Source organism: Streptomyces sp. M-16 (genome assembly GCF_052114405.1).
Classification (GTDB): Bacteria; Actinomycetota; Actinomycetes; order Streptomycetales; family Streptomycetaceae; genus Streptomyces.
Genome location: NZ_JBFRER010000003.1, coordinates 112,083 through 168,399 on the forward strand (window position 1 = coordinate 112,083; position 56,317 = coordinate 168,399).

A 56,317-nucleotide genomic window follows, 5' to 3' on the forward strand; every position below is an offset into this window, starting at 1 on the left:
GATGAGCGTGGAACTGCGGGTGGCGGAAGGCTGGCTGACGGTGTGCGAGCTGTCCTCGCTCACCCCGGGGAGGGGGGTCGCCGCCCTGTTGCCCGACGGGAGCCAGGCCGCCGTGTTCCTCGACCGCGCCGGGCGTCCGTATGCGATCGGCAACCAGGACCCCTTCACCGGCGCGCACGTCCTGTCGCGCGGGCTCCTGGGGTGGGCGGCGGGCCGGCCGTTCGTGGCCTCGCCGCTGCTCAAGCAGCGCTTCGACCTGGAGTCGGGGCGCTGCCTGGACGACGAGGAGGTGGCGGTCCGGACGTACCCGGTGCGGACCGCCGCAGCCTCGTAGCGCAGGTCAGCCCTGGACCATCGAGGGGTCCATCCACATGATCTCCCAGGTGTGGCCGTCGAGGTCGTCGAAGGCCCGGCCGTACATGACGCCGTGGTCCTGGGCGGGCCGGGGCTCGGTGGCCCCGGCCGCCAGGGCCCCGTCGACCAGCGCGTCGACCGCGGTGCGGCTCTCGGCGCTCAGGCAGAGCAGCACCTCGGAGGTGGTGGTGGCGTCGGCGATGGCCTTGTGGGTGAAGTCCTTGTAGCGGGCCTCGGTGAGGAACATCGCGACGATGCTCTCGGTGATGGGCATGGACGCGCAGTTCTCGTCGGTGAACTGCGCGTTGAAGGAGTAACCGAGCGCACTCCAGAAGGCCTTGGTCGCCTCCAGGTCCTTGACGGGCAGGTTGACGAAGATCATGGTGGCCATCTCGGTCTCTCTCTTCTCTCGTGTGGTGCTTTCGAGAGGTAGACCGTGACCCCCCGGCGAACTCATCGCTCTGCGGGAAACTTTGTCGAAATTTCTTTGCCGCGCCACGAAACCGCAGGTCAGAGCCGCGCACACCCGGTCAGGACACCACGGCGCCCCCCTTGAGGAGGGCCGCGCCCAGGGGGGTGACGGTGTGGAGGACGGCGTTGCCGTGGCGGAGGGTGGTCACCAGGCCGGCTTCGCGCATCACGCAGGCGTGCTGGCTCGCCGACGCCAGGGAGACCCCGGCCCGGCGGGCCAGTTCGCTGGTGGTGGCCCCGTCGCCGATGGCCCGCAGGACCACGGAGCGGGTGTGGCCCACCAGCTTGCCCAGGGTCCGCTGGCGCTGTTCCTCCGCGGGCCGCGCGGCCTCGCCGCCGGCCGTCGAGGAGGCCAGCTGGGCCGCGGCCGGGTAGACGAGCACGGGCGGCAGCTCCGGGTCGTGCAGGGTCACCGCCGTGCGCCGGCAGAAGAAGGAGGGCTGGAGCAGCAGCCCGCGCCCCCGCAGCCGTACGTCCCGGTCCACCGGGTACTCGCACTCCAGCACCGGGGCCCGCCAGCGCAGCATCGGCGGCAGCGAGGCGAGCAGCTCGTCCGCGCCGCCGTCCAGCAGCGCCCGGCCGCGTGCCGCCCGCTCCGCCTCGATCTGGGCCTGGATGTGGGTCCAGTACGGCTCCACGGCCGCGCGGTGGTAGCCCCGCAGCTCGCCCAGGAGCCGGGGCAGGTGTTTGGTGCCGCCGTCGATGAACTCCCGCAGGCGGGCGGGCGCAGGCGTCCCGAAGGCCGCCCCGAAGCCCGTCCCGGCGCCGGCGCCCACGAGGGACAGCTCGCGCCGCAGCCGTTCGGGCCGGAGCGCGCGCAGGGCGTCGAGGCCCACGTCCCATCCGTACTGCCCCTCGGCGGGGGTCAGGAAATCCGGGAAATAGCCGCGCGCGGGTATGAGCGCCCCCAGCAGCCTTGTTTCACCATTCAACCGGCTACGGGTTTCCGTACGCCATTCACCGAACAACCGGACATCACGCCGGTCTCTTAAGCGGTGAAAACTCAGAATCGTTTCCCACAACGCATCGGGACGTCCTGCCATCCGTACGCGTGCCAGGTCCACTCCAGTGAAATGGATACGAAGCACCGAACCCCCAGCTGTGCAACCGCAATCCCCCCGCCCTATGAGTATGCATGCCGTCACACGTGGTCACCACGCCCTTTCGGCCACAGTTGAAACCCCTTTCGGCAGGGGCGTGACAAGCGAAATCCTGTACTCCGCCAGGCACACTCCGGTGCGACCGAAACGCTCCGTGAAGGCCGTGGGGGGCTTTGCGGGGCCTGGCGGTCGGTCGCACAGGGAAGCGCCGACGTGCCTGGCAGATAGGCGCCAGGCGGTGGACGGGTGGGGATCCGTCCACCGCCTGGCGCCGTAAAGCCTTCGCTGAATATGCGGCGATACCCGGCTTCGCCGCCGCCTTCGAAATGAAGGCGCGCCTGCCCCCGGAGGTCAGGCAACCGGGGACAGGCGCGGTCAGGGGGGAGCGGCCACGGCCGCTCCCGGCGGGGCTCAGCGGCTGTCGGAGCCCTTCGCCTCGGCGGCCGCGCGGCCGGCCTCCAGGCGCGCCACCGGGATCCGGAAGGGCGAGCAGGAGACGTAGTCGAGGCCCACCTCGTGGAAGAAGTGCACCGACTCCGGGTCGCCGCCGTGCTCACCGCAGACGCCGAGCTTGAGGTCGGGGCGGGTGGCCCGGCCCTGCTCGACCGCGTGGCGCACGAGCGAGCCGACGCCGTCCTTGTCGATGGTCTCGAAGGGCGAGACCCCGAAGATGCCCTTCTCCAGGTACGCGGTGAAGAAGCTGGCCTCGACGTCGTCGCGGGAGAAGCCCCACACCGTCTGGGTCAGGTCGTTCGTGCCGAAGGAGAAGAACTGCGCGGCCTCGGCGATCTGGCCGGCGGTCAGGGCGGCGCGCGGCAGCTCGATCATCGTGCCGATCGACAGCTTGAGGCTGGTGCCGGTGGCGGCCTCGACCTCGGCGATGACCCCGTCGGCCTCGTCGCGGACGATCTCCAGCTCCTGGACGGTGCCCACGAGCGGGATCATGATCTCGACGCGCGGGTCGCCCTTGGCGTTCTTGCGCTCGGCCGCGGCCTCGGCGATCGCCCGGACCTGCATGGCGAACAGACCGGGGATGACCAGGCCGAGGCGGACGCCGCGCAGACCCAGCATCGGGTTCTGCTCGTGCAGCTTGTGCACGGCCTGGAGCAGGCGCAGGTCGTTCTCGTTGGCGTCCTTGCGGGACTCGGCGAGGGCGACGCGGACCGACAGCTCGGTGATGTCGGGCAGGAACTCGTGCAGCGGCGGGTCGAGCAGCCGGACGGTGACGGGCAGGCCGTCCATCGCCTCGAACAGCTCGGTGAAGTCCTTCTTCTGCAGCGGCAGCAGGGCCGACAGGGCGCCCTCGCGCTCCTCGTCGGTGTCCGCGAGGATCAGGCGCTCGACCATCTCGCGGCGCTCGCCGAGGAACATGTGCTCGGTGCGGCACAGGCCGATGCCCTGGGCGCCGAAGCGGCGGGCGCGCAGCGCGTCCTCGGCGTTGTCGGCGTTGGCGCGCACCCGCAGGCGGCGCACGCGGTCCGCGTAGGCCATGATCCGGTGCACGGCGGCGACCAGCTCGTCGGCGTCGTCGGCGCCGGCGTGCATGCGGCCCTCGAAGTACTCGACGACCGGGGACGGTACGACGGGTACCTCACCGAGGTAGACCTTGCCGGTGGAGCCGTCGATGGAGACGACGTCGCCCTCTTCGATGACCGTCTCGCCGACCGTCATCCGGCGGCGCTTGGTGTCGACGTCCAGCTCCTCGGCGCCGCAGACGCAGGTCTTGCCCATGCCGCGGGCGACGACGGCGGCGTGCGAGGTCTTGCCGCCGCGCGAGGTGAGGATGCCCTCGGAGGCGATCATGCCGTCGAGGTCGTCGGGGTTGGTCTCGCGGCGGATCAGGATGACCTTCTCGCCGGAACGGGACCACTTGACGGCCGTGTACGAGTCGAAGACGGCCTTGCCGACCGCCGCACCCGGGGAGGCGGCGATGCCGCGGCCCAGCAGGGTGGTCTTCGCGTCCTCGTCGAAGCGCGGGAACATCAGCTGGGCCAGCTGGTGGCCGGTGACGCGCTGCAGCGCCTCGGCCTCGTCGATCAGGCCCTGGTCCACGAGCTGGGTGGCGATGCGGAAGGCGGCGCCGGCGGTGCGCTTGCCGACACGGGTCTGGAGCATCCACAGCTGACCGCGCTCGATGGTGAACTCGATGTCGCAGAGGTCCTTGTAGTGGGTCTCCAGCTTCGTCATGATCGCCATGAGCTGGTCGTACGAGGCCTTGTCGATGGCCTCCAGGTCCGCGAGCGGAACGGTGTTGCGGATGCCCGCGACGACGTCCTCGCCCTGGGCGTTCTGGAGGTAGTCGCCGTAGACGCCCGCGTGGCCGCTGGCCGGGTCACGGGTGAAGGCGACGCCGGTGCCGGAGTCGGGGCCGAGGTTGCCGAAGACCATCGAGCAGATGTTGACCGCGGTGCCCAGGTCGCTCGGGATGCGCTCCTGGCGGCGGTAGAGCTTGGCGCGGTCGGTGTTCCAGGAGTTGAAGACGGCCTCGACGGCGAGGTCGAGCTGCTCGCGGGCGTCCTGCGGGAACTCGCGGCCGGCCTCCTTCGAGACGATCTTCTTGAAGGCCTTGACCAGCTTCTTGAGGTCGGCGGCGTCGAGGTCGGTGTCGACGGTGACCTTCTTGGCGGCCTTGGCCTCGTCGAGGGCGTCCTCGAAGAGCTCGCCCTCGACGCCGAGGACGGTCTTGCCGAACATCTGGATGAGACGGCGGTACGAGTCCCACGCGAAGCGCTCGTTGCCCGCCTGGGCGGCGAGGCCGGTGACGGACTCGTCGGAGAGGCCGATGTTGAGGACCGTGTCCATCATGCCCGGCATGGAGAACTTGGCTCCGGAGCGGACGGAGACCAGCAGCGGGTCGTCCGACTGACCGAGCTTCTTGCCCATCTTCGCTTCGAGGGCGGCGAGGTGCGCGCCGACCTCGTCGCGCAGCTCGGCCGGGGCCGAGCCGCTCTCCAGGTAGACCTTGCAGGCCTCGGTGGTGATGGTGAAGCCGGGGGGCACGGGGAGACCAAGGTTGGTCATCTCGGCGAGGTTGGCTCCCTTGCCGCCGAGAAGGTCCTTGAGGTCCCGGTTGCCCTCGGTGAAGTCGTAGACGAACTTCTGATCTTTGTTTTCCGACACGGGTCTCGACTCCTCGAGGACTCGGGTGGCTGCCCTGACGGCCAGGAACATACCCAGATCGAAGGCTTCTGGGTACGTCCACTTGGCCGTCATGCGGCTGTAACCACCCGTGCGCCACCAGATCGAAAGTAACTCACGGGTAAGGAAAACTCCCTCTCAGCGTTCACAACCCGAAGGGAGAGGGGGGCTTTGAGGCCTGATCACACTCGGATGAGCGATCATCGATACATTTGCGTTCAAGTCTTGAACGCACAAAGGGTGGCACCCAGTGCCACCCTTTGAAAGTCTTACCCGTGACTTATGTGCTCATCTGAGCGAAACCCCTCCCATGCGTGGCGTATATCACGCCGCACGGAGGGCGATTTGTCAGCCTCCGGAAGTGTCCAGCTCGGCGTCCTCGCTCACGCCGGCACAGTCGTACGGATCGTTCAACCAGCCCTCGGGCAGGACAACCCGGTTGTTTCCGGACGTCCGGCCGCGCGGACCGTCCGCGCTCTCGGGCCACGACTGATCCAGATCCAGCTCGCTCAGATGAGCGTCCAGTTCGGCCAGGGAGGACGTGACCGCCAGCTTCCCCCGCATCTCGGACCCCACCGCGAAGCCCTTGAGGTACCAGGCCACGTGCTTACGGAAGTCGATCACCCCGCGCGCCTCGTCGCCGATCCACTCCCCCAGCAGCTGCGCGTGCCTGACCATCGTGGCCGCTACCTCGCGCAGCGTGGGCTTGTGGAAGTCCTCGGGCCTGCCCTCGAAGGCCGCCACCAGGTCGTTGAACAGCCACGGCCGCCCGAGGCAGCCGCGCCCCACGACGACGCCGTCGCAGCCGGTCTCGCGGACCATGCGCAGGGCGTCCTCCGCACACCAGATGTCGCCGTTGCCGAGCACCGGGATCTCCGGGACGTGCTCCTTGAGGCGCGCGATGGCCTCCCAGTCGGCCGTCCCGCCGTAGTGCTGGGCGGTGGTGCGGCCGTGCAGGGCGATGGCGGTGACCCCCTCCTCGACGGCGATCCGGCCGGCGTCGAGGTAGGTGAGGTGTTCGTCGTTGATGCCCTTGCGCATCTTCATCGTCACGGGCAGATCGCCCGCGCCCGCGACGGCCTCGCGCAGGATCGCACGCAGCAGGTTGCGCTTGTAGGGCAGGGCCGAGCCGCCTCCCTTGCGGGTGACCTTGGGGACGGGGCAGCCGAAGTTGAGGTCGATGTGGTCGGCGCGGTCCTCTTCGACGATCATCCGGACGGCCTTGCCGACCGTCACCGGGTCCACCCCGTACAGCTGAATCGAGCGGGGCTTTTCCGTGGCGTCGAAGTGGATCAACTGCATGGTCTTGTCGTTGCGCTCGACCAGGGCGCGGGTCGTGATCATCTCGCTCACGAACAGCCCCTTGCCGCCCGAGAACTCGCGGCAGAGGGTGCGGAACGGGGCATTGGTGATGCCGGCCATCGGCGCGAGCACCACCGGGGGCTGCACGGTGTGCGGGCCGATCGCGAGCGGCGGGGGGAGCGTGGTCATCCCCCCATTGTCGCGCATGCCCTTGTTGTTAGTTAGACGTACTATCGGCGGCATGCATCACATGAGTCACCGGCGGCGCGTGCTCGTCCTGGCGATCTGCTGCATGAGCCTGCTCATCGTCAGTCTCGACAACACCGTCCTGAACGTCGCGCTCCCTTCGATGCGCCACGACCTGCACGCCTCGGTCTCGGGCATGCAGTGGACGATCGACGCATACACCCTGGTCCTCGCCTCGCTGCTGATACTGGCCGGGTCCACGGCCGACCGGATCGGGCGCCGCAAGGTCTTCGCGGCGGGGCTGGTCCTCTTCACCGCGGGCTCGGCGCTCTGCTCGCTCGCCCCCACCCTCGAATGGCTGATCGCCTTCCGGATGGTCCAGGCCGTCGGCGGGTCGATGCTCAATCCGGTCGCCATGTCGATCATCACCAACACGTTCACGGACCCGAAGGAACGCGCCCGCGCCATCGGCGTCTGGGGCGCGGTGGTGGGCATCTCCATGGCCGCCGGGCCCCTGATCGGCGGCCTGCTGGTGGATTCCGTCGGCTGGCGGTCGATCTTCTGGGTGAACCTGCCCGTCGGCCTCCTCGCCCTCGCCCTGACCCTGCGCTACCTCCCCGAGTCCCGGGCCGAGCACCCCCGCCGGTCCGATCCGGTGGGCCAGCTGCTGGTCATGGTCCTGCTCGGCGCGATGACGTACGGGATCATCGAGGGCCCGGCGGCCGGCTGGACCTCCCCGGTCATCGTCGGCTGCGCCCTGGCCGCCGTGGCCGCGCTGGTCGCGCTGATCGTCTACGAGCCCCGGCGCGCGGAGCCGCTGATCGACCCCCGGTTCTTCCGGAGCGCGCCGTTCAGCGGGGCGACGGTGATGGCGGTGAGCGCCTTCGCCGCGCTGTCCGGGTTCCTCTTCCTGAACACCCTCTACCTCCAGGACGTACGGGGGCTGGGCGCCCTCGACGCCGGGCTCTACATGCTGCCGATGGCCGTGCCGGCGTTCCTGTGCGCGCCGCTGGCCGGCCGGCTGGTCGCCACCCGGGGGCCGCGTCTCCCGCTGCTGATCGCGGGGGTGGCGATGGGGGCGAGCGGGCTGCTGTTCGCGGCGTTCTCGGCGGAGGGCTCCACCCCCCTGATGTTCGCCGGGTACGTGCTCTTCGGCATCGGCTTCGGCCTGGTCAACGCCCCGATCACCAATACGGCGATCTCCGGGATGCCGCGCGCCCAGGCGGGGGTCGCGGCCGCCGTGGCCTCCACCAGCCGGCAGACCGGCGGGGCGCTGGGCGTCGCGGTGATCGGCGCCGTGCTGGCGGCCGGGACGGCGGGCGGCGGGGACTTCGCGGCGGCCACCCGGCCCGCCTGGTGGATCATCACGGCCTGCGGGCTGCTGGTGCTGCTCGTGGGCGCGGTGACGACCGGCGCGTGGGCCGACGCCACGGCCCGGCGGACGGCCCGCGACCTCGAACCGGCCCTCAGCCCCGCGGCGGCCGCCGCTCCCCCCATGGCCTGACGGGCCACCGGTCCGCGGCGGGACCGGGCCGCTTCACACCGACGGGTGACAGATATTGAAATCTGTCACCCGTCATGTCATTGTCGTTCCATGACGACCCACGAGAACACCACCGCCACCCCCCGCACGCTCGGCGCCACGGGCCCCGCCGTCTTCCCCCTGGGGCTGGGCTGCATGGGCATGTCCGCGCTCTACGGCGAGGCCGACCGGTCCGAGTCCCTCGCGACCGTCCACGCCTTCCTGGAGGCGGCCCCCGCCGGGATGAACACGCTGCTCGACACCGGCGACTTCTACGGCATGGGCCACAACGAGCTGCTGATCAACGAAGCCCTGCGCACCGCCCCCGCGGCCGCCCGCGAGGCGGCGCTGACCAGCGTCAAGTTCGGAGCCCTGCGCACCGTCGAGGGCGGCTTCGCCGGGTACGACGGCCGGCCCGCGGCCGTGAAGAACTTCCTGGCCTACTCCCTGCAGCGGCTCGGCCGGGACCACATCGACATCTACCGGATCGCCCGCGTGGACCCGGACGTCCCGATCGAGGAAACCGTCGGGGCCATCGCCGAGGCCGTGCAGGCGGGGCACGTACGGCACATCGGCCTCTCCGAGGTCGGCGCCGACACCCTGCGCCGGGCCGCCGCCGTGGCCCCGATCTCCGATCTCCAGATCGAGTATTCCCTGATCTCCCGCGGCATCGAGGACGAGATCCTGCCGACCGCCAGAGAGCTCGGCATCGGGATCACGGCGTACGGGGTGCTCTCCCGCGGCCTGATCAGCGGCCACTTCTCCCGCGACCGCGAGCTGGCCCCGGGCGACTTCCGCGGGATGAGCCCCCGCTTCCAGGGCGAGAACCTCCAGCGCAACCTCGACCTGGTCGAGGCACTGCGCAAGGTGGCCGCGGAGAAGGGCGTGAGCGTGGCGCAGACCGCCATCGCCTGGGTGCTCGCCCAGGGTCCGCGCCACGGCGTCGACATCGTGCCGCTGGTCGGGGCCCGGCGCCGGGACCGGCTGGCCGAGGCACTCGGTGCCATGCGGGTGGAGCTGACCCCGGCGGACCTGGCCGCCATCGAAGCGGCGGTCCCGGCGGGAGCGGCGGCCGGCGATCGCTACCCGGCGGCCCAGATGGCCCACCTGGACAGCGAGCACTGAGCGGGCGGTACGGTCGTACCCATGCCCTCCGCTGCCGCCGAGCCCCTGACCCCCGAGCGCATCCTCGAAACGACCGAGGAGGTGCTGCGGCGCTTCGGCCCGGGCAAGGCGACCGTGGTGGACGTGGCGCGCGCCCTGGGCGTCAGCCACGGCAGCGTGTACCGGCACTTCCCGTCGAAGGCGGCACTGCGCGAGGCTGTCACGGACCGCTGGCTCGCCAAGAGCGTGGTCGTGCTGGAGCGCATCGCCTCGGCTCCGGCCGAGGCGGCCCCCTCCAAGCTGGAGGCGTGGCTCGAAGCGCTCTTCGAGGCCAAGCGGCAGAAGGCCGGGGCGGATCCCGAGCTGTTCGCCACCTACACCGTGCTGCTCGCCGAGAACAGCGGGGTGGTCGACGCCCACCTGACCCAGCTCATCGACCAGCTGGCGCGGATCATCGCCGAGGGCGTCGCGGCCGGCACCCTGGCCGCGCCCGATGTCCCCGCGGCCGCCCGTGCCGTGTTCGACGCCACCGGGCGCTTCCACGATCCGCAGTACGCGGCGGACTGGGTCTCGCCGACGATCGTGCCCGAGTTCGAGGCCGTCACCTCGCTCATCATCCGGGGCCTGCGCGCCTGACCTGGGAGTCCGTTGTCCGGAGCGAGGCCCATCATCCGGAATAAGACCCTCCGAACAGCTTGGCGATCATTTTGGGCCGGCCAGCTTGTACATGTCCCTGTCATTTCTTTACGGTCCCCTTACCGCACACTTCACCAGGTACGTTCCAGGGGGAACCTTGTCCACCGACGTCTCACGCCCCGCACCTCCCGCGCGCTCCGGCGCGGCCGCCGCCGTCAGCTGGATCCTGACGATCGGTCTCAACGTGATCGCGCCGATCCTCACCTACAACACGCTCACCGAGGACCACGGCTGGAGCGAATTCGCGGCGCTGCTCGTCAGTGGCGCCTGGCCGGTCCTCGACACCGCCATCGTCGTGGCCTGGCGGCGCAAGTTCGACGAATTCGCCCTGGTCACCCTCGTTTTCCTGGTGATCACGGCCGTCGTCTCGCTCGTCGGCGCCCAGTCGGCCCGGGCCCTGCTGATCAAGGACTCGGGCGTGACGGGCCTGTTCGGGCTGCTCTGCCTGGTGACCCTGGCCACGGCCCGCCCGCTGATGTTCTACTTCGGCCGCAAGTTCGCCACGGACGGCACTCCGGAAAGCACCGCCTGGTGGAACGGCCTGTGGCAGTACGAGGGCTTCCGCACCACGATGCGCCGCATGACCCTCGTCTGGGGCGTGGCCTACGTCATCGAGGCCCTGGTCCGGGTCGCCCTGGCCTTCGTCCTGAGCACCTCGACCATGGTGACGATCAGCCCGTTCATGATCTACGGGACGATGGGCGGCCTGGCGCTGTGGACGGCCCGCTACGGCAAGCGTTCCCAGGCCGAGGGCGAGCGCCGCGCCGCCGAGGCGGCCGAGGCGGCCGAAGCGACGGCCGCACGGACGGCCGTGCAGGCGGCCGGAGGAAGCCCCGCGGCCTGACCCGCCGCGCAGGAGCACACGAAAGCCGGTGGCCCGGTGCGCGGATCGCGCACCGGGCCACCGGCCTTTTCGCGTCGGGACCTAGCAGCCGAGCAGACGGCTGCCGAGGTAGCTCTGGATCTGGTCCAGGGAGACGCGCTCCTGCTTCATGGTGTCGCGCTCGCGCACGGTCACGGCGTTGTCGTCCAGGGTGTCGAAGTCGACGGTGACGCAGAACGGCGTACCGATCTCGTCCTGGCGACGGTAGCGGCGGCCGATGGCACCGGCGTCGTCGAACTCGATGTTCCAGTTCTTGCGCAGGTCGGCGGCCAGGCCCTTGGCCTTCGGCGACAGCTGCGGGTTGCGGGACAGCGGCAGGACGGCGACCTTGATGGGCGCCAGGCGCGGGTCGAGGCGCATGACGGTGCGCTTCTCCATGACGCCCTTGGCGTTGGGGGCCTCGTCCTCGTTGTACGCGTCGAGCATGAAGGCGAGCATGGCGCGGTTCACACCGGCCGCCGGCTCGATGACGTACGGCGTGTAACGCTCGCCGGCCTCCTGGTCGAAGTACGTCAGGTCCTGGCCGGAGGCGGCGGAGTGCGCCTTGAGGTCGAAGTCGGTGCGGTTGGCCACGCCCTCCAGCTCGGAGAACTCGTTGCCACCGAAGTTGAAGCGGTACTCGATGTCGGCGGTGCGCTTCGAGTAGTGGGACAGCTTCTCCTTCGGGTGCTCGTACCAGCGGATGTTCTCCTCGCGGATACCGAGGCCGCGGTACCAGTTCCACCGCTCGGCCATCCAGTACTCCTGCCACTGCTCGTCCTCGCCCGGCTTGACGAAGAACTCCATCTCCATCTGCTCGAACTCGCGCGTGCGGAAGATGAAGTTGCCCGGCGTGATCTCGTTGCGGAAGGACTTACCCATCTGCGCGATGCCGAACGGGGGCTTCTTGCGCGAAGTCGTCTGCACGTGGGCGAAGTTGGTGAAGATGCCCTGGGCGGTCTCCGGGCGCAGGTACGCCTTGGAGCCGGTGTCCTGGGTCGGGCCGAGGTGGGTCTCCAGCATGCCGGAGAACTGCTTGGGCTCGGTGAACTGACCCTTCACACCGCAGTGGGGGCAGTTGATGTCGGCAAGGCCGTTGGCGGGCGGGCGGCCGTGCTTGGCCTCGTACGCCTCTTCCAGGTGGTCGGCACGCTGACGCTTGTGGCAGGAGGTGCACTCGGTGAGCGGGTCGGAGAAGGTCGCGACGTGGCCGGAGGCCACCCACACCTCGGGGGCCAGGATCACGGAAGAGTCGAGGCCGACGACGTCCTCACGCCCGGTGACCATCGCCTTCCACCACTGGCGCTTGATGTTCTCCTTGAGCTCGACACCGAGCGGGCCGTAGTCCCAGGCAGCCCTGGAGCCGCCGTAGATGTCACTGCACGGGAAAACGAAGCCACGGCGCTTGCTCAGGCTGACGATGGTTTCGATCTTGTCGGCGGCCACGGTGCTCTCTTCATTACGAGGACGAACGGCGAAGTCTTAAGGTTACCGGCGCCCGCACCCCRCCTATCAAATCGGGGACCCCTTCTACGGACGGCGGCAGTCCGCTCACCTGGGTTTTTGACAATCGTTTCCATCTTTGATGAAAATGGATGTCATGAACGTACGACGCCTCATACCCACCGCCGCCCTCGCCGGCGCCGTCGCCCTGGCCGCGACGGCCCTCACCGCCTGCTCCGGAGCCGGCGCCCAGGCCGGTGACGACAAGGGCGGCAGACTGGGTGTGACGGCGTCGTTCTACCCGCTGCAGTTCCTCGCCGAGCAGATCGGCAAGGAGCACGTGAAGGTCACGGGCCTCACCAAGCCGGGCGTCGAACCGCACGACCTGGAGATCACCCCCCGGCAGACCTCGCAGCTGGGCGACGCCGACGTGGTCCTCTACCTCAAGACCCTCCAGCCCGCCGTGGACAAGGCCATCGAGCTGTCCGGCGTGAAGAACGTCGTCGACGCCGCCACCCTCACCAAGCTGGAGACCCACTCCGCCTCCGGGCACGAGGGCCACGACCACGCGGCCGAGGGCGAGGGCGAGGGGCACGACCACGGCGAGGCCGGCACCGACCCCCACGTGTGGCTGGACCCCGTCAAGTACGCGGAGGTCGCCCAGGGCGTCGGCGCCGCACTGGAGAAGGCCGACCCCTCCAACGCGGCCGACTACCGCAAGAACGCCGGTGAACTCGTCGCCAAGCTGGGCGCCCTGGACACCGAGTTCAAGGACGGCCTGCAGAACACGGCCACCAAGACCTTCATCACCACGCACTCCGCCTTCGGCTACCTCGCCGAGCGCTACGGCCTGGACCAGGAGGGCATCTCCGGCGTCGACCCCGAGGCCGAGCCCAGCCCGGCCCGGATGAAGGAACTCCAGGCCGTCGCGAAGAAGGACAATGTGACGACCGTGTTCTTCGAGGCCCTGGCCAGCGACAAGACGGCCAAGGCCCTCGCCCGGGACACCGGCCTCAAGACCGATGTCCTGGACCCCCTCGAAGGCATCACCGACTCGTCCCAGGGCGCCGACTACTTCGAGGTCATGCGCTCCAACCTGAAGAACCTCCAGAAGGCACTCGGGAGCAAGTAATGGCAGTAACGGAGGCGCGCACCATGCAGTCCACGCCGCAAGAGGGCCAGGACCGGACCGTCATATCCCTGCGCGGGGCCACGGCCTCGCTCGGCTCGCGCCCCGTGCTGCGCGGGGTCGACCTCACCGTGCACCGGGGCGAGGTCGTCGCCCTGCTCGGCGCCAACGGCTCGGGCAAGTCCACGGCCGTCCGCGCCGTCGTCGGCCAGGTCCCCCTGACCGCCGGCGAGCTGTCCCTCTTCGGCACCGACTTCAAGCGCTTCCGCCAGTGGTCGCGGATCGGCTACGTCCCCCAGCGCACCACCGCCGCCGGAGGCGTGCCCGCCACCGTCCGCGAGGTCGTCTCCTCCGGCCGGCTGACCCGCACCCGCTTCGGGATCCTGCGCAAGGCCGACAAGGCCGCCGTCGAGCACGCCCTGTCCCTGGTGGACATGGAGGGCCACGCCGACGCCTCGGTCAACGCCCTCTCCGGCGGCCAGCACCAGCGCGTGCTCATAGCCCGGGCGCTCGCCGCCGAACCCGAACTCCTGATCATGGACGAGCCGATGGCCGGGGTGGACCTGGGCAACCAGGAGGTCCTGGCCAAGGCCGTACGCCGCCAGGTCGAGGCCGGGACCACCGTCCTGCTGGTCCTGCACGAGCTGGGCCCCCTGGAACCCCTGATCGACCGGGCGGTCGTACTGCGCGACGGCTGCGTCACGCACGACGGCCCGCCCCCCGAGGCCGTCGGGCAGCACGCCCTGCCGGGCCACGACCACGTACACCCCCACTCGGCGCACGACGCCGAACCCCTGCGGACGGGACTGCTGAGCTGATGGGCTTCCTCAACGACCCCTTCATGGTGCGCGCGCTGATCGCCGCCGCGCTGGTCGGCGTGACGGCGCCCGCGATCGGCACGTACCTGGTCCAGCGCCGCCAGGCGATCATGGGCGACGGCCTCGGCCACGTCGCGATGACCGGTGTCGCGCTCGGCCTCGTCACCAACACCAGCCCCGTGTGGATGGCCACCCTCGTGGCGGTCGTCGGCGCCGTCGCGATGGAGATGATCCGTTCCCGCGGCAGGACCAGCGGGGACGTCGCCCTGTCGCTGCTGTTCTACGGCGGCCTGGCGGGCGGTGTGATGATCGTGAACCTCGGCGGCAGCTCCACCTCCAAGCTCCTGGGCCCCATGTTCGGCTCGATCACCGCCGTCGCACCCGAGGACGTCACCGCGATGGCGCTCCTCGCCGCCTTCGTCCTCGCCGTCGCCCTCGGCCTGCGCCGGCAGCTCTTCGCCGTCTGCCAGGACGAGGAGTTCGCCAAGGTCACCGGCCTGCCGGTGCGCCTGCTGAACCTGCTGATCGCGGTCACCGCCGCCGTCACCGTGACCGTCGCCATGCGCATCGTGGGACTGCTGCTGGTCAGCGCCATGATGGTGATCCCGGTCGCGGCCGCGCAGCGGATCACCCGGGGCTTCGCCGCCACGCTGGGGCTGGCCATCGGCATCAGCCTCACCGTTTCCCTGGTCGGCACGACCGGCACGTACTACCTCAACGCGCCGTCCGGCGCCGCGATCGTGCTGCTCGCCATCGCGGTGTTCATGGCCCTGACGGCCGTCTCGGCGCCCCTGGCCCGGCGCCGCGCGGCGTCCGCCCGCGCGGCGGAGGAGGTCTGTACGCGGGATGACGTGACAGTCTGAGAGGGACGGCCGCCTGGCACAATGGGCCGAGGCCGAAACGAGGAGGAACCGGTGGCGACTGCGCCTGGCGAGACGAATACCGCGCCAGTACGAGGACGGTCCACCCGGCAGCGGGCCGCAGTGGCGGCGGCGCTGGACGAGGTGGACGAGTTCCGCAGCGCCCAGGAGCTGCACGACATGCTCAAGCACCGCGGCGACTCCGTGGGCCTGACCACCGTGTACCGCACCCTGCAGTCCCTGGCCGACGCGGGCGAGGTCGACGTGCTGCGCACCAGCGACGGCGAGTCCGTGTACCGGCGCTGCTCCACCGGGGAACACCACCACCACCTGGTCTGCCGCAAGTGCGGCAAGGCGGTGGAGGTCGAGGGCCCCGCCGTGGAGAAGTGGGCGGACGCCATCGCGGCCGAACACGGCTACGTGAACGTGGCCCACACCGTCGAGATCTTCGGCACCTGCGCCGACTGCGCAGCCGCCGGCTGACCGGTCCCGGTCAGGATCCGGTCGAAGATCGATCGGATCCGGTCGACATCGGCCGGGTCCGAAAGGCGAGCGCTGTCGGCCGCCCCTGCCGCCCCCCTGCGCGCCCGCCGGACGGCGGGCGCGGTGACGCGGCTCCACCGCCCGGTCGGGGCCCGTCCGTGGCGGCGGAGCCCGGTGGACCGGTCAGCCCGTGGAGCCCTCGGCCTGGTTCGGGACGGCGCCGCCGAAGCGGCGGTCGCGCTGGGCGTACTCCAGGCAGGCCGCCCAGAGGTTGCGGCGGTCGAAGTCCGGCCACAGCACGTCCTGGAAGACCATCTCCGCGTACGCGCTCTGCCAGAGCAGGTAGTTGGAGGTGCGCTGCTCGCCGCTGGGACGCAGGAACAGGTCCACGTCCGGCATGTCCGGGTAGTAGATGTACTTCGCGAAGGTCTTCTCGTTGACCTTCGACGGGTCCAGCCGGCCGGCGGCCACGTCACGGGCGATCGCCTGCGCCGCGTCGGCGATCTCCGCGCGTCCGCCGTAGTTCACGCAGAAGTACAGGGTCATCGCGTCGTTGTCGACGGTCTGCTCCTGGGCAATCTGGAGCTCCTGGACGACGGACTTCCACATCTTCGGCATGCGGCCGACCCAGCGGATCCGGATGCCGAGCTCGTTCATCTCGTCGCGGCGGCGGCGGATGACGTCGCGGTTGAAGTTCATCAGGAAGCGGACCTCGTCGGGCGAGCGCTTCCAGTTCTCCGTCGAGAAGGCGTACAGGGACAGGTTCTTGACGCCCATCTCCAGGCATCCCTTGAGCACGTCGAGCACGACGCCCTCGCCCACCTTGTGACCCTCGGTGCGCGGCAGGCCGCGCTCCTTGGCCCAGCGGCCGTTGCCGTCCATGACGACGGCGACGTGGTTCGGGACCAGCTCACCGGGGATCTTCGGCGGGCGCGCACCGGACGGGTGCGGCTCGGGAACCTTGTACTCGCGGCGAGAGCGTCCCAGAATCCCGCGTCGTGCCATGTGCCCAGCTCCTATTTCTCGACGTAACGCAGGGAGCGTAGCCCGCGCTCCAGATGCCAGTGCAAATAGGCCGAGACCAGCCCGCTGCCCTCCCGCACGTGGCGCGCCTCGCAGGCGTCCGCGTGTTTCCAGTCGCCCGTCAGCAGCGCGCTGAGCAGTGCGATGGCCTCCGACGAGGGTACGACGGAGCCGGGGACGCGGCAGTCTCCGCATATGACCCCGCCCGCGGCGACGGAGAAGTGCCGGTTGGGGCCGTGGATCCCGCACTTCGCGCAGTCCTCGAAGCTGGGCGCGTAGCCGTTGACGGCGAGGGAGCGCAGCAGGAAGGCGTCGAGGATGAGGTGGGGTTCGTGTTCGCCGCGGGCGAGCGTGCGCAGGGCGCCGACCAGCAGCAGGTACTGCTGGACGGAGGGTTCGCCCTCGTTCTCGGTGAAGCGTTCGGCGGTCTCCAGCATCGCGGTGCCGGAGGTGTACCGGGCGTAGTCGCTGACGATGCCGTTGCCGTAGGGGGCGATGATCTCGGTCTGGGTGCACAGCGGCAGGCTGCGGCCGATCAGCTCGCTGCCGCGGGCGAAGAACTGCACGTCGGCGTGGGAGAAAGGTTCCAGCCCGGCGCCGAACTTGGACTTCGTACGGCGCACCCCGCGTGCGACGGCCCGTACGCGGCCGTGACCGCGGGTGAGCAGCGTGATGATGCGGTCCGCCTCACCCAGCTTCTGGGTGCGCAGCACGATGCCGTCGTCGCGGAACAGACTCATGCGCCCATTGTCACCTGTACGGGACCCCCTACGGGGACGGCGGCTTACGGCGGCGCCCCCGCCTCCGGGGAACAGCGCTCGTCCCCGCCCGGACCGCGGTCCGGGCGGGGACGGCACCCCTTGGGAGGATCAGGGGGAGGGGGTTTCGGCTCCGTGGGCCTTCTCGGCCCCGGCCGGGGCCGCCACCGGCTGGGCGGGCAGCTCGACCGGCGGGTCGGCCGGCTCGGCCTGCTCGGCGACCGGCTCGGCAGCCTGCTCGGCGACCGGCTCGCCGGCGGGATCGGCGGCGGGATCGGCCTGCGGCGCGGACCGGGCGTCGTCCTCGGCCAGACCGTTGAAGACCAGGTTGAGGAGGATCGCGGCCGTGGCACCGAGGGTGACACCGCTGTTGAGGAGCGAGGAGACGTCCGGGCTGACGTGCTTGTCGAAGTAGGCCGGAACCGTGGCGGGGAAGAGCGCGAAGGCCAGCGAGACGCCGACGATCAGGGCGTTCTTCTCCTCCTTCAGGTCCACCTTGGCGAGGGTCTGGATACCGGCCAGAGCGACCATGCCGAACATCACGGTGGCGGCGCCGCCGAGGACGCCCGGCGGGACGGAGGCGACGATCGCGGCGGCCTTGGGGATCAGGCCGAGCACGATCATGAAGACGCCGGCGGCCACGACCACGAAGCGGCTCTTGACCTTGGTCATCCGCACCAGGCCGACGTTCTCGGCGAAGGCCACGTACGGGAAGGAGTTCAGGATGCCGCCGAGGGCGGTGGCGGCGCCGTCCGCGCGCAGGGCGCGGGCCACGGTCTCGCTGTCGATCTCCTTGCCGACGATGTCGCCGACGGCGTACGTGTCACCGGTGGTCTCGACCATGGTGATCAGCATGACGATCAGCATGAGGAGGATCGGGAACCATTCGAACTTCGGGGCCCCGAAGTGGAAGGGGGTCGTGACGCCGATCCAGTCGGACTGGCCGACGTTGCCGAACTTCGCGTCGCCGAGCAGGAAGGCCGCCACCGTACCGCCGACCAGGCCGAGCAGGATGCCTATGCTGCGCAGGAACGGTCCGCCGAACTTCATCAGGACGAGGATGAAGAGCATGGTGCCGCCGGCGTAGGCCAGCTGCGTCGGGACGCCGCCGTCGGCGATCGTCGGGGCGCCGCCGGCCGCGTCCTTGAGGCCGACCGGGATCAGGACGATGCCGAGGACCGTGATGACCGTGCCGGTGACCACCGGCGGGAAGAGCCTCATGACGGCGCGGAACGCCTTGGCGGGCAGCCAGGCGAAGGCGAAGGTGGCCAGACCGGCCGTGATGACCGCGCCGTAGATGACCAGCAGGGCCGCGGTCCCGCCGCCGGCGCCGAGACCGATGGCGATCATCGGCGAGACCGCCGTGAAGGTCACGCCCTGGATCAGCGGGAGCCGCGCGCCGACCCGGCCGATGCCCCAGGCCTGGATGATCGAGGCGATGCCGCAGGTGAAGAGGTCCGCGTTGATCAGGTAGACGAGCTGTTCCGGGCTCAGCTTGAGTGCGCTGCCGACGATGATCGGGACGATCACCGCACCGGCGTAGAAGGCGAGTACGTGCTGGAAGCCGTACAGCGCGAGCTTGGGGAGGGGGAGCACCTCGTCGACCGGGTGCGAGCTCTGCTCTCCGCTGGCGGAAAGCCGGGCGGCGACACGTGCCATCTCTGCCTTGCCCTTCAATGAGGTAGGTGATGGAGAGGAAGCTGGTTGTCCCTGGTCGGAGTGGGTCGCTAACCCGTTGGTCCGCCGGGGTCTTCAGGGGGAACACGGAGATCGAAGCCCCGCTGTGTTTCCGGCGGTGTCTCGTCGTGTGACCGGAATTGAACGCCTGTGGGCGCGCTCACAGATATCGTCGACTTCCACAAAGTGTTGACCTCCAGGGACATCCGATCTGGAGGTTCCGCCAGTGGCGCGAGCACGGCGAGGGAGGGTATGGCTCCGGGCCCCGAAAACTCCCGCTCCGGCTGTGCGGGCGGCGAAGCGCCATGGCTCTGACGTGCCCGGACGTCCCGCGTGTAGCTCCGACCCGGCAATGGGAGCGCATGTTTTCAGCCGTCCGCATGCTGGATGGCCGGATGAGGAGAGGGCACTTCCACCCCGTCGCACGGATCCCGTGGGGCCCCCGGTTCACCGCCATGAGGCCGGATCGTTACCTCGTTCCGGGCCGCCGGGGCCCGTCGCGGTCCCCTGACCGGGGCCCCGGGACGCGCCGGGGCCCGGCGGGTGGCTGCCCCGCCGGGCCCCGATCCGCCCGCGCGCGTCGCCTACGGCGCCCGCACCGCCGACAGCAGCCGGGCCACCTCCTGCGCGTCCATGCGCAGCGCGGCACCGACGGTGGCCAGCACCTCGCGCTCGGCGGGAATGTACGGGCCGTCCGCGAGGGCGATCCGGGCACCCTGGAGCAGGATCGATTCGCGGCCCGGTCCGGCCAGGTGCGGGGCCAGCGGTTCCAGCGCCTCGYGGAGCTCTATCGACAGGGCGGCCCCGCAGCACTCGGGCCCGTCGTAGAGCCCGAGCCGGCCCTCGTCGGTGGCCAGGGCCTCCACCATGGACTCCAGCTGCTCCTCCGTGCAGTCCTGGAACCCGGCGGCCCGTACGGCCGTCACGGCGGCCTCCAGCGCGCTGCGCGAGGAGGTGCCGCCGGCCGCCAGCACGGCGAGGGCCACCGTGTGCGCGGCGTCGCGCAGCAGCGCGGAGAAGCGGGTGGTGGTGAGGTGGTCGAGCACCTCGGTGCCGAAGCGGTCCCGGCAGGCCTGGCACTCGACGACGGGGCCCGCGTCCCCGCGCGGCAGCAGCGGCACGCCGAGCACGGTGAAGCGGCGGCGCCCGGTGCGCCGGCGGTAGTTGCGGTCACCGCCGCAGCCGGGGCAGAAGAACTCCCCGTCGCCCACGGTGCTCCAGGTGGTACGGATGCCCCAGGCCGTCAGCTTCCGGCCGTCCCCACCCCGAACTGGCAGCACGTCGCACCTCCGTCACCTTCCGGCAACATCGCCGGGTTGGCGTGATGTTAGCCACATCGGTGAGGATGCGTCAGCCGTGTGACAAGACAACATCGGGCGGGGGCGCGCAGTTGGCCGAGTTGCGCCCCCGCCGCCGTGTGCGCCCCCCGGGCCCTTCCCGCAGTCCCTACCCTCTGCGCCATGAACGAGAAGTCCTGTCTGGTCACCGGTGCCGCGAGCGGCATCGGCCGGGCCACGTCCCTGCTGCTGGCCCGCTCGGGGGCCCGGCTGACCGCCGCCGACGTCAACGCCCCGGGCCTGGAGGCCCTGCGCGCGGAACTGGCCGGTGAGGGCCGGAGCATCACCGTCGTCACCGGTGACGTGTCCGATCCCGGGGCCAACCGCGCGATGGTCGCGGCGGCGGTCGGCGCCTACGGCCGCCTCGACGTCGCCGTGGCGAACGCCGGGGTGCTCCCCCTTTCGGACGTACGGGAGACCAGTCCCGAGGACTGGGACCACGTGATGGCCGTCGACGGCCGGGGAATGTTCCTGACCTGCAAGTACGCGATCGAGGCGATGACCGCGCAGCCCCGTCCCGGCGGGGCGCTGGTGTGCGTGTCCTCGATCTCGGGAGTGGCCGGGCAGGCGCGCCAGGCGGCGTACGGGCCCGCGAAGTTCGTGGCCTCCGGGCTGACGAAGCACCTGGCGGTGGAGTGGGCCGCGCACGGGATCCGCGTCAACGCGGTGGCACCCGGAACCATCCGCACGGAGCGGGTGCTGGCGCTGGAGGACGAGCCGGGCGGGCCGGAGTACCTGGCCGAGGTGACTGCCGCCCATCCGATGGGGCGGCTCGGCGAGCCGGAGGAGGTGGCCCGGGTCATCGCCTTCCTCGCCTCGGACGCGGCGTCCTTCGTGACGGGCGCGGTGCTCCCGGTCGACGGCGGCTACCTGGCCCGCTGAGGGGCCCGTACGGCTCTCCGGAACGGCGGAACCCCGCCCCCTGCCGTGCGGCGGGGGGCGGGGTTCTCGTACGGGGGTCGTACGGGGCGTCAGCGGCCCGCGCGGTTGACGGCGGAGATGACCGCCTTCAGGGAGGCGCGGGTGGTGTTGGCGTCGATGCCGATGCCCCACAGGACGCGGCCGTCGATCGCGCACTCGATGTACGAGGCGGCCACGGCGGAGGCGCCCTCGCTCATCGTGTGCTCGGTGTAGTCCAGCAGGCGGGCGTCGACGCCGATGCCGGCCAGCGCGTCGAAGAAGGCCGAGATCGGACCGTTGCCGGTGCCGTTCAGGACCGTCTCCACGCCGTCCACGACCGCCTCGACGGTCAGCGTGTCCGTACCGTCCTTGTCGGTGGCGGTCGAACCGGAGCGCAGCTGGATGCGGCCCCACGGGTTCTCGGGGTTGGGCAGGTACTCGTCCGAGAACACGTCCCAGATCGCCTTCGGCGTGACCTCGCCGCCCTCGGCGTCGGTCTTGGCCTGGATGATCCGCGAGAACTCGATCTGCATGCGGCGCGGCAGGTCCAGCTTGTGGTCGTTCTTCAGGACGTAGGCGATGCCGCCCTTGCCGGACTGCGAGTTGACGCGGATGACCGCCTCGTAGGAGCGGCCGACGTCCTTCGGGTCGATGGGCAGGTACGGGACCGCCCACTCGATGTCGTCGACGGTCTTGCCCTGGGCGGCCGCGTCGGCCTCCATGGCGTCGAAGCCCTTCTTGATGGCGTCCTGGTGGGAGCCGGAGAAGGCGGTGTAGACCAGGTCGCCCGCGTAGGGGTGGCGCGGGTGGACCTCCATCTGGTTGCAGTACTCGCTGGTGCGACGGATCTCGTCGATCTGCGAGAAGTCGATCTGCGGGTCGATGCCCTGGGAGAACAGGTTCATGCCCAGCGTGATCAGGTCGACGTTGCCGGTGCGCTCGCCCTGCCCGAACAGGCAGCCCTCGATGCGGTCGGCGCCGGCCATCAGGGCCAGCTCGGCGGCGGCGACGGCGGTGCCGCGGTCGTTGTGCGGGTGCACGGAGATGCAGACGTGCTCTCGGCGGGTCAGGTTGCGGGCCATCCACTCGAAGCGGTCCGCGTGGGTGGAGGGCGTCGAGCGCTCCACGGTGGCGGGCAGGTTCAGGATGATCTCGCGGCCCTCGGCCGGCTGCCAGACGTCACAGACGGCCTCGCAGACCTCCAGGGCGAAGTCCAGCTCGGTGTCGGTGAAGATCTCCGGGCTGTACTGGTAGCCGAAGGTCGTCTCCGGGCCCAGCAGCTTCTCGGCGTACTCCATGACCAGGCGGGTGCCGTCGACGGCGATCTGCTTGATCTGCTCCTTCGAGCCGCGGAAGACCACGCGGCGGAAGGTGGGGGCGGTGGCGTTGTACAGGTGGACGGTGGCGCGCTTGGCGCCGACCAGGGACTCCACGGTCCGCTCGATCAGGTCCTCGCGGGCCTGGGTCAGTACGGAGATGGTGACGTCGTCCGGGACCGCGCCCTCTTCGATGATGGAGCGGACGAAGGCGAAGTCGGTCTCGCCGGAGGAGGGGAAGCCGACCTCGATCTCCTTGTAGCCCATGCGCACCAGCAGGTCGAACATCTCGCGCTTGCGGGCGGGGGTCATCGGGTCGATCAGCGACTGGTTGCCGTCGCGCAGGTCGGTGGAGAGCCAGCGGGGGGCCTTGGTGACGCGGGCGTCCGGCCAGGTGCGGTCGGGGATGTCCACCTGCTCGTACCGGCCGTACTTGTGGGTCGGCATCCCGGAGGGCTGCTGGGAGTGGGTCGCGTTGGTGATGGGCGTGGGGCGACCGACAAAAGGCTGCTGGCTCATGGCGTTGGGCTCCTCGCGTGTCCGCGTGTAGTTCGCTGGGACGGCCGACGGCGGTAGTGAAAACCGCAACACCAAACTCCGCGGGGAGGGGGTCGGCCTACGACTACAGACCCTCGCCGCGGCAGCTAAGGAGAAGCAGCCCGAAACGCATGATGGACCGAGCCTAGCCGAGCCGCGCCGTATCGCGAGGACCTGTTTCAGTATGCAAGACCCCTGCGTCCGTTTTGCACCCTTTATGGGTTACGTCTCGGTCTCTCCGGCGAGGTCCGGCGGATCCGTCAACGCAGCATGACGGCTTTCAGACAGTCGAATGAATCATGGTTGCGGCTAGTGACATCCAGGTGACCCACTGCCACATTTCCGGCATGGATGACTCCCACACCCCTGACCACGCCCGCCTCCACCCCGTCTTCTGCACCGTCGTGCCGCCGCACCTGCTCGACCGGGCCGCCCGGTCCGCGGACTCCGCCCGCGCCGACGCCGCCCAGCGCACCCTGGAGCTGGACGCCTCCCTGCGGACCCGGCGCCGGATCAGCGCCGTCCGGGGGATCGCCCCGCCCGCGCCGCAAGCGCCCGCGGCGGACGGGCCCCGGCGGACCGTCTACGACGCCGCCCACCACACCCGGCTGCCCGGGAAGAAGGTCCGCGGGGAGGGGGCCGAGCCGAGCAAGGACGCCACCGTGAACCGCGCGTACGCCGGGCTGGGGGCGACGTACGACCTGTTCCTCAAGGGCTTCGGGCGGCGCTCGATCGACGGCTCCGGGCTCCCGCTGGACGCGAGCGTGCACTACGGCCAGGACTACAACAACGCCTTCTGGGACGGCCGGCAGATGGTCTTCGGCGACGGGGACGGCGACCTGTTCCTGGACTTCACCGTGTCCGTGGACGTCATCGGGCACGAGCTGACCCACGGGGTCACCCAGTACACCGCCAACCTCGACTACCACGGCCAGTCCGGGGCCCTCAACGAGTCGATGTCCGACGTGTTCGGCTCCCTGATCAAGCAGTACTCCCTCGGCCAGAACGCCGACGAGGCGGACTGGCTGATCGGCGCCGGGCTGCTCGGCCCGAACGTGACCGGGGTCGCGCTGCGCTCGATGAAGGCGCCCGGCACGGCGTACGACGACGACGAGCTCGGCAAGGACCCGCAGCCGGCCACGATGGACGGCTACGTCACCACCTCGCGCGACAACGGCGGGGTCCACATCAACTCCGGCATCCCCAACCACGCCTTCTACATCGTGGCGAGCGAGCTCGGCGGCAAGGCGTGGGAACGGGCCGGGCAGATCTGGTACGACGCGCTCACGGGCGGGCAGCTGGAGGCGCGGGCGGACTTCGCGGCCTTCGCGCGGCTGTCCACGGCGGCGGCCGTCGCCCGCTACGGGGAGGGCGGCGCCGAGCACCAGGCCCTGCAGAAGGCGTGGGCGGCCGTCGGTCTGGGGTAGCGGGCCCTCCTGGGGTATGAAGGGCCGCATGCGGATCGAAGTGGTGCGGACGGGCGGTTTCGCGGGGATCGAGCGCCGGGCCGAGGTGGACACCTCGGGCCGGCCCGACGAGGACGAACTGCGGGCGCTGGCCCTGCTGGCGCTGCGGCCCGACCCGGCGGCCGGCCGGGGTGCGGGAGGGGTGCGGGACGGGTTCTCGTACCGGATCACGGTCGACGGACGGACGGTGTCCTGCCAGGACCCGCACCTCTCGGACGCCCAGCGGAGCCTGATCTCAAGGCTGCTGAAGGAGGGCGCCTGAGCGGGGCTGCGGAAAGCGGGTGACCGGGCGGGGCGGCTTTGCTTGGATGGCCGGATGAGCGAAACGATCTTGGCCGCCCTGGAGCGGTACTACGACACGGTCCCCCGCGTGGGCGGTGCGCGGGGCGAGGACTTCGGTCCGCTGACCCTCTTCGTCCAGGAGGGCGAGGGCTGGCCCTACTACGCGCGGCCCGCGCTGGGCGGCCCCGCCGACGCGGGCGCCGGGGACGTACGGAAGGTGCTGGAGAGGCAGCGGGAGCTGGGGGTGCCCGAGGCATTCGAATGGGTGGCCGAAACCAGTCCCTCCCTGCGGGCCGCCGTGGAGGCGGCCGGGCTGCACGTCCACGCGCACCCGCTGATGGTGCTGGACGCGGGTGCGCGCCCCCTGCCCCCGCACCCGGAGGTCCGGCTGCTGGGCGCCGACGACCCGCTGCTGCGGGCCGCGGTGACCGTGCCCGCGCTGGCCTTCGCCGCACCGGGGACGGCCACGGGCGAGGCCGGGACCGCCGAGCTGGCGGCGGCGCTGGAGGACCCGGGCACCGAGGCCCGCCGGGCCCGCGTCTCGGGCATGCTCGCGGACGGCCGCACCGGCATGGCGGCGGCGGTACGCGACGGGGTGGTGCTCTGCTCCGGCCAGTACAACCCGGTCGGCGAGGTCGCAGAGGTCGTCGGCGTCGGCACGCTGCCCGCCGCCCGCCGCCGGGGGCTGGCCCTCGCGGTGACGGCGGCCCTGGTCGCGCACGCGCTGGAGCGGGGGGCCCGGACCGTGTTCCTGTCGGCCGGCGACGAGGACGTGGCCCGGATCTACGGCCGCGCCGGGTTCCGCCGCGTGGGCACGGCCCTGATCGCGGAGCCCGCGGCGCAGGACGCCTGAGCGGCGGGGCAGGGCGGGGCAGGGCGGGGCAGGGCGGATTTTGCCGGAACGGCAACGATGTTTGCCGCCGTGCCCCGCCGGGCGCAGCATCGCCGGTGTCCCTGCCGGCACCACCGAGGAGGCCCCGTGGCCGACCACCAGCCGCACGACCGTCAGCACACCCCCGAGAGCGGCTCCGGCCGGGCGTACTGGGACGACCGCTACCGCGAACGCGAGCGGGTCTGGAGCGGCGCCGCCAACGCCGTCCTGGTCCGGGAGGCCTCGGACCTGGCCGCCGGCCGGGCCCTGGACCTGGGCTGCGGCGAGGGCGGCGACGCGATCTGGCTGGCCCGGCGCGGCTGGCGGGTGACCGGGACCGACATCTCCGGCGTGGCCCTGGAGCGGGCGGCCGAGCACGCCGCCGCGGCCGGGGTCGCCGACCGGGTGCGGTGGGAGCGGCACGACCTGGCCGAGTCCTTCCCCTCCGGGGAGTACGACCTGGTCTCCGCCTGCTTCCTGCACACCTTCGGGGAGTTCCCGCGCGAGCGGATCCTGCGGACGGCCGCCGCGGCCGTGGCCCCCGGCGGGGTGCTGCTGGTGGCCGGCCACGCGGGCTGGGCGCCCTGGCAGGACACCGCGGCCATGGACCCGCTCCAGCGCGCGGTGCGCTTCCCCACCCCCGACCGGGTCGTGGCGGAGCTGGAGCTGCCCGAGGGGGCGTGGGAGGTGCTGCTGGCCGAGGAACACGAACGGGTCCAGAGCATGCCGGACGGCACGCCCCGGACCCGTACGGACAACGCGGTGAAGGTCCGGCGCCTGGCCTAGAAGCCGAGCTTGCGCAGCTGCTTGGGGTCGCGCTGCCAGTCCTTGGCGACCTTCACGTGCAGGTCGAGGAAGACCGGGGTGCCGAGCAGCGCCTCGATGTGCTTGCGCGACTTCATGCCGACCTCCTTCAGGCGCGAGCCCTTGGGGCCGATGATGATGCCCTTCTGGCTGGGGCGCTCGATGTAGACGTTGGCGTGGATGTCGAGCAGCGGCCGGTCCGCGGGCCGGTTCTCGCGCGGGATCATCTCCTCGACCACGACCGCGATGGAGTGCGGGAGCTCGTCGCGCACTCCTTCGAGGGCGGCCTCGCGGATCAGCTCCGCGACCATCACCATCTCGGGCTCGTCGGTGAGGTCGCCCTCCGGGTAGAGCGGGGGGCTCTCGGGCAGCAGCGGGGCGATCAGGTCGGCCAGCAGCTGGACCTGGGTGTCGCCGACCGCCGAGACGGGGACGATCTCGGCCCACTCGATGCCGAGTTCGGCGCCGAGCTGGTGGATGGCCAGGAGCTGCTCGGCCAGCGCCTTCGACTCGACCAGGTCGGTCTTGGTCACGATGGCGATCTTGGGGGTCTTCTTGATCGCCGCGAGCTCCTTGGCGATGAACTTGTCACCGGGGCCGAGCTTCTGGTCGGCGGGCAGGCAGAAGCCGATGACGTCGACCTCGGCCCACGTGGTGCGGACGACGTCGTTCAGCCGCTCGCCGAGCAGGGTGCGCGGCTTGTGCAGCCCGGGGGTGTCGACCAGCACCAGCTGGGCGTCGGGGCGGTGCACGATGCCGCGGACGGTGTGGCGGGTGGTCTGCGGCCGGTTGGAGGTGATCGCGACCTTGGTGCCCACGAGCGCGTTGGTCAGGGTCGACTTGCCCGCGTTGGGGCGGCCGACGAAACAGGCGAAGCCCGCGCGGTGCGGGGCGGTGGGCTCGGGGGAACGATCGCTCATACGGGCCATTCTCCCCGATGCGGCTCCCAGCGCCGACCAGGCCACCGCCGCGAGGGTCAGGGCGAGTGCCAGAACGGGTGCGAGCAGGGGGTGCGCGGCGTGGTCGACGCCGCCGGTGGCGGTGACCCCGGGGGCTTCGGCGCGCACCGTCAGCCGGGCCCACTCCAGGGGCGGCGGACCGTCCCAGCGGGTGGTGAGGCGGGCCTGCTGACCGGGCAGCAGCTCGGCGGGCAGGCCCGTGAGCGCCCGGTGCAGCAGCGGCCGGCCGAAGGCTCCGGTGGCGGTGAGGGCGGCGCGGGGCCGCAGGGTGACGTTGCCGAGGTTGCGCAGGGTGTACGAGACCTCCGTGCCCGCGCCGCCCGCGGAGGCGACGGCCCGTACGTCCTCCACCGCGAGGGCGGGCGCGGTGGGCCCCGCGACCCGCAGGTAGAGCCGGGCCCCGACGGCCTGCCGGATCCCGATGCCCGGGGCGGTGCCCGCGGCGGCGGCCGGCGCGTCCTCAAGGGCCACGAGGGCGCCCGGGTGGTCCCCGGGTTCGGCCCGGTCGGGGACGGTCAGCTCGAAGCCGACGTCCACCGTCCCCCGGGCCGGCACGGTGACCCGGTCCCGCTCCAGCCGCACCCACCCGGCGGGGGCGCCGCGCGGCTCGTCGGGGCCGCGCAGGGCGAATCCGCCGTCGCGGGCGGTGTTGTGGGCGTCGGCGGCGTAGAGCCGGAAGGTGCGCGGCCGGTCGGTGCGGTTGGCGACGGTGACGGTGTCCCGGACGGTCCCGCCGGGGGAGGCGGCGAGGTAGAAGTACGGGCGCTGCCCGACGGCGGTGGCGACGGGCAGCACGGACCACTGCCCGTTGTCGGCGGCGGCCGCCGGCCGGGCGGGCGCCAGCAGCGCGAACAGCGCGAGGGCCGCCGCGGCCAGGGCGGCGGCCGCGGTCCGGATCACGACAGGGTCAGGGTCAGCACCGCCGTGTACGCCCCCGGCGGGGTGTAGGCGGGGACCCGGAGGGCGACCGTGGCGTCGATGGTGAAGGTGCCCCCGGTCAGGGGGGCGTCGGCGGTGGAGGCCAGGACCGCGCCGTCCGGGCCGACCGGGCCCGGGCTGCCCGGCGCGCAGGGGGTGGGGCTGCCCGGCGCGGCCGTGCACGAGGGGGTCCAGGAGAGGGAGCCGCCCGGGATGCGCAGGCCGCCGGGGCCCGCGAAGTCGCCGACCCGGCCGACCAGCGACCATCCGGCCGGGCCGCCCCGGGCGTCCTTGACGGTGACGGTGCCGATCCGGCCGGGAGCCGCGCCGCCGTCCCCGTACGGGACCGCGCCGAGGGTCACCGCGTCACCCGTCTGGGTCATGGCGAGGCTGCCCGGCTCGACGGTCGCCGTCACCCGCTGGGTGCCGGGCGGCGTCACGGCCGGCTCGGTCACCGTGTACGCGGCCGGGCCCGTGCCCCGCTGCGCGGACCAGGCCGGGCCCTCGTACGCCGCCACCGCCGTCGTCGCCCGGTCCGTGACGGGCAGCAGCGCGGTGACCTCCCCGCGCGCGTCCGCGGTGGCCGCCACCCGGTCGGCGGTCTCGGCGACGCCCGCGCGGCCCGTCACGGTCACGGCGGCGCCCGGGGCGAAGCCCGCCCCGGTGACGGTGACGCGGGCGCCCGGGGCTCCGTAGCCGGAGCCCAGCAGGACGCGGCGCAGGTTGGCGGTGGGCAGCGCGGTGGCCGTGAGGCGTTCCGAGACGGGTGCACCGGTGACGCCGCAGACCGTGTCCAGGTCGAGGAGATGGCCGGTGTGGAGGGTGTAGGCGCCGGGGGCCAGGGTGATCCCGCCCGGCGAGGTGACGGTGAAGGTGCCGGTCATGGTGACGGCGGGCAGGGCGGCCCCCGTCGGCACGGGCTCGTTGCGCTTGGCGCCGACCACGGTGACCTCGCCGCTCTGCGCGCCGCCGAGCAGGACCGTCCCGGCCGGGGTGAGGACGTCGGCGGGCAGTGGTGCGGACAGTGGGTTCACCGCGGGGGACCGGGTCACCCGGTAGGTGACGGTCACGGTGTCGCCGACGCGCGGGGCGGGGTTGTCGACGGTGATCCGGGCCGTGGTGGGGCCGTCGGCGGGCGGCAGTCCGGCCTCCTGGGGCGGCAGGCAGTGCGCGGGGAACTCCACCTGCCCCGGGGGCGTTTCCTCCACGGCGGCCGCGGGACCGTCCAGCGCTCCCCCGCTCGCGGCCGCGAGCACGGCCATGCCGACGGCCGCCCGCCATCCCCTGCTGCGCGCGCCTGTTCGCAACTGAGCCCCCCGCGTTCCGTCGCCCCGACAGGGGGACATTCACGAGCGGGCGGCGGGAGAAGTCAATGCACGGACCCGGCAGCGACTGATGGCCCATCAGAAGATGGCACCGTGGCCGCCGGAGCCGCCGGAGCCGCCCGCGAAGGGGACTCCCGGAACGCCTCCGGGGCCGCCTCCGGAGCCGCCTCCTCCGCCGCTCGGAAGGTGCGCCGGTAGGCCGTCGGGCTCACCCCCAGCGCCGCCTGGACGTGCTTGCGCAGCGACTGGGCCGTCCCGAAGCCCGTCTCCCGCGCCACCGCCTCCATCGGCAGCTCGGTGCGCTCCAGCAGCCGCCGGGCCCGCTCCACCCGCTGAGCGGTGATCCACTCGCCGGGGCTGACCCCGGACTCCTCGCGGAAGCGGCGCGTGAAGGTCCGTACCGACATGGCCTCCTGCCGGGCGAGGTCACTCAGCCGCAGCGGCTCGTGCAGCCGGTCGAGCACCCAGGCGCGCGCGGCCGAGGTGCTGGCCCGCTGCGGCTCGGGCACGGGCCGGTCGACGAACTGCGCCTGTCCACCCTCCCGGTGGGGCGGGACCACGGTCCGCCGGGCGGTCTCGTTGGCGACGGCCGCACCGTGGTCGCGGCGCACGATGTGCAGGCACAGGTCGATGCCCGCGGCGACCCCGGCCGAGGTCAGCACGTCCCCGTCGTCGGTGTAGAGCACGCCCGCGTCGACCCGTACGGCGGGGAACATCCGCTGGAAGTGCTCGGCGGAGGCCCAGTGGGTGGTGGCGGGGCGGCCGTCCAGGTAGCCGGCGGCGGCCAGGACGTAGCCGCCCGTGCAGATGGACACCAGCCGGGTGCCGGGCCGGATGTGGGCGAGGGCGCCGGCGAGCTCCTCGGTCAGCCGGCCCTCGCTGTGCACCGGCCCCAGCTCGTAGGAGGCGGGCACCACCACCGTGTCGGCCGTCGCCAGCAGCTCCGGGCCGTGTTCGACGTGGATCGCGAAATCGGCGTCCGTCCGCACCGGCCCGGGAGTGAGCCCGCAGGTCAGGATCGTGTACAGGGGCCGCCCGGACGGGTCCTTGGCGCGGCCGAAGATCCGGTGCGGAATGCCGAGTTCGAAGGGCAGCAGCCCGGCGAGCGCGAGGACGACGACGCGGTGGGTCCGGGGACTGCGTTCCGTGGCCATGGCCCGATCGTAGCGAACCATGTCGGTCAGGCCACTGTCGCCGGGGCGCCCGCAGACCGGAAGCTGTCGGCGTGACGCAGACAGCACCCCCCTCCACGACCCGCACGCCCGCGCCCCGCCGGGCCGGACGCATCCACCGCGCCTGGTTCGCCGCGGCCGTCGCCTTCGTGACGATCATCGGCGCGGCCGCCTTCGCCTCCCTCCCCGGACTGCTCATCGAGCCGTTGCACGCGGAGTTCGACTGGTCGCGCGGCACGATCGGCTTCGCGGTCTCCGTCAACCTCGCGCTCTACGGGCTCACCGCGCCCTTCGCCGCCGCCCTGATGGACCGTTTCGGCATCCGCAGGGTCGTCGCCCTCGCCCTGACCGTCATAGCCGGCGGCTCCGTGGCCACCGTGTGGATGACCGCGTCCTGGCAGCTGGTCCTGTACTGGGGCGTGCTCGTGGGGCTGGGCAGCGGCTCGATGGCCCTGGCCTTCGCGGCGACGGTGACCAACCGCTGGTTCACCGCCCGGCGCGGCCTGGTCACCGGCATCCTGACCGCCGCGGGCGCCTCCGGACAGCTGATCTTCCTGCCGCTGCTGTCCTGGCTCGTGGAGCACCACGGCTGGCGCCCGGCCGCCGTGACCGTGTCCCTCGCGGCCCTGTCCGTCGTCCCCTTCGTCTGGCTGCTGCTGCGCGACCACCCCGCCGACGTGGGCCTCGCCCCCTACGGCGGCCCCTACGCCGACAAGCCCGCGCCGGTCCCGGGCGCGGCGCGGCGAGCCGTCGGTGTGCTCTTCAAGGCGGCCCGGACGGGACCGTTCTGGCTGCTCGCGGGCACCTTCGCGATCTGCGGCGCCTCCACCAACGGCCTGGTCAAGACCCACTTCGTGCCCGCCGCCCACGACCACGGGATGCCGGTGACGGCAGCCGCCGGGCTGCTGGCGGTGATCGGCGTGTTCGACGTCCTCGGCACCATCGCCTCCGGCTGGTTCACCGACCGCTTCGCGCCCCGCCGCCTGCTGGCCGTGTACTACGCCCTGCGCGGGGTGTCCCTGCTGTTCCTGCCGGTGCTGCTGGCCCCGTCCGTGCACCCGCCGATGGTCTTCTTCATCGTCTTCTACGGCCTGGACTGGGTCGCCACCGTCCCGCCCACCATCGCGCTGTGCCGCGAGCACTACGGGGAGGACAGCGCGATCGTCTTCGGCTGGGTGCTGGCCTCCCACCAGGTCGGCGCGGCGCTGGTGGCCTTCCTCGGCGGCGTGGCCCGCGACGCCTTCGGCTCCTACGACCTCGTCTGGTACGCGGCGGGCGGCCTGTGCGCGATGGCCGCCCTGATGGCCATGGTCATCCGCCGCCCTGCCGCGACCGCCGCCCCGGCCGCTACAGCGGTGGCTCCCTGAGCAGTTCGCGCAGCCAGCGGGCGCTGTCGGCGGCCCCGGAGCCGGCCCCGGCCCCCTGGGCCTCGGGGAAGAGCCGGCCCCAGGACCCGGCCCGGCCGATGGCCCCGAGCCGCAGGGCCAGGCTCGCCGCGCGGCGCAGACCGGCGGCGTCGGCCCCCGCACCGCCCCAGGGCTCCAGGTAGGCGTCCCGCAGCCGGGGCAGCACCTCGGACCCGTAGCGCGCCCGCGCCGCCCGCACGGGAACGAGCAGCCCGCAGAACGGGTGGGTGACGGAGGCGTCGCCCCAGTCGAAGAAGGTGAACCGGTCCGGCCCCGGGGCGAAGAGCTGCCCCTCGTGCAGGTCCGCGTGGTCGAGGGAGTCCGCGATGCCTGCGTCCGCGAGCTCGGCGCACCAGTCGGCGAGCCGGGGCCGCAAGGCCCGCAGCGCCCGGCGGTCGTCCTCGTCCAGGACGGTGTTCCCGGCGACCAGCCGGTCGAAGACCCCAGGAAGTCCGGCGGTCCGGGCGGCGGGTACGCCGAGGGCCTCGATCTGCGCGGTGCGCGGGATCAGGGCCCGCTGGAGTTCGGCGTACCGGGCCAGCGGGGCCTCCCAGGCCCGCGGGTCGACGGGGCCGCCGTCCAGGACGTCCCGGAAGAGCGGTCCGCCGTCCGGCAGCAGCGACCAGCCCCGGCCGGGGTCCACGGCCAGGGGCCGCAGCCCGTGGGCGGGGGCCCAGCGGGACAGGGCCTCGGTCAGCCCGGCCTCGAAGGCGCTGGCGGGCGGGTTCGCCTTGAACCAGACGGGGGTACCGCCCTCGACGGCGATCCGGACCAGCACGGACCACGGCCGCAGCCGGACCCGCCGCTCCCCTGTCGCCCGCAGGCCGTGCGCGGCGAGCGCGTCCCCGGCCCAGGCGAGCGCGGCGGCGCGCCACGGGGCCCGGTCCCAGGGGGTCACCCCCCTCGGATGGTCGCCCCGGTCCACCGCTGCCCGTACCTCTTCGCCCATCGGGCCATCCCACCACCGGCCGCGGGAGCCGGGCCACCGGATTACCGGCGGGCGGTCAGGCCCCGGCGGGCGTGGTCGACTTCAGGGTGCCGTCCGGGCCGGCCAGCAGGACGGGCGTGGCGGGACCGCCGAGGTCACGGACCGCCGCACGGTCGGCGTCGGCCGGCGCGTCGGCCGCACTCACCACGGCCGCCGCCTCCAGGGACCGGGCACCGCTGGCCACCGCCATCGCGACCGCCGTCTGCAGGGCGCTCAGCTTCAGGGAATCCAGCTCCACGGTGCCGGCGACGTACGTACGGCCGGTCTCGTCGCGGACCGCCGCACCCTCCGGGACCCCGTTGCGGGCCCGGGCGCTGCGCGCCAGCGTGATGATCTTGCTGTCCTCGGGGTCGATCCCGGTGCCCACGGTGCTCTCGCTCATGGTCGAAAGCATAGGGAGCACCCCGGCGCCGCCGTGAGACGACCCCGCCGAGGCGCCTCAGGGCCGGTCGAGCCGCAGCCGCTCCGCCTTCGGCAGACCCGCCACGACCAGGTCGTACGAGTCCTCCACCAGCTCCCGCACCAGCGCGTCCGGCAGCTCCGCGACGGTCACCGTGTTCCAGTGCCGCTTGTTCATGTGCCAGCCCGGGGCGATCGCCGCGTGCTCCGCGCGCAGCCGAAGGGCCTCCTCCGGATCGCACTTGAGGTTGACCTTCAGCGGCGCGGCGTCCAGCGCCGACAGCGCGAACACCTTCCCCAGCACCTTGAACACCGAGGTCTCCGGCGTGAAGGGGAACTCCTCGACCGCCGCGTTGAACTCCAGACAGAAGGCACGCAGCTCCGCCGGGGTCATCCGTCCTCCTCCTCGTCGGCAGCCGGTACCGGCTGCACCGGCTCCACCAGCACCGTCACGATCTTGTTGCGCCGCCCGGCCGGGGACTCCGCCGTCATCCGCAGCGGGCGTCCGTCCGGCAGCTCCACCACCGACGACGCACCGGCGATCGGAACCCGCCCCAGCGCCTTCGCCAACAGCCCGCCGACCGTCTCGACGTCCTCGTCGTCGAAGGCCTCCACCCCGAACAGCTCGCCGAGGTCGGTGATGTCGAGCCGGGCCGTGACCCGGTAGCGGTCGTCGCCCAGCTCCTCCACCGGCGCGATCTCCCGGTCGTACTCGTCGGTGATCTCACCGACGATCTCCTCCAGGATGTCCTCGATGGTCACGATGCCGGCCGTGCCGCCGTACTCGTCGATGACCACGGCCACGTGGTTGCGCACCGACTGCATCTCGCGCAGCAGGTCCCCCGCGTTCTTCGTGTCCGGCACGAACACCGCCGGCCGCATCGCCGTGGAGACCAGGTCGCTCTCCGCGTCGCGGCTGATGTGCGTCCGGCGGACGAGGTCCTTCAGGTACACGATGCCGACGATGTCGTCCTCGTTCTCCCCCGTCACCGGGATCCGCGAGAAGCCCGACCGCAGGGCGAGCGTGGTCGCCTGACGGATGGTCTTGTACCGCTCGATGCACACCAGATCGGTGCGCGGCACCATCACCTCGCGCACGAGGGTGTCGCCGAGCTCGAAGACCTGGTGCACCATCCGGCGCTCCTCGTCCTCGATCAGCGACTCCTTCTCCGCGAGGTCCACCATCGCGCGCAGCTCGGCCTCGGAGGCGAACGGCCCCTTGCGGAAGCCCTTCCCCGGCGTGAGCGCGTTGCCGATGAGGATCAGCAGCTGCGGGATCGGACCCATCACCCGGGCCAGCGGCACCAGCACGTAGGCCGCGGCGGTCGCCGTGTTCAGCGGGTGCTGGCGGCCGATGGTGCGCGGGGACACCCCGACCGCCACGAAGGACACGAGGACCATCACCCCGATGGCCACGAGCAGCGCGGTCCAGTTCTCCCCGAACGCGTCGAGGCACACGTACGTGACGAGCACGCCCGCCGCCATCTCGCAGGTCACCCGGACCAGCAGCGCCACGTTCAGGTAGCGGGTCGGGTCCCCGGCAACCTGGGCGAGCTTGGCGCTCCCGCGCCTGCCCTCCCTTACGGCCTGTGCGGCGCGGAAGGCGGAGATGCGGGCGATGCCGGCCTCCGCACACGCCGCGAACCAGGCCACCACGACCAGCAGGACCGCGCCGGTGATCAGCTGGGGGGCGGTCACGAGACGGTGGGCGCCGGCGAGGGACCGGTGATGCCGCGCTCACCGCGCCAGCCGTCGACGATGGCCGCCTGGAGGCCGAACATCTCGGCCTTCTCGTCCGGCTCCTCGTGGTCGTAGCCGAGCAGGTGCAGCACCCCGTGGACGGTCAGGAGCTGGAGCTCCTCGTCCATGGAGTGCTGCGTCGGGGCTTCCTCGCCCTGCTTCTTCGCGACCTCGGGGCACAGCACGATGTCACCGAGGAGCCCCTGCGGGGGCTCCTCGTCGTCCTTCGACGGCGGACGGAGCTCGTCCATCGGGAAGGACATGACGTCGGTCGGACCGGGCAGGTCCATCCACTGGATGTGGAGCTGCTCCATGGCGTCCTCGTCGATGACGATGACGGAGAGCTCGGACAGCGGGTGGATCCGCATCCGGGTGAGCGCGTAGCGGGCGATGTCGAGGATCGCCTGCTCGTCGACCTCGGTTCCGGACTCGTTGTTGACGTCGATCGACATGGTGCGCTGAGCTCTACTTCCGCTGGTGGCCGTTCGGGGCCGGATGGGCGTCGTCGTACTTCTCGTACGCGTCGACGATACGGCCGACCAGCTTGTGGCGGACGACATCCTCGGACGTGAGCCGCGAGAAGTGGATGTCCGGCACCCCCTCCAGGATGTCCTGCACCTGCCGCAGACCGCTGCGGGCCCCGCCGGGCAGGTCGACCTGCGTGACGTCACCCGTGACCACGATCTTGGAGTCGAACCCGAGCCGGGTGAGGAACATCTTCATCTGCTCGGTGGTGGTGTTCTGCGCCTCGTCGAGCACGACGAAGGCCTCATTGAGGGTGTTGTGCGTCAGCAGGTAGTCCTGCGTGACGTACAACGAGTCCTCGGCGGCCACCTGGATGCACACCGCCTCCTCACGGCCCGCGGGCTCGATGGAGTCGATGAAGCGCATCGGGCGCCCACCGCCGCCGAACGCGTGGTAGGTGTCCCGCTTGCGGGGGAGACGGAAGGGCTCAATGCCCTCCGGGAGGCGGATGTCGACGACGTGGGAGTCGTACCGGTGGGCTCCAAGGGCGGTGCCCTGCTTGCGGCCCTCGGCCGTGCGGCGCCGGGTGTAGGCCACGCCGCCGAGGGACTGGACCAGGGCGATGACGTCGTCCCGCAGGACGATCGAGGTCGTGGAGTACTGGATCCGGCAGGTACGGTCCCGCTGGGTGACAGGACCTCCATCGGAATCGAGCAGACCCTGGAGGACCGCGAGGCGTACCTCTTCCGTGTTGAAGAGGTAGTCGTCCGGCACGTGCTTGGAGTGCGAGCGACTGCCGAGCAGGTCCAGCTCACGCATGACCCCGGTGACCGGGTTCTCCAACGTGACCACGTCACCGGGCGACTTCACCCGGTTCAGGACGTAGTCGGGTCCTCCCCTGTGCCGGGCGGTGACACCGGGAAGCGCGGACTGCAGGGCCTCGACGAGCTCCTCGTCCTCGGTGGAGAAGGAAGGCGCCGCGGTACCGGTGATGCATCCGTCACCCAGCAGCAGACCCAGCGCGTACGGGTCCATCGGGACCTCGCGCTCCGGGAAGGCCACCGGTGCGGTGAGCATCGGCAGCTCGTAGCGACGCGCGTGCGCAGCCCGGAGGTTGCCGATCATCTCCTGGGTCTCCAGGACCCGCCACGGCTTGTCGCGACGCTTGTCATCACGCGTCCTGACAGTCCAGAGGTGTTCTCCGCAGCACAGCGTCCAGGACCCGTCCTGGGCCGTGACACGGTAGATGTCCTTCTCGCCCTGCGGGTAGACGCCCAGAACGGGTGTCGGCTCACCGTTCGACCCCACGACGAGGTCACCGACCTGGAGATCGCCGACGGCCCGCCAGCCGTCCGGCGTCAGGATCTTCGTGAAGATCGGGTGCGCCCTTCCGCGCATGTACGCCAGGGGCGCCACCTCGATGGTGCCGGCGGCCATGAGGCGGGGGATCGAGTCGGGGTCGATCATGTCGTGCAGGGCGTCGTAGAGCGGCCGCAGGTACGGGTCGATCTTGTCGAAGAGGGTGCCCGGGAGGAAGCCGAGGCGCTCGCCGGCCTCGACGGCGGGGCGGGTCAGGATGATCCGGCTGACCTGCTTGGACTGCAGGGCCTGGACCGCCTTCGCCATGGCGAGGTAGGTCTTGCCTGTACCGGCGGGGCCGATGCCGAAGACGATCGTGTTCTTGTCGATCGCGTCGACGTACCGCTTCTGGTTGAGGGTCTTGGGACGGATGGTGCGCCCGCGGCTGGAGAGGATGTTCTGGGTGAGCACCTCGGCCGGGGTCTCCGCCGCGCCGCCATCGGTGCCGTTCGCCTTGAGCATGGCGATCGAGCGTTCCACTGCGTCCTCCGTCATCGACTGCCCGGTGCGCAGCACGAGCATCATCTCGTCGAACAGGCGCTGGATCAGGGCGACTTCCATCGCCGGTCCGATCGCGCTCACCTGATTGCCCCGAACATGGATGTCGGCCTTCGGGAAAGCCTTTTCGATCACGCGCAGCAGCGCGTCGCCCGAGCCGAGCACCGTCACCATCGGGTGCGTCGCCGGTACGGTGAAGTGGGCTCGCGCCTGGCCCGGCGCGGGGGTCTGGGCTGTCGGTGTCTGAGTCATGGGCCGGCACTGTGGCCTGCGCATACCTCCCGCTGAGGGGCCGCGCCGATCGTCGACCTCCGGAGTACCAAGGGTACGTCCACCCCCGGGCATCCCCGAGGGGTTTTCCGGCCCGGCCCCGGACGGCTACTGGACCGGGCGGCGGAAGCCGATCGTGGGCACGGCGCGGCGGCGCGGGGACGGGGCGGCGCCCGGCGGCACGAGGGCGTCGAGGAAGCCGTAGCGGCCGCGCAGGGCCTCCGGGGCGGTGCGCCACCAGTGGGCCACCTCGGGCCATCCCGGGGCCGAGAGGGAGCCGCCGAACTCCTGCACCGACAGGGCGGCGGTCAGCCCGGCGAAGGCGAGCCGGTCCGCCAGCGGCCAGCCCGCCAGGCTGCCGGTGACGAACCCGGCGACGTACACGTCCCCGGCGCCCGTCGGGTCCAGGGCTTCCACGGTGATCGCGGGGACCTCGGCCGTCTCCCCGGTGCGGCTGTCCACCGCGTACGAGCCCTCCGCCCCCATGGTCACCACCGCGACCGGCACCTTCTCCGCCAGGGCCCGGGCCGCGGCGCGCGGACACTCGGTGCGGGTGTAGCGCATCGCCTCGCCCGCGTTGGGCAGGAAGGCCTCGCAGTGCGACAGGTCGGGCAGGGCCCCCAGGTCCCAGCGGCCGGTGTCGTCCCAGCCCACGTCCGCGAAGATCCGCGAGCCGCGGCGGCCCGCTTCGGCGACCCATCCCTCGCCGGAGCCCGCCGCCAGCGAGGCCACCGCCGCGCGGGCCTTCGGGGGACACCAGGGGAAGGGCCCGGGGCCGGTGGGGGGCGGGGCCTCGTGGCCGTGGGAGACCATCGTGCGCTCGCCCTCGTAGGCCATCGAGACGGTGACGGGGCTGTGCCAGCCGGGTACGGTCCGCGACATCGACAGGTYGATGCCCTCGCCCTGTTCGAGGGAGTCCCAGCAGTACTCGCCGTAGTGGTCGTCGCCGAACGCGGCGGCCAGCGAGGTGCGCAGGCCGAGCCGGGCCAGGGCCGTGGCCATGTTGGCGACGCCGCCGGGGCTGGAGCCCATGCCGCGCGCCCAGGACTCCGTGCCGCGCACGGGTGCCGAGTCGAGTCCGGTGAAGATGATGTCGAGGAAGACCGTGCCGGTCAGGAAGACGTCGCAGCCCGGCTCTTGGGGGTCGCGCAAGGGCCCCAGAGGATCCAGCTTGCCCGGGCGGTTGGTGCGGCTGTCCCGACTGGTCACGGTGTGCTCCCCGTTGAGGTGTCTGAAGTGTCGTTTCCGCTTGCGGGTTCACGGGTGGAAAGCTGCCAGCCCTGCCCGTGGAGGCAGGACTGAAACCCAGTGTGACGCACCTCACCCACGGAGCGCTCTTCTCCCCACCCCGGAACCTCCCGCTCCACCTGAGCACCGGTGTCGGCCGCGGGGCTAGGGCCTGTCGGGGCGCTTCGGCACCGGGACCCGCACCAGGTCCGCCGCGATCGTCAGCTCGCCCTCGAAGCCCGCCGCACGGGCCTCGCGTTCGAACTCCGACGGGTCGGAGTAGCGCTGCGAGAAGTGCGTCAGCACCAGGTGCCGCACGCCCGCGTCCCGCGCCACCCCCGCCGCCTGGCCGGCGGTCAGGTGCCCGTGGTCCGTGGCCAGCCGGGCGTCGGCGTCGAGGAAGGTCGACTCGATGACCAGCATGTCGCAGCCCTCCGCCAGCTCGTCCACCCCGGAACACAGCCGGGTGTCCATGACGAAGGCGAACCGCTGCCCCGCCCGGTGCTCGCTGACCTCGTCGAGGGTGACCGCGCCGAGGTGTCCCTCGCGCTGGATCCGGCCCACGTCGGGACCCTTGATCCCGTGCCGCGCGAGCAGCTCCGGCACCATCCGACGCCCGTCCGGCTCGGTCAGCCGGTAGCCGAAGGACTCCACCGGGTGCGAGAGCCGCCGGGCCTCCAGGACGTACGGGGGCCCGCCCGCCAGCGTCCCGTCCCGCTCCACGGGCTCCTCCCGGAGCCGGACGGTCTCCCGGTAGGCGGTCGCGTACCGGAGCCGGTCGAAGAACTTCTGCCCCGAGGCCGGGTAGTGCGCGGTGACGGGGTGCGGGACCTGGTCGAGGTTGATCCGCTGGATCACCCCGGCCAGGCCGAGGCTGTGGTCGCCGTGGAAGTGCGTGACGCAGATCCGGTTGATGTCGTGCGCGGCGACCCCGGCCCGCAGCATCTGGCGCTGCGTGCCCTCGCCCGGGTCGAAGAGGATGCCCTCACCGTCCCAGCGCAGCAGGTAGCCGTTGTGGTTGCGCTGCCGGGTGGGAACCTGGCTGGCGGTGCCGAGGACCACGAACTCTCGTACGGACACGGTCTATCCGGGGGGCCACTGGAGGCCGCGGCCGCCCAGGACGTGGGCGTGCGCGTGGAAGACGGTCTGCCCGGCGCCGGCACCGGTGTTGAAGACGATCCGGTAGCCGTGGCCGTCGACCTTCTCGTCGGAGGCGATCCGCCCGGCCTCGCACAGCACGTCGGCGGCGACGCCCGGCTCGGCGGCCGCGAGGGAGGCGGCGTCGGGGTAGTGGACCTTCGGGATGACCAGGACGTGCGTCGGCGCCTGCGGGTTGATGTCCCGGAAGGCGATGGTCGTCTCGGTCTCGCGGACCACGGTCGCCGGGATGCTCCCCGCGACGATCTTGCAGAACAGGCAGTCCGCCTGCGGTTCCCCGGCCATGGCTGCGCCTCCCGTGAGGTGGATCGGTCGGGGCATCGTAACCGCCCGCGCCCCGGCCACGGATCGCCCGGCCCGCCCTACGCCCAGCGCCCCGTGCGCGCCAGCAGGACCGCGGTCGCCGCCGTGCCCGCCGTGGACGTGCGCAGCACCGAGCGGCCCAGCCGGTACGGGCGGGCACCCGCCTGCGCGAAGGCCGCGAGTTCCTCCGGGGACACCCCGCCCTCGGGGCCGACCACCAGCACCACCGAGCCGGCCGCGGGCAGCTCCGCCGTCGCCAGGGCCTCGGAGGCGGCCTCGCGGTCCTCGTGGAGCACCATCGCCAGGTCGGCCTCCGCCAACAGCGCGGCCACCTGCTTGGTGGACAGCGCTTCGGCCACCTCGGGGAACCGCACCCGGCGCGACTGCTTGCCCGACTCCCGGGCGGTGGCGCGCCACTTGGCCAGGGACTTCGCCCCGCGCTCGCCCCGCCACTGGGTGATGCACCGGGAGGCCTGCCACGGCACGATGGCGTCGACGCCGGTCTCCGTCATCGTCTCGACGGCGACCTCGCCCCGGTCGCCCTTGGGCAGCGCCTGCACCACCGTGATCCGCACGGCGGGTTCGGGCTCCTGCGCGACCCCCGAGACGGAGACGACCAGCCGGTCCTTGCCCTCCGCCACCTTCACCACGGCGTCGGCCCAGCGGCCGCGGCCGTCCGTGAGGACGAGTTCCTCGCCCGGTCCGAGCCGCTTCACCGACACCGCGTGCCGGCCCTCGGGGCCGTCCAGCACGAACTCCGGCCCCGCGGGGACCTCTTCGACCACGAACACGGGGGCCGTCATGACGCTCTCCTCATCTGCAATACCTTCAACGCGCTCTGCGCCTGGGCCAGTTCGGCCGCCAGCACTTCCACCAGCTCCCCGGCGGGCAGCGCCCGCGCCAGCCGGTGCCCCTGCCCGGCCCACAGGGACATGCCCTGCGGGTCCCCGGCCGCGGCGGCGGCCTTGCGCAGCCCCGAGGTCATGTGGTGGATCTGGGGGTAGGCGGAAGGGGCGTACGGCCCGTGCTCCCGCATGAAGCGGTTGACCAGGCCCCGGGCGGGGCGGCCGGAGAAGGCCCGGGTCAGTTCCGTGTGACCGAACAGCGGGTCCGTCAGCGCCTTCTTGTGCAGGGGGTGCGCCCCGGACTCCGGGCAGACCAGGAAGGCGGTGCCGAGCTGCGCCGCCTCCGCGCCCGCCGCGAGCACCGCCGCGATCTGTGCCCCGCGCATCAGCCCGCCCGAGGCGGTGATCGGGAGGGCCACGGCCTCGCGCACCTGTGCCACCAGGGCGAGCAGGCCGACGCCCGCCGTGCCGTCTGTCTGCGGGTCGTCGCGGAAGGTGCCCTGGTGTCCGCCGGCCTCGACGCCCTGGACGCACAGGGCGTCGGCGCCCGCCTCCTGGGCGGTGCGGGCCTCGTCGACGGAGGTCACGGTGACGACGGTGTGCGTGCCGACGGCGCGCAGGCGCGCGATCACGGTGGGCGCGGGGCAGCCGAAGGCGAAGGAGACCACCGGGACCGGGTCCTCCAGCAGGATCGCCAGCTTGGCCTCGTAGCCGTCGTCGCAGGTGCCGATGATGTCCTCTTCGGCGAGGGAGACCTCGTACCAGCTCGCCTCGCCGGCCAGCTGGCCGCGGTAGGCCTCGACGGCGGCCGGGTCGACGTACCCGGTCTGCGGCAGGAAGAGGTTCACTCCGAAGGGCCGTCGGGTGAGCCCGCGCAGCTGTTTGATCTCCTGGTACATGCCGTCGGCGGTCTTGTAGCCGCCGGCCAGGAAACCGAGCCCGCCGGCCTCGCACACGGCGGCGGCGAGCGGAGGGCAGGAGGCGCCGCCCGCCATGGGAGCCTGCACGATCGGGTACCGGGGGAGACCGTTCGGTGCGGAGGACATGGACTGCATCGTGCCACGTCCGGCGCACCGCACCGAATCACGGCAATTCGCCTGGCATAGTCCAGTTCCCTCCGGCCGTGGGGAAAGCACGGAGCCCGGTCCGGGGCGTCCCCGGACCGGGCTCCTGCGTGCTGTCGCGGGCCGGTCAGCGGCCGTTGAACGCGTCCTTCAGGCGGCTGAACAGCCCCTGCTGGCCGGGGGCGAACTGGCCCGTCGGGCGCTCCTCGCCGCGCAGCTTCGCGAGCTGGCGCAGCAGGTCCTCCTGCTGGGGGTCCAGCTTGCCGGGGGTGGTGACCTCGACGTGGACGATCAGGTCGCCGCGCCCGCCGCCGCGCAGGTGCGTGACGCCGCGCCCGTGCAGCGGGATCGCCTGGCCGGACTGGGTGCCGGGCCGGATGTCGATCTCCTCCATGCCGTCCAGCGTCTCCAGCGGGCACTTGGTGCCCAGGGCCGCCGCCGTCATGGGGATGGTGACCGTGCAGTGCAGGTCGTCCCCGCGCCGCTGGAAGGTCGGGTGCGGCAGCTCGTGGATCTCCACGTACAGGTCGCCGGCGGGGCCGCCGCCGGGGCCGACCTCGCCCTCACCCGCGAGCTGGATCCGGGTGCCGTTCTCGACACCGGCGGGGATCTTGACCGTCAGGCTGCGGCGGGAGCGGACCCGGCCGTCGCCCGCGCACTCGGGGCACGGGGTCGGGACCACGGTGCCGAAGCCCTGGCACTGCGGGCAGGGCCGCGAGGTCATGACCTGGCCCAGGAAGGACCGGGTGACCTGCGAGACCTCACCGCGGCCGCGGCACATGTCACAGGTCTGCGCGGAGGTGCCGGGGGCGGCGCCCTCGCCCGAGCAGGTGGTGCAGACGACGGCCGTGTCGACCTGGATGTCCTTGGTCGTGCCGAAGGCGGCCTCGTCCAGTTCCAGGTCCAGACGGATCATGGCGTCCTGGCCGCGGCGGGTCCGCGAGCGCGGGCCGCGCTGCTGGGACTGGCCGAAGAAGGCGTCCATGATGTCCGAGAAGTTGCCGAAGCCACCCGCGCCGAAGCCGCCCGCGCCGCCACCGCCCGAGGAGGACAGCGGGTCGCCGCCGAGGTCGTAGACCTGCTTCTTCTGCGGGTCCGAGAGGACCTCGTAGGCGGCGTTGATCTCCTTGAAGCGCTCTTGCGTCTTGGGATCGGGATTGACGTCCGGGTGCAGCTCGCGTGCGAGCCGCCGGAAGGCCTTCTTGATCTCGTCCTGGGATGCGTCGCGGCGCACGCCGAGTACGGCGTAGTAGTCCGTGGCCACTTACGACTCCGCCAGGATCTGTCCGACGTAACGTGCCACTGCGCGTACCGCTCCCATCGTTCCGGGGTAGTCCATGCGGGTCGGTCCGACCACGCCGAGTTTGGCGACTGCTTCGCCGCCCGAACCGTAGCCGACGGACACGACCGACGTGGAGTTGAGTCCCTCGTAGGCGTTCTCGTGCCCGATCCGTACGGCCATCCCCGACTCCCCCGCCTCGCCCAGCAGCTTGAGGAGCACGACGTGCTCCTCAAGCGCTTCGAGCACCGGCCTGATCGTCAAGGGAAAATCATGTCCGGAGCGAGTGAGGTTGGCGGTGCCGCCGATCATCAGCCGCTCCTCCGCCTCCTCGGCCAGCGTTTCGAGAAGGGTCGCCAGGACGGCCTTGACGGTCGCCCGGTCGTCGATCTCGAACGACTCCGGAAGGTCCTGCACGAGCTGCGGCACGTCGGTGAACCGACGGCCGACGACCCGGCTGTTCAGCCGCGCCCGCAGGTCGGCGAGGGAGGTCTCGCCGAAGGGCGTCTGGGTGTCGACGAGCCGCTGCTCGACCCGCCCGGTGTCCGTGATCAGTACGAGCATCAGCCGGGCCGGGGCCAGCGACAGCAGCTCGACGTGCCGGACGGTGGAGCGGGTCAGCGAGGGGTACTGGACGACGGCGACCTGTCGGGTGAGCTGCGCGAGCAGCCGCACCGTGCGGCCGACCACGTCGTCGAGGTCGACGGCGCCGTCGAGGAAGTTCTGGATGGCCCGCCGCTCGGGCGTCGACAGCGGCTTGACCCCCGCCAGCTTGTCGACGAAGAGGCGGTAGCCCTTGTCGGTGGGGATCCGGCCGGCGCTGGTGTGGGGCTGCGCGATGTAGCCCTCCTCCTCCAGCACGGCCATGTCGTTGCGCACGGTGGCGGGCGAGACGCCGAGGCGGTGGCGCTCGGTGAGGGCCTTGGAACCGACCGGCTCCTCCGTCCCGACGTAGTCCTGGACGATGGCGCGCAGCACTTCGAGCCTGCGTTCACTGAGCATCGCGCACACCTCCGGATGCGGTCGGTCGTCGGTCGGTCATCGGTCGTCGTGGGGGTCGCGGGCGGCGGGCCGGCCGTCGGCGGTCCGCCGGAGCTTCCCCCGGGCCCTGGTTGGCACTCCGAGCACCCGAGTGCCAGAGATCCCCCGGTCAGTGTACGGCCGGGTAGTACACCGGGGGCAAGGGCGGCCCGCCAGGGTAGCGTCGCCCCATGGACGTACGTTGGGAAGAGGCGGGCTGGGAACGGCTGACCGGGCGGACCGGCCGACGGCGGCTCCCGGTGTGGGACTGCACGGTGGGACTGGTGGTGGGGGACGAGTCGGTGCTCCTGATCGACCCCGGATCCTGCGTGCGCGAGGGTGCTCTGGTGCGGGCCGAGGCGGAGCGGCTGACGGGCCGGGGCGTGACCCATATCGCATTCACGCACGGACATTTCGACCACGTGCTGGGCGGCCCGGCCTTCGAGGGCGCCCGGTCCTACGGGGCGGTCGGCCTCGACCGGCTGCTGGCGACCCCCGGCGGCCGTGAGGAGCTGCGCGTGAGCGCGGTCCGCCACGGCCTGGACGAGGCGGAGGCGGCCGAGGCGGCGGGCCTGCTGCGGGCGCCGGAGCACCTGGTGTCGGGCGAGTGGACGCTGGAGCTGGGCGGCGTACAGGTACTGCTGGCCAACGTCGGGCCCGCGCACTCGCAGCACGACCTGACGGTCCTGGTGCCGGGCGAGCGGGAGGTGGTGTTCTGCGGGGACCTGGTGGAGGAGTCGGGCGAGCCCCAGGCCGGCGGGGACGCGGTGCCCGGGCAGTGGCCCGCCGCCCTGGACCGCCTGCTCGCGCTGGGCGGGGACGACGCGCTGTACGTGCCGGGTCACGGAGCGGTGGTCGGCGCCGGCTTCGTGCGTGCCCAACGCGACACACTGGCGGACCTGTTCGGCGTGTCGCGGACCTGACGGCGGCGGTTCTCCTAGTGTCGGCCGGATGCGCGAGTACTCCCCCGACCTGACCCCGCAGTGGAAGCGTGCCGAGGCCGTGCCGGAGGTGGCCGCGGACCCCGATCTGGTGGTCGAGGTGGCGGGCACCGACTTCTGCGGCGCGGTGGTGGCGTGCGAGGCGGGCACGGTGACCCTGGAGGACCGTTTCGGCAAGCGCCGGGTCTTCCCCCTGGAGCCGCGCGGCTTCGTGCTGGACGGCGCCGTGGTGACCCTGACCCGCCCGTCGCGGGCGCCCGCCGCGCCCGCCCGTACGGCCTCGGGCTCGCTGGCCGTCCCGGGGGCGCGGGCCCGGGTGGCGCGTGCCGGACGGATCTACGTGGAGGGCCGTCACGACGCCGAGCTGGTGGAGCGGGTCTGGGGTGACGACCTGCGCATCGAGGGCGTGGTGGTGGAGTACCTGGAGGGCGTCGACGACCTCGTGGCCGTGGTGGAGGAGTTCGCCCCCGGGCCGGACGCCCGTCTCGGCGTCCTGGTGGACCACCTGGTGCCGGGGTCGAAGGAGTCCCGGATCGCGGCATCGGTCACCTCCCCGGACGTGCTGGTGGTGGGTCACCCGTACGTGGACGTCTGGCAGGCGGTGAAGCCGTCCGCGCTGGGCATCCGGGCGTGGCCCGAGGTGCCGCGCGGCCAGGACTGGAAGACGGGCGTCTGCCGGGCCCTGGGCTGGCCGGAGAACACCGGGGCCGCCTGGCAGCACGTCCTGTCCCGCGTGACGTCCTACCGGGACCTGGAGCCGACCCTGCTGGGCCGCGTGGAGGAGCTGATCGACTTCGTCACGGCGCCCTGACCCGGCCTACGGCGAACAGCCGGGCCGCACCTGCCCCGATCCGCAGCGATTCACTCCGGGGAGTGATCAGTCCACCAGGTCCCGCACCACCGCGTCGGCCAGCAGCCGCCCGCGCAGGGTCAGCACCGCGCGCCCCGCACCGTACGGGGCCGGCTCCAGCAGCCCGTCCGCCAGCGCCCTCCCGGCGGCCGCCAGGCCGGCCGGGGCCAGCAGCGACAGCGGGACGCCGTCGACCAGCCGCAGCTCCAGCAGGATCCGCTCCACGCGCCGGTCCTCCGCGGACAGCAGCTCGCGCCCCGCGCCGGGGGAACGGCCCTCCGCGAGGGCCGCGGCGTAGGCACCGGGGTGCTTCACGTTCCACCACCGCACCCCGCCGACGTGCGAATGGGCGCCCGGGCCCGCACCCCACCAGTCGGCCCCGCGCCAGTACAGCTCGTTGTGCAGGCAGCGGCCGGCCTCGGTCGTGGCCCAGTTCGACACCTCGTACCAGGAGTACCCGGCCTCCGCCATGACGGAGTCCGCGATCAGGTACCGGTCGGCGTGGACGTCGTCGTCGGTCATCGGGACCTCGCCGCGGCGGATCCGGCGGGCCAGCTGCGTGCCCTCCTCGACGATCAGGGCGTAGGCGCTGACGTGGTCGGGCCCGGCGCCGATGGCCGCGGCCAGGGAGTCGCGCCAGTCCTGGTCCGTCTCCCCCGGCGTGCCGTAGATCAGGTCCAGGTTGACGTGCTCGAAGCCCGCCGCACGGGCCTCCGCGACGCATGCCTCGGGGCGGCCGGGGGTGTGGGTGCGGTCGAGCACCTTCAGGACGTGCTGCTTCGCGCTCTGCATGCCGAAGGAGATCCGGTTGAAGCCGCCCTCGCGGAGCTCCGCGAGGTACCGCGGGTCCACGGACTCCGGATTGGCCTCGGTGGTGACCTCGGCGTCCTCGGCCAGCCCGAACTCGTCGCGGATCGCCGCGAGCATCCGCACGAGGTCGCGGGCGGGCAGCAGCGTGGGCGTGCCGCCGCCGACGAAGACGGTCCGCACGGCCCGGGGGTCGTCCCCGAGCACCTTGCGGGCCAGGCGGACCTCGTCGATCAGGGTGTCGGCGTAGTTCTCCCGGGAGGCGAGCACCCCGCCGGTCCCCCGCAGCTCGGTGGCCGTGTAGGTGTTGAAGTCGCAGTACCCGCAGCGCGTGGCGCAGTACGGGACGTGCAGGTAGAACCCGAGCGGCCGGTCCCCGGCACCCGCCAGGGCGTGCGACGGCAGCGAGCCGTCTTCGGGCATGGGTTCACCGTCGGGCAGTGCGGAAGGCATGGGCCCATTGTCCCGCACTGCCCCAAGGTCGTTTCCCGCGTCGGGCCGGGCGCCGGTCAGGCCTCCCGGGAACCCGCGTACATCTCGTCGATGAGGTGCTTGAACTCACGCTCGACGACCGGGCGCTTCAGCTTGAGGCTGGGCGTCAGGTCGCCGTGCTCGACGTCCAGGTCGCGCGGGAGGATCCGGAACTTCTTGATCGTCTGCCAGCGCTGGAGGCCCTCGTTCAGGGTCTGGACGTAGGTCTCGATCAGGCGGTCGGTCTCCGGCGCGGCCAGGACCTGGGCGTACGTCTTGCCCTCCAGGCCGTTCTCGGCGGCCCAGCCGAGGATCGCCGGCTCGTCGAGGGCGATCAGGGCCGAGCAGAAGTTCCGGTCGGCGCCGTGCACGACGATGGTCGACACGTACGGGCAGATCGCCTTGAAGTGGCCCTCGATCTCCGCCGGGGCGACGTACTTGCCGCCCGAGGTCTTGATCAGGTCCTTCTTGCGGTCGGTGATGCGCAGGTACCCGTCGGGGGACAGCTCGCCGATGTCGCCGGTGTGCAGCCAGCCGTCGCTCTCCAGCACCTCGGCGGTCTTGTCGGGCTGCCCGTGGTAGCCCTGCATGATGCCGGGGCCGCGCAGCAGGACCTCGCCGTCGTCGGCGATGCGGACCTCGGTGCCGGGCAGCGGCTTGCCGACGGTGCCGGTGCGGTAGGCCTCGCCGGGGTTGACGAAGGAGGCCGCGCTGGACTCCGTCAGGCCGTAGCCCTCCAGGATGTGGATGCCCGCGCCGGAGAAGAAGTAGCCGATCTCGGGGGCGAGGGCGGAGGCGCCGGAGACGGCGGCCCGCAGCTTGCCGCCGAAGGCCTCGCGGAGCTTGGAGTAGACGAGCGCGTCGGCGATCTTGTGCTTCGTGGCGAGGGCGAAGGGGGCGGTGGCCTGGCCCGTGCGGCGGAAGTTGTCCTGGGTGACCTTGGCGTACTCGCGGGCGACGCCGACCGACCACTGGAAGATCTTGTACTTGGCCCCGCCGCCGGCCCGTGCCTTGGCGGCCACGCCGTTGTAGACCTTCTCGAAGATGCGCGGGACGGCCGCCATGTACGTCGGCTGGACCACCGGCAGGTTCTCGATGATCTTGTCGATCCGGCCGTCGACCGCGGTGACGTGCCCGACCTCGATCTGCCCGGAGGTCAGCACCTTGCCGAAGACGTGCGCCAGCGGCAGCCACAGGTACTGGACGTCGTCCGAGTGGATCATGCCCGTGGCCACGGTGGCCTTGGCCATGTACGACCAGTTGTCGTGCGGCAGGCGGACGCCCTTGGGGCGGCCGGTGGTGCCGGAGGTGTAGATGAGGGTGGCGAGCTGGTCGGCGGTGATGGCCGCGATCCGCTCCTTGACCGCCTCGGGGTGCTTGGCCAGGTGCTCGTTGCCGAGCGCCTCCAGGTCGGCGAGCGAGAGGACCCAGCCCTCGGGGTCGCCCTCGGCGCCGAGGGCGTCGGCCGCGTCCAGGACCACCACGTGGGCGAGGTTCGGCAGGCCGGCGCGGCGCTCGCGGGCCTTCGCGAGCTGCTTGGCGTCCTCGGCGATCAGCACCCGGCTCTCGGAGTCCGCGAGGATGTACGAGGACTCCTCGGCGTTGGTGCTGGGGTAGATCGTGGTGACCGCGCCGCCCGCGCACATCACGCCGAGGTCGGACAGGATCCACTCGACCCGGGTGTTGGAGGCGAGCGCGACCCGCTCCTCCGGGCGCAGGCCCAGGGAGATCAGGCCCGCCGCGATGGCGAAGACCCGCTCGGCCGCCTGCCCCCAGCTCAGCGACTTCCAGTCGTCCGGACCGCCCTCGGGGCCGGCCGCGGGCACCGGGAACCGGTAGGCCTCCGCGTTCGGCGTGGCGGCGACGCGGTCAAGGAAGAGGGCCGCCACGGTGGGCGGGCGGTTCTCGATCAAGGTCTGTGTGTCGCTCACGACATCCTCCGGACCGGTCCACGCGACAGGGCGTGGGCGTGGGGGCGCTTTGGGACGGGCGGGTGGTGCAGGCACCTTTTGAAACTGGCGAGTAACCATCGAGCAGTGATCAGCGTAGAGGCCGTGCGCCCGGCGCGTAAGGGCCTCCGAGCGGCCGCTTCATAACGAAAAGGGCCCCCATGCGTGCGCATGTGGGCCCATTCGTCCGACTTGGGGCGAGGGTGGCTCTTGACCCGCCCTTGGCGACCGCTTGACACGGCCGCCTCCGACCGCTGTCGGTTACCGGCCGGTTACTTCTTCTTGCCGCCGGACTCGTCGCTGGAGAGGACGGCGATGAAGGCCTCCTGCGGGACCTCCACGGAGCCGACCATCTTCATCCGCTTCTTGCCTTCCTTCTGCTTCTCCAGCAGCTTCCGCTTACGGGAGATGTCACCGCCGTAGCACTTGGCGAGGACGTCCTTGCGGATGGCGCGGATGGTCTCGCGGGCGATGACGCGCGAGCCGATGGCCGCCTGGATCGGCACCTCGAACGCCTGCCGCGGGATGAGCTCGCGCAGCTTGGCCACGAGGCGCACGCCGTAGGCGTAGGCGGCGTCCTTGTGCGTGACGGCGGAGAAGGCGTCGACCTTGTCGCCGTGGAGCAGGATGTCGACCTTGACCAGGCTGGAGGACTGCTCGCCGGTGGGCTCGTAGTCGAGCGAGGCGTAGCCGCGCGTCTTGGACTTCAGCTGGTCGAAGAAGTCGAAGACGATCTCCGCGAGGGGGAGGGTGTAGCGGATCTCGACCCGGTCCTCGGAGAGGTAGTCCATGCCGAGCAGGGTGCCGCGGCGGGTCTGGCAGAGCTCCATGATCGCGCCGATGAACTCGCTGGGCGCGAGGATCGTGGCCCGCACGACCGGCTCGAACACGTCCGAGATCTTGCCCTCGGGGAACTCGCTCGGGTTGGTGACGGTGACTTCCTTGCCGTCCTCCAGGACCACCCGGTAGACCACGTTGGGCGCGGTCGCGATCAGGTCGAGGCCGAACTCGCGCTCCAGGCGCTCGCGGACCACGTCCAGGTGGAGCAGGCCGAGGAAGCCGACGCGGAAGCCGAAGCCGAGGGCCGCCGAGGTCTCGGGCTCGTAGACGAGCGCGGCGTCGTTGAGCTGGAGCTTGTCCAGCGCCTCGCGCAGGTCCGGGTAGTCCGAGCCGTCGAGCGGGTACAGGCCGGAGAAGACCATCGGCCGCGGGTCCTTGTAGCCGCCGAGGGCCTCGGTCGCGCCGTTGTGCAGGCTGGTGATGGTGTCACCGACCTTGGACTGACGGACGTCCTTCACACCGGTGATGATGTAGCCCACCTCGCCGACGCCGAGGCCGTCGGAGGGGGTCATCTCCGGGGAGGAGACGCCGATCTCCAGCAGCTCGTGCGTGGCGCCGGTGGACATCATCCGGATGCGCTCGCGCTTGTTGAGCTGGCCGTCGACGACACGGACGTAGGTCACGACGCCGCGGTACGAGTCGTAGACCGAGTCGAAGATCATCGCGCGGGCCGGGGCGTCCTTGACGCCGACCGGGGCCGGGACGGTGGCGACGACCTTGTCGAGCAGGGCCTCGACGCCGAGACCGGTCTTCGCCGAGACCCTCAGGACGTCCTCGGGCTGGCAGCCGACCAGGTTCGCGAGCTCCTCGGCGAACTTCTCCGGCTGCGCGGCCGGCAGGTCGATCTTGTTGAGGACCGGGACGATCGCGAGGTCGTTCTCCATCGCCAGGTACAGGTTGGCGAGGGTCTGGGCCTCGATGCCCTGGGCCGCGTCCACCAGCAGGACCGTGCCCTCGCACGCCGCGAGGGAGCGCGAGACCTCGTAGGTGAAGTCGACGTGACCGGGAGTGTCGATCATGTTCAGGATGTGCGTGCTGCCCTTGCCCGCACCCTCGGTGGGGGCCCAGGGCAGACGGACCGCCTGCGACTTGATCGTGATGCCGCGCTCACGCTCGATGTCCATGCGGTCGAGGTACTGAGCGCGCATCTGCCGCTGGTCGACGACACCGGTGAGCTGGAGCATCCGGTCGGCGAGCGTCGACTTGCCGTGGTCGATGTGCGCGATGATGCAGAAGTTGCGGATCAGCGCCGGGTCGGTACGGCTCGGCTCGGGCACGTGGCTGGGGATCGCGGGCACGCAGTGTCCTGATTCTCGGGGCGCAGTCGGAAGCGGTTTCTTCAGCGAAGGTCGGATCTCGTCGCCTTCGGCTTCGTCGGCGCGATGTCGGATCTGTACGCAGGCTCCCATGGTCCCATGGACGGGGCAGTGCGCTCGGTTTGGGCCGGTCGGAGCGCGCCTGGTAGCCTGGGCAGCTGTGTCTCGTATGCCCTCTCAGCTGTCGGGACACAATCCGAAGATCAAACTCTGAACCTGAAAAGGCTCTTTCGTGGCGAACATCAAGTCCCAGATCAAGCGGAACAAGACGAACGAGAAGGCGCGCCTGCGCAACAAGGCCGTCAAGTCCTCGCTCAAGACCGCGATCCGCAAGGCCCGCGAGGCCGTCCTCGCCGGTGACGTCGAGAAGGCCACCGTGGCTTCCCGCGCCGCCGCGCGTGCGCTCGACAAGGCTGTCTCGAAGGGTGTCATCCACAAGAACGCCGCCGCCAACAAGAAGTCGGCGCTGGCCACCAAGGTTGCCACCCTCCAGGGCTGAGCTCCTGATGTGAATCGCCGGTAGGGAACCAGCGGGCCCTCTCTCCCGCTCCCTCACCGGCACACCGCGCCGCACGCGGCCTGCGTTCGCCACGCGGGTGCGGCGCAAGCATCTTCACAGCACCACCCCCGGTCACCGACCGGGTGACTGACGGCCCACCCGGCCCCACCGGGTGGGCCGTCCGCATTTCCGGGTCGGCCCCCTTCACCGCGCTCCGGCCCTCTGGGACACTGCTGGCGACGTGGCTCCGGGGAGAAGGGCGGACCTTGAACGCCGTGCTCATCGTGCTCGTGGTCCTGGGATTCGGAGCGTTCTGGGCGCTGCGGCGGCTGCGCCTGTACCCGTGCCGCATGAGCGAGTGGCGCTACGCCTTCGCCGCCGCGCACCGCGACCAGCGCGAGGCACTGCACCGCGCCCGTGGGAACAGGCGGGCCGTGGAGGGCGAGCAGCGGCGGCACCTGGCACGGGCGCGGGAGCACGTCGAGGAGATCGAGCAGCGGGGCCGGCAGGAGGCCCGGACCCTGAAGACGGAGCGGCAGCGGTTGCTGCGGCCGGGGTGGGGCTCGGCCGTGGGACCCCGCCTGGGACCGCTCCGGCTGCACCAGCACGTCCTGCTGTTCATGAAGGAGGCTCCCGAAGGGGAGGAGGCTCCCGCCGGGATCGACGAGWCGCTGCCGCTGGCCGACCTCACCGTCAGCTTCTCGGACGCCCGCGAGCACCTCTTCCTCCACGTCACCCGGCAGGACGGCACCCAGCGCACCGCGGTGTACCCGCGGGCCGAGCACCGCGAGACGGCGGTCCGGCACTTCCGCGACCGGATCCACAACCAGGTGCTGGCGGCCAGGGCCTTCCGGGAGTCGGCGCGGGAACGCACCGTCGAGATCGACACCGAGCTCCGGCAGCTGGAGGCCGACACCGCGGCGCGGCGGGAGCAGGCCCGCCTGGAGGCCACGGCCCTCGGCGAGACGCAGCGGGCGGACCCCCGCCTGCTGCGGGCCCTCGCCGACTGGGAGGCGCAGTGCGACGTCTGGCAGAAGCTGACCGGGCACCGGCCCCGCACGTCCTGACGCTGCGGCCGGGGCGCCCGGCGGACCGTCCGGCGGACCGCCCGGCGGACCGGGGGCGGGCAGGGCCGGGAGGCCTGCGCCGACAGGACCTAGCCCTGGCGGCGCTGGGGGCGGGCCGCGCGGGCCACGGCCACGACGGCCTTCTCCAGGGCGTACTCGGGGTCGTCCCCGCCGCCCTTGACCCCCGCGTCGGCCGCGGCCACGGCGCGCAGGGCGTCCGAGACCGCGTCCGCCGACCAGCCCCGCATCTGCTGACGGACCCGGTCGATCTTCCACGGGGGCATGCCCAGGTCCCGCGCGAGGTCGCCCGGACGGGCGCCGCGCGGGGCGGAGGCGAGCTTGCCGATCGCCCGGATCGCCTGGGCCAGCGCGCTGGTGATCAGCACCGGGGCCACTCCCGTGGACAGCGACCAGCGCAGGGCTTCCAGGGCCTCGGCGGCCCGCCCCTCGACCGCACGGTCGGCGACCGTGAAGCTGGAGGCCTCGGCCCGGCCCGTGTAGTAGCGGCCGACCACCGCCTCGTCGATGGTGCCCTCGACATCGGCGCACAGCTGCGCCGCCGCGCTCGCCAGCTCCCGCAGGTCGCTGCCGATCGCGTCGACCAGGGTCTGGCAGGCCTCCGGGGTCGCGGAGCGCCCCAGCGCGCGGAACTCGCCCCGCACGAACGACAGCCGGTCCGCGGCCTTCGTCATCTTCGGGCAGGCGATCTCCCGGGCCCCGGCCTTGCGGGCCGCGTCCAGCAGGCCCTTGCCCTTGACCCCGCCGGCGTGCAGGAGGACCAGGGCGATCTCCTCGTACGGCGCGGCGAGGTAGGCCTTGACCTCCTTCACCGTGTCCGCGCCCAGGTCCTGCGCGTTGCGGACGATCAGGACCTTGCGCTCGGAGAACAGCGAGGGGCTCGTCAGCTCCGCCAGCGTGCCGGGCTGGAGCTGATCGGACGTGAGGTCCCGCACATCGGTGTCGGCGTCGGCCGCGCGGGCCGCCGTCACGACGTCCCGCACGGCGCGGTCGAGCAGCAGGTCCTCCTGCCCCACCGCGAGGGTGAGCGGGGCAAGCGGTTCGTCGGTGGAGTTCTTCCTGGTGGCCATCGCCCCCAGCATCCCACGCCGCACCGACAGTGCCCCGCGCCCGGTGCCCGAGAATGGTCGGGTGAACGAGCGACACGTACTGGTCCTGCCCGACCGCGACGCCGCCGAGGAGGTGGCCCGGGAGGCCGTCGACCGCTTCGGCCTGCCCGAGGAACCCCAACTGGTCCGCGACGCCCTCGCCGGAGAGGACGACGCCGAGGACGCCCAGTGGCTGGTGGTCGTCGAGGACCCGCAGGAACGGCTGGAGGCAGCCTCGCTGGACGAGCTCGCCGCCGAGTACGAGGGCTGGCTGGAAGCCCCGTAGGACGGGCCCTACGCCTTGTGGACGATCTGCACGTCCAGCTCCACTTCCACGCTCGAACCGATCGCCGCGATCCCCTGCGCCAGGATCGACTGCCAGTTCAGGCTGAAGTCCTCGCGGTGCAGTTCGGCCGTGGCACGGCAGGCGGCGCGCGGTTCGCCCTCCAGGCCCGTGCCGTTGCCCAGGTACTGGGTGTCGAGGGTCACGGAGCGGCTGACACCGTGCAGCGTCAGGGCTCCCGCGACCGCCCAGCGGCTGCCGCTGCGGTGGATGAACCGCTCGCTGTAGAACTCGACCGTCGGGTGCCGGGCGGCGTCGAGGAAGTCGGCGGAGCGCAGGTGGTCGTCCCGCATCCGCAGACCCGTGTCGATGCTCGCCGCGTCGATGATGACGTGCATGGAGGAGTCCTCCATGCGCTCGGCTATCCGCACCGCGCCGGCGAAGGTGGTGAACCGGCCGTGGATCCTGGCGAAGCCGATGTGCCGGGCCGTGAAGCCGATCGAGGAGTGCGTCGGGTCGAGTTCCCAGTGGCCGGGCTGCGGCAGCAGCGGCGGCTCCACCGCGTCCAGGATGATCTCCGCGGTGCCGGGCTGCGCCGGGTCCCCCACCAGCGTGGCACCGTGGAACGGCGCGTACCCCTCCGCGGTGACCGAGAGCCGGTACTCCCCCTCCGGCATGGCCGCCGTGAACCCGCCGTAGGGATCCGTCTCCCCGCTGACGACCCGTCTTCCGATCGGGTCGGTCACCTCGAACTTGGCCTGGCGGATGGGCTGGTGGACCGTATCGAGCACCCTGCAGCTCAACAACCGCGCCGTAGGCGGCAGTGAAAGGGTCGCGGATGTGTGCGAGCCGGCGCTCCCCGCCGTCTCCATCCCCCGTCTGCGACCGAACATGGCTGATGCACCCCCGTGCTGTGTGGACTTGGACCGTTCTGGCGAAGACGCATTCGATCATGCTGTCGGGTTGTGGGCAAACAGAGCGGTCGCGCCCGGTATGACCACGCCGGTTCCGGCGCCGCCCGGCCGGAAACGCTCGCATCCCCGAGCCGCTTCCGGCGACGGCCACGGAGCCGTCCCGATCCGTGCGCAGCACAGTCGTCCCACGCGCCCTCAGCTGCGCGAGCGTACCCGGTGCGGGGTGTCCGTAGCGGTTGTCCGCGCCGACGGGGACGATCGCGAGTCGTGGCCGGATCCGGTCCTGCAGACCTGGGTCCTGGTGCGCCGAGCCGTGGTGGGCCACCTTGAGCACGTCCACCGGGCCCAGCTCCGGATGCGCCCTCAAGAGGGCTTGCTGGGCAGGTGGTTCGAGGTCTCCCGGCAGCAGCAGCGTCAGGCCCGACGTGCGCACCAGCAGG

General features: G+C 72.0%; 52 protein-coding genes and 1 pseudogene (2 of these 53 only partly in view). 21 read left to right on the forward strand and 32 right to left on the reverse strand.

Annotation, left to right across the window (positions count from 1 at the left end; genetic code table 11):
- A protein-coding gene (gene nirB, locus AB4039_RS02450) for a nitrite reductase large subunit NirB (RefSeq protein WP_442269873.1) crosses the window boundary here: on the forward strand, positions 1-5 show its 3' portion. The gene continues 2,521 nt to the left of window position 1, outside the view; 5 of the gene's 2,526 nt are visible here — the last part of the coding sequence; its start codon lies off the left edge, out of view; its stop codon occupies positions 3-5.
- Positions 2-334: a nitrite reductase small subunit NirD gene (nirD, locus tag AB4039_RS02455; RefSeq protein ID WP_266838905.1), complete on the forward strand. Its 333-nt coding sequence runs from the start codon at positions 2-4 to the stop codon at positions 332-334. The genes nirB and nirD overlap by 4 nt, the downstream gene beginning before the upstream one ends.
- 6 nt (positions 335-340) lie before the next feature.
- Here nirD and AB4039_RS02460 read toward each other — a convergent pair whose 3' ends face one another.
- From AB4039_RS02460 to dusB, 4 genes are all read right to left on the reverse strand, one after another.
- Positions 341-745: a VOC family protein gene (locus AB4039_RS02460; RefSeq protein ID WP_266838906.1), complete on the reverse strand. Its 405-nt coding sequence runs from the start codon at positions 743-745 to the stop codon at positions 341-343.
- A 139-nt stretch (positions 746-884) separates the two neighbouring features.
- On the reverse strand, positions 885-1,913 hold the full coding sequence (locus AB4039_RS02465; protein ID WP_266838907.1) for a winged helix-turn-helix domain-containing protein: 1,029 nt from the start codon (positions 1,911-1,913) through the stop codon (positions 885-887).
- Positions 1,914-2,336: 423 nt separating this feature from the next.
- Positions 2,337-5,045, reverse strand: a complete 2,709-nt coding sequence (gene ppdK / locus AB4039_RS02470) for a pyruvate, phosphate dikinase (RefSeq protein WP_266838908.1) — start codon at positions 5,043-5,045, stop codon at positions 2,337-2,339.
- Positions 5,046-5,411: 366 nt separating this feature from the next.
- Entirely contained in the window at positions 5,412-6,572 is a 1,161-nt protein-coding gene (gene dusB, locus AB4039_RS02475) for a tRNA dihydrouridine synthase DusB (RefSeq protein ID WP_266838909.1), read from the reverse strand.
- Positions 6,573-6,606: 34 nt separating this feature from the next.
- Here dusB and AB4039_RS02480 point away from each other — a divergent pair, with 34 nt between their 5' ends.
- From AB4039_RS02480 to AB4039_RS02495, 4 genes are all read left to right on the forward strand, one after another.
- On the forward strand, positions 6,607-8,055 hold the full coding sequence (locus AB4039_RS02480) for an MFS transporter (protein WP_442269874.1): 1,449 nt from the start codon (positions 6,607-6,609) through the stop codon (positions 8,053-8,055).
- Positions 8,056-8,145: 90 nt separating this feature from the next.
- The gene (locus AB4039_RS02485) at positions 8,146-9,198 is read left to right on the forward strand and encodes an aldo/keto reductase (RefSeq protein WP_442269875.1); all 1,053 of its coding nucleotides are present in this window, start codon (positions 8,146-8,148) and stop codon (positions 9,196-9,198) included.
- Between the two features lie 21 nt (positions 9,199-9,219).
- Complete coding sequence (locus AB4039_RS02490) at positions 9,220-9,813, forward strand: TetR family transcriptional regulator (protein WP_266838912.1); 594 nt, start codon at positions 9,220-9,222, stop codon at positions 9,811-9,813.
- Positions 9,814-9,970: 157 nt separating this feature from the next.
- Positions 9,971-10,717 carry a VC0807 family protein gene (locus tag AB4039_RS02495; protein WP_442269876.1) on the forward strand — a complete coding sequence of 249 codons (747 nt, stop codon included), beginning with the start codon at positions 9,971-9,973 and terminating at the stop codon, positions 10,715-10,717.
- An 81-nt stretch (positions 10,718-10,798) separates the two neighbouring features.
- On the opposite strand, the gene AB4039_RS02500 is transcribed toward AB4039_RS02495, so the two are convergent.
- The gene (locus tag AB4039_RS02500; protein WP_266838914.1) at positions 10,799-12,181 is read right to left on the reverse strand and encodes a glycine--tRNA ligase; all 1,383 of its coding nucleotides are present in this window, start codon (positions 12,179-12,181) and stop codon (positions 10,799-10,801) included.
- 154 nt (positions 12,182-12,335) lie between these two features.
- On the opposite strand from AB4039_RS02500, the gene AB4039_RS02505 reads away from it, so the two are divergent.
- From AB4039_RS02505 to AB4039_RS02520, 4 genes are read left to right on the forward strand one after another with little or no spacing between them, the layout of a single operon-like run.
- The gene (locus tag AB4039_RS02505) at positions 12,336-13,310 is read left to right on the forward strand and encodes a metal ABC transporter substrate-binding protein (protein ID WP_442269877.1); all 975 of its coding nucleotides are present in this window, start codon (positions 12,336-12,338) and stop codon (positions 13,308-13,310) included.
- Entirely contained in the window at positions 13,310-14,125 is an 816-nt protein-coding gene (locus AB4039_RS02510; RefSeq protein ID WP_266838916.1) for a metal ABC transporter ATP-binding protein, read from the forward strand. Before AB4039_RS02505 ends, AB4039_RS02510 begins: the two co-directional genes overlap by 1 nt.
- A complete protein-coding gene (locus AB4039_RS02515) occupies positions 14,125-14,988 on the forward strand; it encodes a metal ABC transporter permease (protein ID WP_266838917.1) in 864 nt (287 codons plus the stop codon). The genes AB4039_RS02510 and AB4039_RS02515 overlap by 1 nt, the downstream gene beginning before the upstream one ends.
- 51 nt (positions 14,989-15,039) lie before the next feature.
- Entirely contained in the window at positions 15,040-15,468 is a 429-nt protein-coding gene (locus AB4039_RS02520; RefSeq protein ID WP_266838918.1) for a Fur family transcriptional regulator, read from the forward strand.
- A 183-nt stretch (positions 15,469-15,651) separates the two neighbouring features.
- Here AB4039_RS02520 and AB4039_RS02525 read toward each other — a convergent pair whose 3' ends face one another.
- The 4 genes from AB4039_RS02525 to AB4039_RS02540 form a co-directional block, all read right to left on the reverse strand.
- A complete protein-coding gene (locus AB4039_RS02525) occupies positions 15,652-16,473 on the reverse strand; it encodes an isoprenyl transferase (RefSeq protein WP_266838919.1) in 822 nt (273 codons plus the stop codon).
- An 11-nt stretch (positions 16,474-16,484) separates the two neighbouring features.
- A complete protein-coding gene (gene recO / locus AB4039_RS02530) occupies positions 16,485-17,231 on the reverse strand; it encodes a DNA repair protein RecO (protein ID WP_266838920.1) in 747 nt (248 codons plus the stop codon).
- A 129-nt stretch (positions 17,232-17,360) separates the two neighbouring features.
- Positions 17,361-18,908 (reverse strand): solute carrier family 23 protein, encoded by a 1,548-nt coding sequence (locus AB4039_RS02535; RefSeq protein WP_442269878.1) that lies wholly within the window; start codon positions 18,906-18,908, stop codon positions 17,361-17,363.
- Positions 18,909-19,510: 602 nt separating this feature from the next.
- Positions 19,511-20,206, reverse strand: a complete 696-nt coding sequence (locus AB4039_RS02540) for a TerB family tellurite resistance protein (RefSeq protein ID WP_442269879.1) — start codon at positions 20,204-20,206, stop codon at positions 19,511-19,513.
- Between the two features lie 180 nt (positions 20,207-20,386).
- On the opposite strand from AB4039_RS02540, the gene AB4039_RS02545 reads away from it, so the two are divergent.
- Positions 20,387-21,145 carry an SDR family oxidoreductase gene (locus tag AB4039_RS02545; protein ID WP_266838923.1) on the forward strand — a complete coding sequence of 253 codons (759 nt, stop codon included), beginning with the start codon at positions 20,387-20,389 and terminating at the stop codon, positions 21,143-21,145.
- Positions 21,146-21,234: 89 nt separating this feature from the next.
- Here AB4039_RS02545 and leuA read toward each other — a convergent pair whose 3' ends face one another.
- Positions 21,235-22,998: a 2-isopropylmalate synthase gene (leuA, locus tag AB4039_RS02550; RefSeq protein WP_442269880.1), complete on the reverse strand. Its 1,764-nt coding sequence runs from the start codon at positions 22,996-22,998 to the stop codon at positions 21,235-21,237.
- Between the two features lie 365 nt (positions 22,999-23,363).
- Between leuA and AB4039_RS02555 the strand changes: the two genes are divergently transcribed.
- The 4 genes from AB4039_RS02555 to AB4039_RS02570 all read left to right on the forward strand — a co-directional run bounded on the left by AB4039_RS02555 (position 23,364) and on the right by AB4039_RS02570 (position 26,421).
- The gene (locus AB4039_RS02555; protein ID WP_266838925.1) at positions 23,364-24,443 is read left to right on the forward strand and encodes a M4 family metallopeptidase; all 1,080 of its coding nucleotides are present in this window, start codon (positions 23,364-23,366) and stop codon (positions 24,441-24,443) included.
- A 28-nt stretch (positions 24,444-24,471) separates the two neighbouring features.
- Complete coding sequence (locus tag AB4039_RS02560; RefSeq protein WP_266838926.1) at positions 24,472-24,744, forward strand: protealysin inhibitor emfourin; 273 nt, start codon at positions 24,472-24,474, stop codon at positions 24,742-24,744.
- A gap of 54 nt (positions 24,745-24,798) precedes the next feature.
- On the forward strand, positions 24,799-25,617 hold the full coding sequence (locus AB4039_RS02565) for a GNAT family N-acetyltransferase (protein ID WP_442269881.1): 819 nt from the start codon (positions 24,799-24,801) through the stop codon (positions 25,615-25,617).
- A 126-nt stretch (positions 25,618-25,743) separates the two neighbouring features.
- On the forward strand, positions 25,744-26,421 hold the full coding sequence (locus tag AB4039_RS02570; RefSeq protein WP_442269882.1) for a class I SAM-dependent methyltransferase: 678 nt from the start codon (positions 25,744-25,746) through the stop codon (positions 26,419-26,421).
- On the opposite strand, the gene era is transcribed toward AB4039_RS02570, so the two are convergent.
- The 3 genes from era to AB4039_RS02585 all read right to left on the reverse strand — a co-directional run bounded on the left by era (position 26,418) and on the right by AB4039_RS02585 (position 30,795).
- Positions 26,418-27,368 carry a GTPase Era gene (gene era / locus AB4039_RS02575; protein WP_371681274.1) on the reverse strand — a complete coding sequence of 317 codons (951 nt, stop codon included), beginning with the start codon at positions 27,366-27,368 and terminating at the stop codon, positions 26,418-26,420. The genes AB4039_RS02570 and era overlap by 4 nt on opposite strands.
- 926 nt (positions 27,369-28,294) lie before the next feature.
- Positions 28,295-29,578, reverse strand: a complete 1,284-nt coding sequence (locus AB4039_RS02580) for a beta-xylosidase (RefSeq protein ID WP_442269883.1) — start codon at positions 29,576-29,578, stop codon at positions 28,295-28,297.
- A 107-nt stretch (positions 29,579-29,685) separates the two neighbouring features.
- Positions 29,686-30,795: a helix-turn-helix domain-containing protein gene (locus tag AB4039_RS02585; protein WP_266838930.1), complete on the reverse strand. Its 1,110-nt coding sequence runs from the start codon at positions 30,793-30,795 to the stop codon at positions 29,686-29,688.
- Between the two features lie 71 nt (positions 30,796-30,866).
- Between AB4039_RS02585 and AB4039_RS02590 the strand changes: the two genes are divergently transcribed.
- Positions 30,867-32,180: an MFS transporter gene (locus AB4039_RS02590; RefSeq protein ID WP_266838931.1), complete on the forward strand. Its 1,314-nt coding sequence runs from the start codon at positions 30,867-30,869 to the stop codon at positions 32,178-32,180.
- On the opposite strand, the gene AB4039_RS02595 is transcribed toward AB4039_RS02590, so the two are convergent.
- The 13 genes from AB4039_RS02595 to hrcA form a co-directional block, all read right to left on the reverse strand.
- The gene (locus AB4039_RS02595) at positions 32,161-33,168 is read right to left on the reverse strand and encodes an aminoglycoside phosphotransferase family protein (protein ID WP_266838932.1); all 1,008 of its coding nucleotides are present in this window, start codon (positions 33,166-33,168) and stop codon (positions 32,161-32,163) included. The two genes, AB4039_RS02590 and AB4039_RS02595, sit on opposite strands and share 20 nt — an antisense overlap.
- 55 nt (positions 33,169-33,223) lie before the next feature.
- Entirely contained in the window at positions 33,224-33,589 is a 366-nt protein-coding gene (locus AB4039_RS02600) for a cytidine deaminase (protein WP_266838933.1), read from the reverse strand.
- 57 nt (positions 33,590-33,646) lie between these two features.
- Positions 33,647-34,000: an MmcQ/YjbR family DNA-binding protein gene (locus AB4039_RS02605; RefSeq protein WP_266838934.1), complete on the reverse strand. Its 354-nt coding sequence runs from the start codon at positions 33,998-34,000 to the stop codon at positions 33,647-33,649.
- On the reverse strand, positions 33,997-35,304 hold the full coding sequence (locus AB4039_RS02610) for a hemolysin family protein (protein WP_266838935.1): 1,308 nt from the start codon (positions 35,302-35,304) through the stop codon (positions 33,997-33,999). Before AB4039_RS02610 ends, AB4039_RS02605 begins: the two co-directional genes overlap by 4 nt.
- Complete coding sequence (ybeY, locus tag AB4039_RS02615) at positions 35,301-35,798, reverse strand: rRNA maturation RNase YbeY (RefSeq protein WP_266838936.1); 498 nt, start codon at positions 35,796-35,798, stop codon at positions 35,301-35,303. Before ybeY ends, AB4039_RS02610 begins: the two co-directional genes overlap by 4 nt.
- A 13-nt stretch (positions 35,799-35,811) precedes the next feature.
- Complete coding sequence (locus AB4039_RS02620; protein WP_442269884.1) at positions 35,812-37,920, reverse strand: PhoH family protein; 2,109 nt, start codon at positions 37,918-37,920, stop codon at positions 35,812-35,814.
- Between the two features lie 126 nt (positions 37,921-38,046).
- Positions 38,047-39,147 (reverse strand): carbohydrate kinase family protein, encoded by a 1,101-nt coding sequence (locus tag AB4039_RS02625; RefSeq protein ID WP_442269885.1) that lies wholly within the window; start codon positions 39,145-39,147, stop codon positions 38,047-38,049.
- Positions 39,148-39,330: 183 nt separating this feature from the next.
- Entirely contained in the window at positions 39,331-40,245 is a 915-nt protein-coding gene (locus tag AB4039_RS02630; protein ID WP_266838939.1) for a ribonuclease Z, read from the reverse strand.
- A gap of 3 nt (positions 40,246-40,248) precedes the next feature.
- Complete coding sequence (locus AB4039_RS02635; protein WP_266838940.1) at positions 40,249-40,608, reverse strand: histidine triad nucleotide-binding protein; 360 nt, start codon at positions 40,606-40,608, stop codon at positions 40,249-40,251.
- Positions 40,609-40,685: 77 nt separating this feature from the next.
- Positions 40,686-41,429: a 16S rRNA (uracil(1498)-N(3))-methyltransferase gene (locus AB4039_RS02640; protein WP_266838941.1), complete on the reverse strand. Its 744-nt coding sequence runs from the start codon at positions 41,427-41,429 to the stop codon at positions 40,686-40,688.
- Positions 41,426-42,517 carry a nitronate monooxygenase gene (locus AB4039_RS02645; protein ID WP_266838943.1) on the reverse strand — a complete coding sequence of 364 codons (1,092 nt, stop codon included), beginning with the start codon at positions 42,515-42,517 and terminating at the stop codon, positions 41,426-41,428. The genes AB4039_RS02640 and AB4039_RS02645 overlap by 4 nt, the downstream gene beginning before the upstream one ends.
- A gap of 145 nt (positions 42,518-42,662) precedes the next feature.
- Positions 42,663-43,799 carry a molecular chaperone DnaJ gene (gene dnaJ / locus AB4039_RS02650; protein WP_266838944.1) on the reverse strand — a complete coding sequence of 379 codons (1,137 nt, stop codon included), beginning with the start codon at positions 43,797-43,799 and terminating at the stop codon, positions 42,663-42,665.
- Positions 43,800-44,816, reverse strand: a complete 1,017-nt coding sequence (hrcA, locus tag AB4039_RS02655; RefSeq protein ID WP_266838945.1) for a heat-inducible transcriptional repressor HrcA — start codon at positions 44,814-44,816, stop codon at positions 43,800-43,802.
- 209 nt (positions 44,817-45,025) lie between these two features.
- Here hrcA and AB4039_RS02660 point away from each other — a divergent pair, with 209 nt between their 5' ends.
- Positions 45,026-45,757, forward strand: coding sequence for an MBL fold metallo-hydrolase (locus AB4039_RS02660; RefSeq protein ID WP_266838947.1), 732 nt, complete (start codon positions 45,026-45,028; stop codon positions 45,755-45,757).
- 28 nt (positions 45,758-45,785) lie between these two features.
- Positions 45,786-46,586: a DUF3097 domain-containing protein gene (locus AB4039_RS02665; protein ID WP_266838949.1), complete on the forward strand. Its 801-nt coding sequence runs from the start codon at positions 45,786-45,788 to the stop codon at positions 46,584-46,586.
- Between the two features lie 66 nt (positions 46,587-46,652).
- Here AB4039_RS02665 and hemW read toward each other — a convergent pair whose 3' ends face one another.
- The 3 genes from hemW to lepA all read right to left on the reverse strand — a co-directional run bounded on the left by hemW (position 46,653) and on the right by lepA (position 51,990).
- Positions 46,653-47,885 (reverse strand): radical SAM family heme chaperone HemW, encoded by a 1,233-nt coding sequence (gene hemW, locus AB4039_RS02670; protein ID WP_442269886.1) that lies wholly within the window; start codon positions 47,883-47,885, stop codon positions 46,653-46,655.
- Between the two features lie 56 nt (positions 47,886-47,941).
- Positions 47,942-49,834, reverse strand: coding sequence for an AMP-dependent synthetase/ligase (locus tag AB4039_RS02675; protein ID WP_266838952.1), 1,893 nt, complete (start codon positions 49,832-49,834; stop codon positions 47,942-47,944).
- A 290-nt stretch (positions 49,835-50,124) separates the two neighbouring features.
- Positions 50,125-51,990: a translation elongation factor 4 gene (gene lepA / locus AB4039_RS02680; RefSeq protein ID WP_266838954.1), complete on the reverse strand. Its 1,866-nt coding sequence runs from the start codon at positions 51,988-51,990 to the stop codon at positions 50,125-50,127.
- A 250-nt stretch (positions 51,991-52,240) separates the two neighbouring features.
- Between lepA and rpsT the strand changes: the two genes are divergently transcribed.
- A complete protein-coding gene (gene rpsT, locus AB4039_RS02685) occupies positions 52,241-52,507 on the forward strand; it encodes a 30S ribosomal protein S20 (RefSeq protein WP_266838956.1) in 267 nt (88 codons plus the stop codon).
- A gap of 266 nt (positions 52,508-52,773) precedes the next feature.
- The gene (locus AB4039_RS02690; RefSeq protein WP_442269887.1) at positions 52,774-53,574 is read left to right on the forward strand and encodes a hypothetical protein; all 801 of its coding nucleotides are present in this window, start codon (positions 52,774-52,776) and stop codon (positions 53,572-53,574) included.
- A gap of 89 nt (positions 53,575-53,663) precedes the next feature.
- Here the strand turns inward: AB4039_RS02690 and holA are convergent, their stop codons facing one another.
- Positions 53,664-54,662: a DNA polymerase III subunit delta gene (gene holA / locus AB4039_RS02695; protein ID WP_442269888.1), complete on the reverse strand. Its 999-nt coding sequence runs from the start codon at positions 54,660-54,662 to the stop codon at positions 53,664-53,666.
- Positions 54,663-54,723: 61 nt separating this feature from the next.
- Between holA and AB4039_RS02700 the strand changes: the two genes are divergently transcribed.
- Positions 54,724-54,966: a hypothetical protein gene (locus AB4039_RS02700; RefSeq protein WP_266838962.1), complete on the forward strand. Its 243-nt coding sequence runs from the start codon at positions 54,724-54,726 to the stop codon at positions 54,964-54,966.
- A gap of 8 nt (positions 54,967-54,974) precedes the next feature.
- Here AB4039_RS02700 and AB4039_RS02705 read toward each other — a convergent pair whose 3' ends face one another.
- On the reverse strand, positions 54,975-55,856 hold the full coding sequence (locus AB4039_RS02705) for a YceI family protein (RefSeq protein ID WP_442269889.1): 882 nt from the start codon (positions 55,854-55,856) through the stop codon (positions 54,975-54,977).
- Between the two features lie 124 nt (positions 55,857-55,980).
- A pseudogene (locus AB4039_RS02710) lies at positions 55,981-56,317 on the reverse strand (ComEC/Rec2 family competence protein); its annotated part runs 1,868 nt beyond the window's last position; the annotation flags it as partial.

Excerpts from the sequence above, each read along its gene's own strand:
- AB4039_RS02705 (WP_442269889.1), bottom strand. The coding sequence starts at position 55,856 with ATGTTCGGTCGCAGACGGGGGATGGAGACGGCGGGGAGCGCCGGCTCG.
- ybeY (WP_266838936.1), bottom strand. The coding sequence starts at position 35,798 with ATGTCGATCGACGTCAACAACGAGTCCGGAACCGAGGTCGACGAGCAG.
- dusB (WP_266838909.1), bottom strand. The coding sequence starts at position 6,572 with ATGCGCGACAATGGGGGGATGACCACGCTCCCCCCGCCGCTCGCGATC.
- holA (WP_442269888.1), bottom strand. The coding sequence starts at position 54,662 with ATGGCCACCAGGAAGAACTCCACCGACGAACCGCTTGCCCCGCTCACC.
- AB4039_RS02600 (WP_266838933.1), bottom strand. The coding sequence starts at position 33,589 with ATGAGCGAGAGCACCGTGGGCACCGGGATCGACCCCGAGGACAGCAAG.
- recO (WP_266838920.1), bottom strand. The coding sequence starts at position 17,231 with ATGAGTCTGTTCCGCGACGACGGCATCGTGCTGCGCACCCAGAAGCTG.
- AB4039_RS02545 (WP_266838923.1), top strand. The coding sequence starts at position 20,387 with ATGAACGAGAAGTCCTGTCTGGTCACCGGTGCCGCGAGCGGCATCGGC.
- AB4039_RS02560 (WP_266838926.1), top strand. The coding sequence starts at position 24,472 with ATGCGGATCGAAGTGGTGCGGACGGGCGGTTTCGCGGGGATCGAGCGC.
- AB4039_RS02510 (WP_266838916.1), top strand. The coding sequence starts at position 13,310 with ATGGCAGTAACGGAGGCGCGCACCATGCAGTCCACGCCGCAAGAGGGC.
- AB4039_RS02620 (WP_442269884.1), bottom strand. The coding sequence starts at position 37,920 with ATGACTCAGACACCGACAGCCCAGACCCCCGCGCCGGGCCAGGCGCGA.
- AB4039_RS02645 (WP_266838943.1), bottom strand. The coding sequence starts at position 42,517 with ATGTCCTCCGCACCGAACGGTCTCCCCCGGTACCCGATCGTGCAGGCT.
- AB4039_RS02490 (WP_266838912.1), top strand. The coding sequence starts at position 9,220 with ATGCCCTCCGCTGCCGCCGAGCCCCTGACCCCCGAGCGCATCCTCGAA.
- AB4039_RS02555 (WP_266838925.1), top strand. The coding sequence starts at position 23,364 with ATGGATGACTCCCACACCCCTGACCACGCCCGCCTCCACCCCGTCTTC.
- hemW (WP_442269886.1), bottom strand. The coding sequence starts at position 47,885 with ATGCCTTCCGCACTGCCCGACGGTGAACCCATGCCCGAAGACGGCTCG.
- AB4039_RS02660 (WP_266838947.1), top strand. The coding sequence starts at position 45,026 with ATGGACGTACGTTGGGAAGAGGCGGGCTGGGAACGGCTGACCGGGCGG.
- AB4039_RS02535 (WP_442269878.1), bottom strand. The coding sequence starts at position 18,908 with ATGGCACGTGTCGCCGCCCGGCTTTCCGCCAGCGGAGAGCAGAGCTCG.
- AB4039_RS02585 (WP_266838930.1), bottom strand. The coding sequence starts at position 30,795 with ATGGCCACGGAACGCAGTCCCCGGACCCACCGCGTCGTCGTCCTCGCG.
- AB4039_RS02515 (WP_266838917.1), top strand. The coding sequence starts at position 14,125 with ATGGGCTTCCTCAACGACCCCTTCATGGTGCGCGCGCTGATCGCCGCC.
- nirD (WP_266838905.1), top strand. The coding sequence starts at position 2 with ATGAGCGTGGAACTGCGGGTGGCGGAAGGCTGGCTGACGGTGTGCGAG.
- AB4039_RS02635 (WP_266838940.1), bottom strand. The coding sequence starts at position 40,608 with ATGGCCGGGGAACCGCAGGCGGACTGCCTGTTCTGCAAGATCGTCGCG.
- AB4039_RS02640 (WP_266838941.1), bottom strand. The coding sequence starts at position 41,429 with ATGACGGCCCCCGTGTTCGTGGTCGAAGAGGTCCCCGCGGGGCCGGAG.
- AB4039_RS02665 (WP_266838949.1), top strand. The coding sequence starts at position 45,786 with ATGCGCGAGTACTCCCCCGACCTGACCCCGCAGTGGAAGCGTGCCGAG.
- era (WP_371681274.1), bottom strand. The coding sequence starts at position 27,368 with ATGGCCCGTATGAGCGATCGTTCCCCCGAGCCCACCGCCCCGCACCGC.
- AB4039_RS02485 (WP_442269875.1), top strand. The coding sequence starts at position 8,146 with ATGACGACCCACGAGAACACCACCGCCACCCCCCGCACGCTCGGCGCC.
- hrcA (WP_266838945.1), bottom strand. The coding sequence starts at position 44,816 with ATGCTCAGTGAACGCAGGCTCGAAGTGCTGCGCGCCATCGTCCAGGAC.
- AB4039_RS02460 (WP_266838906.1), bottom strand. The coding sequence starts at position 745 with ATGGCCACCATGATCTTCGTCAACCTGCCCGTCAAGGACCTGGAGGCG.
- AB4039_RS02580 (WP_442269883.1), bottom strand. The coding sequence starts at position 29,578 with ATGGCCGTGCTCGCGGCCGCGAGCGGGGGAGCGCTGGACGGTCCCGCG.
- AB4039_RS02565 (WP_442269881.1), top strand. The coding sequence starts at position 24,799 with ATGAGCGAAACGATCTTGGCCGCCCTGGAGCGGTACTACGACACGGTC.
- AB4039_RS02605 (WP_266838934.1), bottom strand. The coding sequence starts at position 34,000 with ATGACCCCGGCGGAGCTGCGTGCCTTCTGTCTGGAGTTCAACGCGGCG.
- AB4039_RS02480 (WP_442269874.1), top strand. The coding sequence starts at position 6,607 with ATGCATCACATGAGTCACCGGCGGCGCGTGCTCGTCCTGGCGATCTGC.
- AB4039_RS02505 (WP_442269877.1), top strand. The coding sequence starts at position 12,336 with ATGAACGTACGACGCCTCATACCCACCGCCGCCCTCGCCGGCGCCGTC.
- leuA (WP_442269880.1), bottom strand. The coding sequence starts at position 22,998 with ATGAGCCAGCAGCCTTTTGTCGGTCGCCCCACGCCCATCACCAACGCG.
- AB4039_RS02525 (WP_266838919.1), bottom strand. The coding sequence starts at position 16,473 with ATGGCACGACGCGGGATTCTGGGACGCTCTCGCCGCGAGTACAAGGTT.
- AB4039_RS02595 (WP_266838932.1), bottom strand. The coding sequence starts at position 33,168 with ATGGGCGAAGAGGTACGGGCAGCGGTGGACCGGGGCGACCATCCGAGG.